The organism is Paraburkholderia fungorum, from assembly GCF_046027605.1.
GTDB lineage: Bacteria > Pseudomonadota > Gammaproteobacteria > Burkholderiales > Burkholderiaceae > Paraburkholderia > Paraburkholderia fungorum_F.
Window position 1 is genome coordinate 57407 of sequence record NZ_JAQQEF010000023.1, and the last position, 56851, is coordinate 114257.

Here is a 56851-nt window from a genome sequence, read left to right on the forward strand (position 1 = left end):
CGTTGCGCAGACAGTGGATGCATTGAAAGTATGGGCAGCCATGCGCGACGCGGCGAATCACAGCCGCGCGCGCGGCTGAGCCCAAAAAAGAAAGAGGACTATAAAACATGGCACGTCGCTATTTTGGAACGGACGGGATTCGGGGCAAGGTTGGCGAAGGGCCGATCACGCCGGAGTTTGTATTACGGCTCGGCTACGCTGCCGGCAAGGTGCTGGCGGGCGCCGACCGCTGGGCGAGAACGGGCACGCGGCCCACGGTGCTGATTGGTAAAGACACGCGGGTGTCGGGCTATATGCTCGAGGCCGCGCTCGAAGCGGGCTTTTCCGCGGCCGGCGTCGACGTCATGCTGGCCGGGCCGATGCCGACCCCGGGCATCGCTTATCTGACGCGCGCGCTGCGACTCGCCGCGGGCGTCGTGATCAGTGCGTCGCACAATCCGTACTACGACAACGGCATCAAATTCTTCTCCGCCGACGGCAACAAGCTGCCCGACGAAGTGGAATCGCAGATCGAGGAACAACTCGATCTGCCGCTGGCGTGCGCGGCATCCGAACAGATCGGCAAGGCGCGGCGCCTCGATGACGCGGCCGGCCGTTACATCGAGTTCTGCAAGAGCACCTTCCCGGCCGCGTTCGACTTGCGCGGTCTCAAGCTGGTGGTCGACTGCGCGCACGGCGCTGCGTACGACGTCGCGCCGCACGTGTTCCACGAACTCGGCGCCGACGTGATCCCGATTGGCGTCGCACCGAACGGCTTCAACATCAACGACGGCGTCGGTGCAACCGCTCCGGACGCGCTGGTGCGCGCAGTGCGCGCGAACCACGCGGACCTCGGCATTGCGCTTGATGGGGATGCCGACCGGCTGCAGGTCGTGGATGCAGCGGGTCGCCTGTATAACGGTGACGAGCTGCTGTACGTACTGGTCAAGGACCGGATGGCGACCGAGGGCAAAGTGGAAGGCGCGGTCGGCACCTTGATGACCAATATGGCGGTCGAAGTCGCGCTGCAGGAAGCCGGCGTGAGATTCGTCCGGGCGGCGGTGGGCGACCGCTACGTGCTCGAGCAGTTGCGCGAGCACGGCTGGCAGCTGGGCGCGGAAGGCTCCGGCCATATTCTCTCCCTCGACCGCCATTCGACCGGCGACGGCATCGTTTCGGCCCTGCTGGTGCTGGCCGCCATGAAGCGCAGCGACAAAACGCTCGCCGAGTTGCTTCACGGCGTGACGCTGTTTCCGCAGAAACTGATCAACGTGCGGATGCAACCCGGCGCGGACTGGAAGGGCAGCGACGCGATCCGTCGCGCGATCAGCAAAGTTGAGCAGGCGCTGAACGGCCGCGGCCGCGTGTTGATCCGCGCGTCCGGTACGGAGCCGGTACTGCGTGTGATGGTCGAGGCGGAAAAAGTCAACGATGCGGTTCGGTATGCCGAATCGATCGCCGACGCGGTCAAGCAAGCTACGGCTTAAATAACCACGCGGTTAGCCGAGGCGGCGGGACACGGCCGGAGGCCGCCCGTCGCCGTCGCCGCAACGGCGACGCACGGGCAAGCAGATCGTCCCACCGTGGGCGGGCGGCGGCAGACCGCAGTTGGGAGCATCCCATCGCCGTCGAATCTTCGCCCACCTACTCATTCCCGAGCCTTCACCCCAGCTAGCGCTCCTCAGCGCCCCGCCGAAAATCCCTCGCCGCACGCTTCCTCCTACGCCAACGTTCGCGCCCCATCTTTTTCGTCTAATCTGTAGAGCGCTGCTTGCAACTTCGCTAAACCAGCGCTTTATCCGTACAAACGCCTTTCGAGTCTGTAATCCTACTGTCACATCCGTTTCACGGTTAGTCACGTTACTGTCACAAAGAGACCCTAAGCTTCGCGGTGTTCATGTTATTCGCTCACACCGCTCACACCCTTGGAGGTCTCATGAAATTGATGCAAACCGTGTTCGCTGGCGTCGCTGGCGCGCTTTTCGCAATGGCAGCGCAAGCCGCAGACATCACCGGCGCGGGCAGCACCTTCGCAGCTCCGATCTACACGAAGTGGGCTGACGCCTACCAGAAGACGGGTGGCGGCAAGGTCAACTATCAAGGTATCGGCTCGTCGGGCGGTATCAAGCAGATCGAAGCGAAGACGGTCGATTTCGCAGGCTCGGACGCTCCGCTGAAGGACGACGAACTCGCGAAGGCAGGTCTGTTCCAGTTTCCGACGGTGGTCGGCGGCGTGGTTCCGGCTATCAACGTGCCGGGCGTGAAGGCGGGTGAATTGACACTGTCGGGCGAAGTGCTCGGCGACATCTACCTGGGCAAGATCAAGAAGTGGAACGATCCCGCGATCGCTGCACTGAACCCGAAGGTCAAGCTGCCGGATACCGACATCGCCGTGGTTCGCCGCGCCGACGGTTCGGGCACCACCTTCATCTGGACGAACTACCTGTCGAAGGTCAATGCTGACTGGAAGTCGAAGGTCGGTGAAGGCGCAACGGTCAACTGGCCGACGGGCACGGGCGGCAAGGGCAACGACGGCGTCGCAGCCTTCGTGCAACGTCTGCCGGGCGCAATCGGTTACGTGGAATGGGCGTACGCGAAGCAGAACCACATGACGTACGTCTCGATGAAGAATTCGACGGGCGCAGTGGTCGAACCGAAGACGGAAACCTTCAAGGCAGCGGCTGCTGGTGCTGACTGGTCGAAGTCGTTCTACCAGATTCTGACGGACGAGCCGGGCAAGAACGCATGGCCGATCGTCGGCGCAACCTTCGTGCTGCTGCACACCACGCAGGAGAAGGCTCCGCAAGGCACGGAAACGCTGAAGTTCTTCGACTGGGCGTTCAAGAACGGCACCCAGGCTGCAAACGATCTGGACTACATCTCGTTGCCGGATTCGGTGACGGCGGAAATCCGCTCGCAGTGGAAGTCGAAGGTGAAGGACGCTTCGGGCAAGGCTATCGCTGACTAAGCGATTCGCCAAAAAGTAAGCAACACGTTGGCCGTGCTCATTCGAGGACGGCCAACGGCTTTACCAAAGCATCACCAAAGCATCACCCAGGCATTACCAAAGCTTTACCAAGGCTCTACCCAGGCATTACCCAGGCATCACCCAAGCATTACCCAGGCATTACTCAGACACTATCCCGGCATTAGCCCAGCATTGTCCGCCGCATGACAAGTGTCATACGGCAACTGGAAACAGGTCCATCAGGCTCTCATGTCCGATATCCAATTAGCCTCTGGCGCGGCGAGATCGAAACCGCCCGGCAGCGCGTCGCAGCAAAAAGCACCCAGCCGCGCCGGCGACGTCATCTTCGGCGGCCTCGCACGTCTCGCCGCCATCATCACGCTGTTGCTGCTCGGCGGCATCATCGTTTCGCTGATTGTCGCTTCCTTGCCGTCGATCAAGCAGTTCGGCTTCGCGTTTCTATGGACCGCCGACTGGGATCCACCCAGCAAACAATTCGGCGCGCTGGTGCCCATTTACGGCACGATCGCGACCTCGCTCATTGCCCTCATCATCGCGGTGCCCGTCAGCTTCGGCATCGCGCTCTTCCTGACTGAACTCGCGCCCGCGTGGTTGCGCCGGCCGCTGGGCGTCGCCATTGAACTGCTCGCCGCGATTCCGTCGATTGTCTACGGCATGTGGGGTTTGCTGGTATTCGCACCGATCTTCGCGACATGGTTCGAAAAGCCGCTGGGCACGGTGCTCGGCGGCATTCCGTTTGTCGGCGCATTGTTCAAGGGCGCGCCGATCGGCATCGGCATTCTGTGCGCGGGTGTGATTCTCGCGATCATGATCATTCCGTATATCGCCGCGGTGATGCGCGACGTATTCGAAGTCACGCCGGTCCTGCTGAAGGAATCGGCGTACGGCATCGGCTGCACGACGTGGGAAGTGATGTGGAAGATCGTGCTGCCCTTTACGAAGAGCGGCGTCATCGGCGGCGTGATGCTCGGCCTTGGCCGGGCACTCGGTGAAACGATGGCGGTGACCTTCGTGATCGGCAACACCAATCTGCTCGACAACGTCTCGCTGTTTTCGCCGGGCAACAGCATTACCTCGGCGCTGGCCAACGAATTCGCGGAAGCGGACCCCGGGTTGCATACGTCGGCGCTCATGGAACTCGGTTTGATTCTGTTCGTGATTACCTTCATCGTTCTGGCAATTTCGAAATTCATGCTGCTTCGTCTCGAGAAAGGGGAGGGCGCGAAATGAGCCAGTCCACCTTGGGTATGCCGGGTTCGCGCAACGCCGCTGAGCTCGAAACGATGCGCGTGCGTCTGCAAGGCCGCCGCCGCATGAAGAACGCCGTCGCGCTGACGATGTCGCTCGTGGCCATGGCGTTTGGTTTGCTGTGGCTCGTGTGGATTCTCTATACGACGCTGCGTCTGGGCATCGGCGGCTTGTCGATCGAGTTGTTCACGCAATCCACGCCGCCGCCGAACACCGATGGCGGCGGTCTCGCCAACGCGATTGTCGGCAGTGCGATGCTGGTCGGGCTGGCCACTTTCATCGGCACGCCGATCGGCATTCTGGCCGGTGTGTATCTAGCCGAGTATGGTCAGAAGGGCTGGCTTGCGAGTCTCACGCGTTTCATCAACGACATCCTGTTGTCGGCGCCGTCGATCGTGGTCGGTCTGTTCGTCTACGCTCTCGTCGTCGCGAAGATGGGTCACTTCAGCGGCTGGGCCGGCATATTCGCGCTGGCGCTGCTGCAGATTCCGATCGTGATCCGCACCACTGAAAACATGCTGAAACTGGTGCCGAACGCGCTGCGTGAAGCGGCGTTCGCGCTCGGCACGCCGAAATGGAAAATGGTACTGTCGATCACGCTGAAGGCGTCGATCGCGGGCATTATCACCGGCGTGCTGCTCGGCGTCGCGCGGATTGCGGGTGAAACCGCGCCGCTCCTGTTCACGGCGCTGTCGAATCAGTTCTTCTCGATGGACATGAACCAGCCGGTTGCGAACCTGCCGGTGACGATCTACAAGTTCGCGATGAGCCCGTTTGCGCAGTGGCAATCGCTCGCGTGGGCCGGCGTCTTCCTGATCACGCTCGCGGTGTTGGGATTGAACATCCTCGCGCGCACGATCTTTTCGAATAAGTAAGGGCGGAGTGTAATCCGATGAATATGGCAGAAACTCAACTCAATCCGATCGCGCGCCCGACGGCGCCCGCCGGTTTCGATCCCGCCCAGAGCGGCCAGGCGTCGTCGCCGTCGCGCCCAAAGATCGAGATCAACGATCTGAACTTCTTCTACGGCAAGTATCACGCGCTGAAGAACATCAATCTGCAGATTCCCGAAGGCAAGGTGACCGCGTTCATCGGCCCGTCGGGTTGCGGCAAGTCCACGCTGCTGCGTACGCTCAACAAGATGTACGCGCTCTATCCGGAACAGCGCGCCGAAGGCGAGATCCTGATGGACGGCGAAAACCTGCTGACCTCCAAGCGCGATATATCGCTGCTGCGCGCGCGGATCGGCATGGTGTTCCAGAAGCCGACGCCGTTTCCGATGTCGATCTACGACAACATCGCGTTCGGCGTGAAGATGTTCGAAACGCTGCCGCGCTCGGAAATGGACGACCGCGTGGAATGGGCCTTGACGAAGGCCGCGTTGTGGAACGAAGTGAAAGACAAGCTGGGCCAGAGCGGCTACGGTTTGTCCGGCGGCCAGCAGCAGCGCCTGTGTATCGCGCGCGGTATCGCGATCCGTCCTGAAGTGCTGCTGCTCGATGAACCGTGTTCCGCGCTCGACCCGATTTCGACGGGCCGTATCGAGGAACTGATCGCCGAACTGAAGAGCGATTACACGGTGGTGATCGTGACCCACAACATGCAACAGGCGGCCCGCTGTTCGGACTACACTGCCTATATGTACCTTGGCGAGCTGATCGAGTTCGGCGACACCGAAAAGATCTTCATCAAGCCGGTCCGCAAGGAAACCGAGGACTACATCACAGGCCGCTTCGGCTAAGCCGTCGACGAGCAAAACAAGGGAGTACGACATGTCCGATAAACATCTGTCCAGCCAGTTCGACGCCGATCTGAATCTCGTTTCGTCGAAGGTCCTCGAAATGGGCGGCCTCGTCGAATCGCAGATCGTCCACGCGATGCAGGCGCTCAACGAATTCAACCTCGACATCTGCGAACAGGTGATCGCGGCGGAAGAGCGCCTGAACAAGATGGAAATCGAAATCGACGAAGAGTGCAGCAACATCATCGCGCGCCGTCAGCCGGCCGCGCGCGACCTGCGGCTTCTGATCGCCATTTCGAAAACGATTACGAATCTCGAGCGCGCCGGCGATGAAGCCGAAAAAATCGCCAAGCGCACCAAGCGCCTGATGGAAGACGGCGCCTCGCGCACCATCAATATCGCCGAGATCAAATTGTCGGGCGAGATGGCGGTGTCGATTCTGCGCCGCGCGCTGGACGCATTCGCGCGTCTCGATACAGTGGCCGCCGCGCAGATCGTGCGCGACGATAAAGCGATCGACGAAGAATTCCGCGCCTTCGTGCGCAAGCTGATTTCGTACATGACTGAAGATCCGCGTTCGATCTCGGTGGGCCTCGATTTCCTGTTCATCGCCAAGGCGATCGAGCGGATCGGCGACCACGCGAAGAACATCGCCGAATTCATCATTTACATCGTGAAGGGCACCGACGTACGCCACAAGTCGCGCGACGCGCTCGAACGCGAAGCACTCAGTTAATCTGTTATAAGGATCAGAGGTGCCGATGCCCAGCAGCATTCTCGTCATTGAAGATGAGCCCGCCATTTCCGAACTGATTTCGGTCAATCTTCAACACGCCGGTCACTGCCCGATTCGCGCGTACAACGCGGAACAGGCGCAGAACCTGATCAGCGATGTATTGCCCGACCTCGTTCTGCTCGACTGGATGTTGCCGGGCAAGTCTGGCATCGCGTTCGCCCGTGATTTGCGCAACAACGAACGCACCAAGCATATTCCGATCATCATGCTGACCGCGCGTGGCGATGAACAGGACAAGGTGCTCGGCCTCGAAATCGGTGCGGACGACTACGTCACCAAGCCGTTCTCGCCGAAAGAACTGATGGCGCGTATCAAGGCGGTGTTGCGCCGCCGCGCGCCGCAGTTGACCGAAGACCTGGTCGCGATCAACGGTCTGAAGCTCGATCCGGCAACGCACCGCGTCGCCGCGCATGCCGAAGGCAGCGAAATCAAGCTCGATCTCGGCCCGACCGAATTCCGTCTGCTGCACTTCTTCATGACGCACCCGGAGCGCGTGCATAGCCGCACGCAACTGCTCGATCAGGTGTGGGGCGATCACGTGTTCGTCGAAGAGCGCACGGTGGACGTGCATATCAAGCGTCTGCGCGCAGCGCTCAAGCCGGCCGGGTGCGATGCTATGATCGAGACGGTACGCGGCAGCGGCTACCGGCTCGCCAAGAGCGCCTGACTTTGCGGTAGCACTTTTCTCGTCGATTGCTAGAACATGAACATCATCTGGGCGCGCTCCATTGTGTCGGTCGTGCTGCTGGCTGTTCTGTGCGTGGTGGTCGGCGCACTCGTGAACGTCAAGGCAGCGCTCGTCCTCGCGATCGTTTTGCTGCTCGCGCAGAGCATCTTCAGCACCTTCCACAAGCAGCGCTTGTGGCGCTTGCTCGACGCGCCGGTCTACGGTGAAGTGCCGAGCGCCCCCGGCATCTGGGGCGAAATCTACTACCGTCTGCACAAGCTTGCGAAGCGCTGGCATGCGCAGGTGCGTCAGGTCGAGCAGCAGCATTCGCGTTTCATCCAGGCGATCCAGGCATCGCCGAACGGCGTGGCGATGCTCGACGATCACGATCAGATCGAGTGGTGCAACGCGATCTCCGAACTTCATTTCGGGCTGGATGCGAAACGTGATCTGCGTCAGCACATCACGCATCTGGTGCGCCAGCCGGATTTCGTGCGCTATCTGAATTCGCATCGCTACGAAGAGATGCTGATCATGCGCGGTATGGGCGAGAAGCGCCAGAACGTGCTGTCGGTGCAGGTGTTTCCGTACGGCGAGAACCGCAAGCTGGTGCTGTCGCAAGACATCACCGAGCTGGAGCGTACCGACGCGATGCGGCGCGACTTTGTCGCCAACGTGTCGCATGAACTGAAAACACCGCTCACCGTGCTCTCGGGTTTTCTCGAAACCATGCGAGAACTGCCGCTGAGCGAAGCCGAGCGCGGGCGCTACCTCGAACTGATGGAGCAGCAGGCCTCGCGGATGCGTCATATCGTCGACGACCTGCTGGTGCTCGCGAAGCTCGAAGGCGACAACAGGCCGCCGAGCGATCAGATGATCGACATGCGCGCGGTGTTGCGCCATTTGAAGGACGACGCGGCGAGCCTCTCGAGCGACCATCACAAGATCGTGTTCGACGCCGACGAAGGGCTCACCGTCACCGGCGTGGAAACGGAGATACTCAGTGCGCTCGGCAACCTCGTGACCAATGCGATCCGCTATACGCCGGACGGCGGCGCGATTCGCGTGAGCTGGCACGCGAACGGCGGCAGTGCGATGTTCTCAGTCACGGATAGCGGCCTGGGGATTCCGGCGGCGGATATTCCGCGATTGACCGAGCGCTTCTATCGCGTCGACCGCAGCCGCTCTCGCGATACGGGCGGCACGGGCCTCGGCCTTGCCATCGTCAAGCACGTGCTGCAACGGCACGATGCGCAGCTCGATGTGAAGAGCGAAGAGGGGCGCGGCAGCACGTTCAGCGTGCGCTTTCCGGTGTATCGCACGGCGCGTCGTCAGCCGGCTCCGGTTTGAAAGCGTTGGGCGGAAAAAACCCGCCGTGGTGCAAACCATGGCGGGTTTTTTTATAAGCGCCGCGTGTTCAGCGGCGCGCAAACGCAAGCAGGCGCTCACAAACTCACGAACAGAATTTCCCCAGCAAGCTCATCTGCGCATTGCGCGACGATTTGCCTGGCCGCCGGCGCCGGTAGTGGCCGTCGCTTTGCATCAGCCACGCGGACTGGTTGTCGCCGAGAAACGCCGACAGGCCTTCAGCGATCACACGCCGCTTCAGGCGCCGGTTGTTGATGGGAAACGCCACTTCCACGCGGCGGAAGAAGTTGCGGTCCATCCAGTCAGCGCTCGACAGATACACCCGTTCCTTGCCGCCGTCGTAGAAATAGAAGATGCGATGGTGTTCGAGAAAGCGCCCGACAATCGAACGCACGGTGATGTTCTCCGACAAGCCCGGCACGCCCGGTTGCAACGAACACACGCCACGCACGATCAGATCGATCTTCACGCCGGCCTGTGATGCTTCGTACAACTCGGCGATCACGGTCGGTTCGAGGAGCGCGTTCATCTTTGCGACGATGCGCGCTTTCTTGCCGGCGCGTGCGTGCTCCGCTTCAGCGCGAATCGCTTCGACCAGCTTCGGATGCAGCGTGAACGGCGATTGCCACAACTCATGCAGCCTCAGTTCACCGCCAATGCCGGTCAGTTGCTGGAACACGTGGTGCACGTCTTCGCAGATTTTCTCTTCGGCGGTCATGAGGCCGAAATCGGTGTAAAGCCGTGCGGTGCGCGGATGATAGTTGCCGGTGCCGAGGTGCACGTAACGCTTCATGCGGGTCTTGCCGCCGGACGAGACGCGCCGCACGATCAGCATCATCTTTGCGTGGCATTTGTGGCCCACCACGCCGTACACGACGTGCGCGCCCACCGCCTCCAGCTGCGAGGCCCAGCTAATGTTGGTTTCTTCGTCGAAGCGCGCGAGCAGCTCCACCACCACCGTCACTTCCTTGCCGTTGCGCGCGGCTTGCATGAGCGCATCCATCAGCGGCGAATCGGTGCCGGTGCGATAGATGGTCTGCTTGATCGCCACCACGTTCGGATCTTTCGCCGCCTGCAACAACAGTTCGAGCACCGGCTGAAAGCTCTCATAGGGGTGATGCAGCAGTACGTCGCCCTGGTCGATCACGTCGAACATGTTCGCGCTGTTGGCGATCTGCTGCGGGATCGCCGGAATATGCGGCACGAACTTCAGGTCGGGCCGGTCCACCATCTCCGGCAACTGCATCAGGCGCACGAGATTGACTGGGCCGTCGGCGAAGTAGCAGTCTTTGGTGGAAAGGCTGCTTTCGTCGAGGAGGCGCCGCACGACATGCGCAGGCGTTTCCGCCGACACTTCGAGCCGCACCGCATTACCCAGATGCCGCGCCGGCAGTTCGCCCTGCAACGCGACCCGCAGGTTGGTGATTTCGTCTTCGTCGACGAACAGTTCGCTATTGCGCGTGATGCGAAACTGGTTGCAGGTGCGCACCACCAGATTCGGAAACAGCTCGCCGACAAAACGCTGCAGCAACGAGCTCAGCAGCACGAAGCCATGCGGATAGCCCGACAGCTCCTGCGGCATGCGCACGAGCCGCGGCAATGCACGCGGCGCCTGCACGATGCCCATCATCGCCTGGCGGCCGAACGCATCCTTGCCTTCGAGTTCGACGACGAAGTTCAGGCTCTTGTTGAGCACGCGCGGAAACGGGTGAGCCGGATCGAGGCCGATCGGCGTGAGCACCGGCAGCAGTTCGTCGAAGAAGTAGTTGCGCGCCCATTCGGTCTGCGCTTCGTTCCACGCTTCCGTGCCGTGAAAATAGATGCCTTCCGCTTCGAGCGCGGTGAGTACCGTGTCGTGCAGCATGGTGTACTGACGATGCACGAGCCGCTGCGCACGCTCGACCACGAGGTCGTACACGTGCTGCAACGACATGCCGTCCGGCGACAGCGCACCGGGGTTGTCGCGCATCTGTTCCTGCAATCCGGCCATGCGGACTTCGAAGAATTCGTCGAGGTTGCTGCTGGTGATGCAGATGAAGCGCAGGCGTTCGAGCAAAGGGACGGCCGGGTCGGCGGCTTGTGCCAACACGCGCTCGTTGAAACCCAGGATGCCCAGCTCGCGATTCAATAAGGGGTAGCGGATGGACATCGGCAGCGAGAATGGAATGTCAGGAGGGGAGACGGAAAGACGCTCGGAAATTCTCACAGTATGATGACGTTGTTATGACATTCTCGAAGTCCTAAATTCTACGCCGTATTCGTTGCGTGTCGTCATTATGACGCAGTGCATATGGGACCATAGGGCACCCCCTTTACTGCGAGGCGACATCGTGAGGTCCGGTACGCTTAGAATGGCGTCTTTGAACAGCGCGGCCGGCCACAAGGCGCCCAAGGCATCCGGCGGACACCCGGCGCCTTCCGCGTCGAACGCCGCCGCGCTCGCACGCATGGAGTCCGCTTACTCGATGGTTACTACCCCGCAACTCCTTGCTGCCGTCGATCTCGGCTCGAACAGCTTCCGACTGATCGTAGGCCGGGTCGAGGAAACCGACGCGGGCAGCCAGATCTATCAGGTCGACGCGTTGCGTGAGCCGGTGCGGCTTGCCGCTGGTCTGTCGCGCGACAAGATGCTCGACCGCGCCTCGCAGGTGCGCGGCTGGGATGCGCTCAAGCGCTTCGGCGAGCGGTTGCGCGACTTTCACCCCGATCACGTGCGGGCGGTTGCCACGAATACACTGCGCATCGCCAAGAACGCCAACGAGTTTCTCGGCGAGGCGCAAGCCGCATTGGGCTTCCCGATCGAAGTGATCGCCGGGCGTGAAGAAGCGCGCCTGATTTACGCAGGCGCTGCACACTCCGTGCCCGCTAGCGCGGGCAAACGCCTCGTCGTGGATATCGGCGGCGGCTCGACGGAATTCATCATCGGTTCGCACTACACGCCGATCAAGATGGAGAGCCTGTATATCGGCTGCGTGAGCCATAGCCGCGCCTTCTTTCCGGCGGGTAATGTCGACGAATACACGATGCGGCAGGCCGAGCTCGCCGCAGGCCGCGAAATTCAGATTATTTCCGCCGAGTACAAGAAAACCGGTTGGGAGCAGGCGATCGGCTCGTCCGGCACCGCACGCGCGCTCGCCGAACTGGTCGAGGCAAACGGCTTCAACGATCCGGGTATCACGCACGGCATCTCGCGCGGTGGGCTGGAGCGCCTCAAGCGCGCGCTGATCAAGGCGGAGAACGTTAATCGCCTGAAGCTGGTCGCGTTGAAGGGCGATCGCATTCCCGTGCTGGCCGGCGGCCTGTCGATCATGATCGCGGTGTTCGACGAACTCGGTGTCGATTACGTCGACACGACCGACGGCGCGCTGCGCCTCGGCGTGCTGTACGACCTGCTGGGCCGGTCGCAGCACGAGGACATGCGCACCGTGACGGTGGAAGGCTTCATGCGGCGTTACGGCGTGGACCGTGCGCAGGCCGGGCGTATCGGCGAACTCGCGGTGCGCTTTTACGACCAGTTTGTCGAGCCGGACGAGGAGCGCCGCGTCGAGAATCGCATATTCCTCGCCTGGGCCGCGGCCTTGCATGAAATCGGGCTGTCGATCTCGCACAGCGCGTACCACAAGCATTCGGCCTATATCGCGAGCAATGCCGACATGCCGGGCTTTTCGCGTACCGACCAGGCGCGGCTCGCCGCGCTGGTGCTCGGCCATGCGGGGAAACTCGGCAAGCTGTCGCAAACGCGCGAGGTGGAGTGGCCGCTGCTGTTCTGTCTGCGGCTCGCGGCACTGCTGTGCCGCCGCCGTGCGGATGTCGGCTTGCCCGGCATCGCGGTTGCGCAGGTCAACGGCGGTTACGAAGTGCGTTTGCCGAACGAGTGGGTAGCTAACAATCCGCTGACCGATTACAGCCTGATCCAGGAGGCTGCGGAGTGGGAGAAGGTTGGGATTCCGTATCGCGTGGTGTACACCGACGATTGAGACTAATGCGTTGTGCCGTGCCTCGCAGGGTCACAACCGGAAGCCGCCGCGCGATCGGCGCGGCAAATGAAAAAAGCCCGGCGGAGATGATCCGCCGGGCTTTTTTTTACCGCGTCAGTCGTCGACTCGAGTCGACTGAATGGCGGGTATTGGTGAGCCGTTCAGCGCGGCGACGCGTCGCCGAGGAAGTGCCGCGCATAACGCGCATTGATATCCGACAGACGCAGCAGCGTCAGAAAGTCAGCCGTGTTGAAATCGGGGTCCCAGGCCGGCGCGCCGCAAATCTTCGCACCAAGACGCAGATAGCCTTTCACCAGCGGCGGCGGTGCGACATCGGCACCGTTCTGCAATTCTTCGACGGGCAGCGGCGTGTGCGGAAACGCGCGATATTCCGGTGCCGTCAACGCGTTGTCGCGCAGCGCGCAGTACAGATTGGCCGCGTAGTGGCCACCGTCGACCATCGCGACGCTCGCGCAGCCGAGCATCGTCTCGTAGCCGTTGTGCTTCATGTACGCGGCGAGCCCGGCCCACAGCGACATGATCACCGAGCCGCTGCGGTAGTCCGGGTGCACGCACGAACGGCCCACCTCGACCATCTTCGCGCGCAGGTGCGTGAGACGCGACACGTCGAATTCGCTTTCCGCATACAGACGTCCGATACGGGCCGCCTGATGCGGCGGCAGCGCGCGGTACGTGCCGACCACTTTCAGCGTGTCGAGATCCCGCACCAGCAGGTGATCGCAATATGAGTCGAACGAATCGACGTCGAGGCCGGCCGGACCCGTCAGACGCGCGCCCATTTCATCGGCGAATACACGGTAGCGCAGACGCTGGGCTTCGCGCAGTTCCTCGTCGGTGCGAGCCCACGTGACTTGCAGGCGATGCTGGGCGGTGACCGTCTCTTCGGCGCGCGGCAGGCGACGCGTTTCGAAGAGCGAAGCCAGAGGCAGGGTGGGCGTCGGCAGTTCTCGCATGTGGCGTCCTGGTCGAAAAAAGGGAGATTTCTTTTTTCGCCAATGTAGTAACGCCTGGTGACGCTCGCATGGCAAAGCCATGACGATTGGATGACTGCCCGTAAGCTGTGTGCTCGCGGCTTGTAATGTCGTGGGCCGCGCGCGCCGCGTGTTCGTCGTGTGTTCGCCGTGTGTTGTTTTCGCGCGACCGGCTCGGATCAGATCAGATCAGATCGGGACTCATCGCCGCGCGCAGCACGGCCTGGTCCTCACCGTCGCGTTCACGGCTTTCGATCCACCATAGGCCGGCTTTCTTCAGCGGCCAACTCGCATTGCTGTTGCCGAGCAGGCGTGCCGCAACGTGGCCGAGCGTCGGTTGATGGCCGACGATCACGACCGTCGGCGCGATGCCTTTAGGCCAGCCGGCGGCCTTCAGCACATCGTCCACGCTGGCGTTGGGCGCGAGTTCGCGCACCACGCGATACTGGTCGCTCAGGGTTTCGGCGGTCTGGATGGTGCGCACCGCGGGACTCGCGAGGACCACGGCATCATCGGGCAGGCGGGTGCGCAGCCACTTGGCGACGTTTTGCGCCTGTTTGCGGCCTCGCGTGGTGAGCGCGCGGGCGAGATCGCTGGCGGCGAAATCTTCGGCTTCGGCGTGACGCCAGAGGATCAGATCCATGGGTGTCTCCTTGACTCTGGTTGCGGCGTGGATAACTGCGCCGGGTTGCAATCACTGTCGCATGGGCGCTCGTGAGGACGCAAGGCCGGGCGGCGGGCATCAGTCGGCACGAACCCCATGAGCCCCATGAACGCATGAAGCACAAAAGCAAAAACCCGCGAAGCCGAAGGCGACGCGGGTTTCGTATTGCTTTTTCGTGGTCGGAGCGAAAGGATTCGAACCTTCGACCCTCTGATCCCAAATCAGATGCGCTACCAGGCTGCGCTACGCTCCGACGAATCCGAGATTCTACGTGGCATTGGGTGCCAGAGTCAATCACAAATTGCGTCGGATTGGAAAAAGGCTCGGAAGGGTCCTGGAGGCTCGGTCTCGCGGGTTATATGCGTCCCATCAGCAGCAACACGATCACGATGATCAGGACGACCCCAAGCACGCCGGTCGGCCGATAACCCCAGCCGCTGCTGTATGGCCAACTCGGCAGCGCGCCGATCAGCAGCAGGATGAGCAGGATAAGCAGTATGGTTCCGACGGTCATTTGAGTTCTCCCTGTCTGGCCCTCGGAGGTGCTCGGGCCGCGTAGTCTGTTGGTTCGGCGCCTGCGCGCCGGGACGAGGGACGCGTATCGCTACGCCTCCTTGCAGGATGCTCTACAGCAAGGCATGTGCCTGAGAGGATGTGACAGGTGATGCAGGGTGGAAGGAGTGAGCGTGCAGGTACTGAGGCTGGGGGAGCAGTGAGGCTGGGAGTGTTGAGGGTGGAAGTACCGCGGAGAGGAAGTGCGCAAAGGACGAAATGCGCGAGGAATGAAGCGCAGGCGAGGAGTCCGACAGCTGGGCGGGTGGCGCGCGGCAGGCGCGTGTACGACATGCGCGTACACAGCTGACGCGAAAGCGTTGCGCGTCAGCAGGCGCTCGCGCTTGCCTGTTATGCGCAAGCGCGCGCTCAGCAGCCGGTCGATCCCCTCAATGCCGGCGACGCATCCAGTGTGGCATATGCTGGTGTGTGAACCAGTGATGCAGCATGCCTTCGCCGTCGTGTTCGCGCCGATAAGTTCTCGATTCGAAAATCGACAGCGCGAGCAGCACGAGCAGACCTATTGCAAGTCCGATCAAACCTGCGATCGATTCAGCGTCCATGGCAGTCTCCTATGACACGTAGCTGTGTCTTTATAGTAGATCACGCATCACAAAATGGCAGCCGGGAGCGTGTGACGCACGAACTCGTCGAAGGCGAATTGCGGGTAGACTTTCGGCGCTTCTTCGCCGTTATTGTCATTCTGTCTCGAGAGTCTATGAACCGCGTTTTGTTGATTGCATTGATGCTGGCTGCCGGACTCGGCGGCTGTGCCAACGACCCTTCCGGGCATCATGGCGGCACGCCGCCTAAAGATCCCGCCGACTACCACGGCGTACCCACCGACGACCGGCCGCCCGCCATGGTGCCCGTCGCGCCTTGAGGGCAGCCAGGAGAGTGGGAAGGGAAATGAAAGCGAAGCGTCGGCGCATGCACGCCGGCACCCAAGCCGAGTCTAAGCGCCGGCGCCTGCCATGCCGCGCACTACCCCCGGCAAAAAGCGCGCGAGCGTAACGCCGCGGGCGGCCATGAAGATCAGCATCGCGGCCCACAAGCCGTGATTGCCATACAGCGTCAGCAAGGCCCACGAGGCCGCCACGAACACCGCAAACGACACCACCATCGACATCATCAGCTCACGCGTGCGAGTCGCGCCGATGAACACGCCGTCGAGCAGAAAGCCCCAAACGGAGATCACCGGCAAGAGCGCGGCCCAGGGCAGATAGGTCTCGGCGGTGGCGCGCACCGCGGCCTGATCGGTCAGACGTCCGATGATCCATGATCCCGCGCCCCAGTACACCAGCGAGAAACCCAGCGCGCCGAGCGCGGACCACAGCGCCGTCACCTTGATGGCCTGCGCGAACGCGTGCCGGTCGCGCGCGCCGATCGCCGCGCCGACCAGCGCTTCGGCAGCGTGTGCGAAGCCGTCGAGTCCGTAGGCCATGAAAGTCTGAAAATTGAGCAGCAAGGCGTTGGCGGCGAGCGTGGCGTCGCCTTGTCTCGCGCCAAGATGCGCGAACCAGCCGAACGACGACAGCAGACAGAGCGTGCGCACGAAGATATCGCGATTCAGCACCACCAGCCGCTTGAGCGCGGGAGCGTCGAAGAGGGCGGCGCGGTTCAGCGCGGGCAAGCCGCGTGGCCGGCCGTGCCACAACAGCGCGGCGCCGAGTACGAAGCCGAGCGCGTCGGCCGTCGCCGTGGCCGCGCCGATGCCCGCCACGCCCCAATCGAAAACGTACACATACGACAGCACCGCCACGATGTTCACGCTGTTGATGAACACTTGCGAAAGCAGGGCCAGCCGTACCTGCTGCGTGCCGAGCAGCCAGCCGAGCACCACGTAATTGCCGAGCGCGAGCGGCGCGGCCCAGATGCGCGCGTGGCAGTAGGCCTGCGCGTGGCGCTGCACCGCTTCGCTGCCGCCGATCGCGCGCAACGCGTAACCGATCAGCGGCCCTTGCAGCAGAAGCACCGCTGCGCCGATCGCCGCCGCGAGCAACAGCGCGCGCACGACGTTGTTGCGCAACCCGGCATGGTCGCCCGCGCCGTGCGCTTGCGCGACGAGGCCGGTGGTGCCCATGCGCAGGAAGCCGAAGCCCCAGAACACGAAGTTGAAAAACAGTCCGCCGAGCGCGACGCCGCCGAGATAGGACGCACCGTCCAGATGGCCGGCGACGGCGGTGTCGACCGCGCCGAGAATCGGCTGGGTGAGATTGGCGAGGACGATTGGAAACGCCAGCGTCAGCACCCGGCGGTGCCAGCGCACCGGGACGGCGGGCGCGGTCGCGGCCGCGCCGCTTCCCGAGGAGAGCTCCTTCGAGGCGTCCTCGAGGGGACCGTCCTTCGGCGTGTCGCCCAAGCGGATTTCCTTCGGGGCATCCTTCAACGGGACTTCCTCCGGGGCGCGCGCGCTGTCGTTCAATTGCGTTCCTGCACGCACACCCATGGCGAGACGACCACCGCCCACAGATCTGGATCGCGCGCGGCGAAATCGGCGGCGGTTTCGGCCTGCACCCGTTCGACGAGGCCGGCAGACAGCCATTGCGTGACCTGCGTGGTGTCGTCGCGGGCGATGGCTTCGGCGACGCTCACGAGATCGATGTCGCGCGCGACGCGCAGCAACATGCCGCGCGCGAAAAAGCGTTCGAGTTCGCTCCAGCCGATTTTGGCGGTTTCGGCGAGCAGCGTGGCGTACAGCGGGCTATGAGTGGCGTCGTTGGAAGTCATCGTAAGCGGGTTCTGACGGGGCCGTTACTATAAACCATCGGCGTGCAGCACCAGGGCGGAGCGCGTTCCGGTACGCTCAGGATCTTTCGAAATTCATTCTGAACCTTCATGTCACTGGATTCAACGGCGCCCGATTCGGGCGCGCAAGCTCACGGGGTAATCGGTGCCACACTCGCGCGTACCGACCTCGAGCGTCTGATTGCCGCAAACATCGCGAACGGTAACGAGCCGCTCCATTTCACCGACTGCGATTTCGAAGGCGCCGATCTGTCGCGCCTCGATTTGCGCGGCGCTGAGTTTCAGCGTTGCACGATCGTCGAGACCTCGTTTTTCGGTGCAATGCTGTCGCACACCCGCTGGGTCCGTTGCCGTGGCCGCGAGGCGGATTTCGCGTCGGCCGATCTGGTCGACGCGGCGTTCCAGTCGAGCGATCTGAACAATACCAGCTGGCGGCGCGCCAAGCTTGCGTCGGCGTCGTTTCACAGCTGCAAGCTGACCGGCGCGAACTTCGAGCATGTCGCTGCGTTGGGGCTGAGTTTCGTTGAGACCTTGCTGGTGGGCGCGCATTTGCGCGGCCTGTCGTTTCGCAAGGCCACGCTGCAGCAACTCGATTTCTCCGACGCCGATCTGGCCGGGGTCGATTTCCGCGAGGCGGTCTTCGACGGCGGCAGTCTGAAGGATGCGCATCTGAAGGGCGCGCGCTTCGAGGGAGCGGACTTGCGCGAAGCTGACCTGAGCGGCGTGCGGCTTGTCGATGCAGTGCTGTTCAAAGGCGCGACGATCTCGCACCAGCAGGCGGCGGTGCTCGTGACCGAACTCGGTCTGCGAGTCATGTGATCGAAGTCTTTAGCCGGCCGATTTTAGCCATTCGGCCAGCTTGAACGAATCGATATATGTGCTTATCATCTGATTGTTGAATTCGTTAATAACAGCCGATTTTAGACTTCGCGATTTGTCGGTTGATTTGAAGATTTTTAATATATCCGCCGTTTGCGAATTTTGTTCTGAGGCAATGCGATTGCTTATTGCCATCGTTCAAATTCACTAATACATCGGTATGGTGCGTTGGCGCACTAAAGGTTCGCAATGCATAAAGCGTCTGGATCATACTGGGCGCGGCTAGCGGAAATCGGCCAGGACGCTTTCGTCAGATTTTTTCTATCGCGTACAGGCAGATGCTTGATTCATAAGGTCTTGCGAGTGAAGTATGACGTTCTGTTTTGCCGATTTTATGGCGTTTCATGTGGAACTAAAAAAGTTATTTACTCGCTTATTTCCGACATTTTTCGTTCACGTAATGCGGACTCCGTACGCCGTGTCACATTGCACGCGAAATTAATAGATTGCACTTGTAAAAGGGGGTTGTTAGATTTCGTTCTGGCGCATGGTGAACCGGTCCTTTGCCGATATGCGCCGAACCCCCGTTAGCCCGGCCTCGTGCCGGGCTTTTTTTTGTTCTGGTCATTGCTGATTCATTTCACGGTCACCGCGGATTCACACGGGGCGCGGATTATGGAAGTTACATTTTCTTTTCCATCGGTCATGACCTGGTTGATCATTTTCCTCGGCATCTGGCCGATCGCGCTCCGAGTGCTGTTCGCCTTCTCCGCGCGCATCGATCCGCGCTCCGGACGCTGGCGGCGGCGCTAGCACGGCCGCGCTCGGTCCTGCTTTCTCGCGCCTGCTGTGCTGTCTTCACTGCTTGCAGCGAACCACCATCGACCGGTTCTTGACGTTCGCGCCGAAGATGCCGCCGACCGAGCCGCCCGAGGTGGCGCCGTTATCCACGTCCTTCGAAACGACGTCGTAGCCGTAGTTGCCGCAGACCTGGCCTGCCTGCTTGTAGCACTCAGCCCAACTGGAGCTCGCGTCACTGCCGCTGCAGTTGATCGCAAAGCCCGTATCGCCGCTCGGCAGGTAGGTCATGGTGGTGGTGCTGGAACAGCCGCTGAGGCCGCCGAGCGTCAGTAGGCCGAGGCCGATCGCCGTGGCCGTTGCCACGGACGCAAATGCGCTCTTCATTGCAGATTCCTTACAGAAAAACGGGGGAAGACGTGGCACTCAGCCACGTCATGCATAGGATTGAGCGTTTTATAGCACGCGCGGTTCCCTCGGCTGCGGTTGCAGGGTGCGTGCCTGACGCTGGATGGCTAGCGCGGCGGCAGTGCCCGCGAAGGGTCGATCGAGCGGCCCTGATAGCGCAGTTCGAAGTGCAGCATGACGCGATCGGTGTCGGTGTCGCCCATTTCGGCGATCTTCTCGCCGCGCGTGACCGATTGACCTTCCTTCACCAGCAACACGCGGTTATGCGCGTAGGCCGTCAGGTACTCGGCATTGTGCTTGATGATCAGCAGGTTGCCGTACCCGCGCAAGCCGTTGCCTGCGTAGACCACCGTGCCGGGCGCCGCAGCCATCACCGGCGTACCCGCCGCCGCCGAAATATCGATCCCCTTCGAATTGCCGCCGTCGAAGCGCCGGATCACCGTGCCGTCCGCCGGCCAGATCAGGGAGATCGTCGAGGCCGGCGCGGGCGCCGGCGCAGTGTCGTTCGGAGCCGGCCGCGGCGCAGCCGACGCGCTCGCGCTGCCCGCGCCGCTGCTGCGGATTGCGCCGCCCGAAGGGCCGCCTGAAGCGCCACCACCCGGCGGCGCGACGCGCAACACTTGCCCCACCTCGATGCTGTCCGGGTTGGTCAGATGGTTCCAGCGCACGATGCTTTGCACCGACTGCCGGTTGCTGCGCGCGATCTTCGATAGCGTATCGCCCCGTTCGACGCGGTAAAAGCCTGGCCCCACCGGAGCGGACCCGCAGGCGGCGAGCACCGCCAGCAACGACGCGCAGGCGAGCCGTTTCATCATTTTTCTTCTGGTAAGCATTGGACCTCGCAAAGCGCTGCCGCGCGCCGATCCCGATCACGTGGCAGGTAGATGCAAAGCGTCCGATTCTAACGGTTTTGCGCTGCAGCATCCGAAAAACGGGCGAGGAGAAGGGCGCGCGCAGCGGGAACGCGGCAATAAGCCACGAGGCAGCCACGATGAGCCGCGCAATCCATCACATTGCGATGCGCGGCAATCCCGCCATGATCTTGCTATGCGCGCAGCTTGCTGACACTAATGCGCAGGGCGGCCGTCTCGGTTTGCCCCGGTTCGAGCCAGCGCAATCCCATGCCGTTGTGGATCGCGTCCGGCAGACCCAGCCAGGGCTCGACGCAGTAGAAGTCCGAGCCGGCGGCTTCGGTCCATGTCGTGACCGAGTACCACGGCAACGAGTCCGGCCGCTGCAGGTCGATCGTGATGAGCCGGTTCAGACCGGGCGCGTTGAGAAGCACGGGTTGGTCCGGTGCACCGACGAGGCAATGGAAGCAGTCTTGAATCCGCGCCTCGTCGAGCGTGTAGCGCGCCGCGCCCGGCTCGGCCGCGCTGATCGAGCCGTCGGCCTGCTGATAGCGCCGTTCGCTGCGCGGCAGTTCCAGCGACGTTTCGGCGCGCTGCGTATGCGGCAGCGTGAAATAGAAGTGGTGACCCGCGTAGTACGGCAGCCGCGTGTCGCCGGTATTGGCAGTGCTCAGCGTGACTTCCAGCGTATGTGGATCGACGAGCTGGTAGGCCGCTTCGAAACGGAAGCCGAACGGATAGCCGCCGCGTGTCGCGGCGCTGTCGGTGAGGGTCATGCGCAGGCCGGCGCCGTGCACATCGGCGTGGGCCTCGAACGGCAGGTCGCGTGCAAAACCATGCATCGGCAATTCGCGCACGGTGCCTTGTGCATCACGCCAGTAGCCAATTTTGCCGTCGACACGGTGCCGGCCGAGAAACGGAAACAGCAGCGGGTTGCCGCCGCGAATCCTGGCGGGCTGACTCCAGTCGGCGTTCTCGGGCCAGTGAATCACCTCTTCGCCGTCGATGATCCACGACAGAAGGCGGCCACCGGCTTGCGGCGAGAAGCGGAGCACGGAGGCGTCCTGGGCAATCTCGAGAATGTCCTGTTGCGGGGAGAGGGGCATGGTCGATGGGCTTGGTTGATAAAGGTTGAATGCGGCAAGAGAACGATTTTGCGCTGCTTTGCGCTACGGGGAAACCCTTCTCGGGAAATTGCGGGTGTCCGGAAAGCACTAACCTTGTCGATAATCCACCCACTGCCCGGTGGTTTCGACTGTCGGGCGAGACCGGCTCAGGAGGGCGTTATGGATCTCGCAATGGCAATGGGTGTGGCACTGTTCGGCATGTTTGCAGTTAGCACCGTCTACTTCTTCTACAAGCTCGAGCGCTGATTCAACCGTCTGCCCAGGTAACTGCGACCACTGCGAGGCGCCTCAGTGCGCGTCTGGCAAAGGTAGCGCACTGCAGGCGAACCACAACTTCCTCATGATCGCAGGGCAGCCGTCGACGGAGCCCGATCTTTTTCCGCGGCGTAACAACGGTTTCCAGTTGTGACGCAGCGCATCAATATTTTCCCCAATGCGGTTCAAAGGCTTGGCGCTGACTTTGCAGCCAGGCATAATCGGTGCGCTTTTGACGCGCCGTGTTTTTCCTTTTGCGGCGCGCTGTTCCCCGACATTTTCCTTACAAGGACCGCCGCGTGAACCTGTCGTTTCTGATTTTCCTGAGCGTGCTGCAAGGCGTCACCGAGCTGTTCCCGGTCAGCAGCCTCGGCCATACGCTGCTCGTGCCCGCATTGTTCGGTATGCATATCGACAAGCACGCGCCGCAGTTGCTGCCGTTCCTCGTCGCGTTGCACCTCGGCACGGCGTTCGCGCTGCTGTGGTACTTCCGCAAGCGCTGGTGCGAACTGGTGCGCGGCTTCTTCGCGTCATTCGGTGGCCGTCGCAACGACGACGCGCACATGATGTGGGCGCTCATCATCGGTACGATTCCGGCGGGCCTCGTCGGGCTGATCCTCGAGAAACGCCTCGAGCGGCTGTTTCACGATTTGCGCATCGTCGCCATCGCGCTGATCGTCAACGGTGTGCTGCTGTGGTTCGGCGACCGTCTGCAACGTTCGCGCGCGCATCGGGCGCCGGAGAAGCTGACTTTCCGTCAGGCGTTTTTTGTCGGTCTTGCGCAAGTCGGCGCATTGATTCCGGGCTTCTCGCGTAGCGGTCTGACGATGATCGCCGGCAATGCGGCTGGCCTGACGACCGAGAAGGCCGCCGAGTTCTCGTTCCTGCTGGGCACGCCGATCATCCTCGCGGCCGGCGTGCTCGAATTGCCGAAATTGTTCCATGCACCGGGCCAACTCGCCGATGCACTGCTCGGCGGCGTGCTGACCGCCATCGCCGCGTATCTGAGTGTGCGTTTTCTGATGCGCTATTTCGAAGGCCGCGGACGTCTGGCTTCGTTCGGCGTGTACTGCGTGATCGCGGGGATCGTGTTCCTCGGCTGGTTCATGCTGCACCCGCAGCCGGTTTGATTGCGTTCGATCTGTCCGCTGCCGCGCGCCTGGTGCCGGCGTGCGGCTGGCGGGTGAGAGGCGATCGGTTATAATCCGGGCCCGGCTCAACCTGCCGGGCCCGTTTTGTTTTGTTTGTTTTGTGGTCAGGCCTGGGTGGCTACCGGTCAGCGTTGCCGTGCGGCGGATCGGATTTCCAAGCCACGGCTTGGTCAGTTAGAATTTCGGTATCCCACGAACCCTGTGGCAGTGATAGTGCACAGGTTCCAATGCCCTGTATGGGTTCTCATTGCGGGCGGTGCATGGTGTACACGGTAGTCGTGCTGCATCGCCTCACGTCAATACGGCAGTAGCTCAGCTGGATAGAGCATCGGCCTTCTAAGCCGAGGGTGGGGGGTTCGAGTCCCTCCTGCCGTACTTCAAATGTCTGGCACCGCGCATCGAAGCCTCACCGCTGCGATGCGCGCTTCGCCGTGCGTCTTGCTGCACGCCTTTGCCGCGCATTCCGCCGTTATCCTGCCGGCTGCACGTCGATGGAATCGACCCGGTCCGGATAAAACGCCAGATGCTGAGCGATCTCTTTCACAGCGGCGTAGGGCGACTCGTAGGTCCACACCGCATTCACAGTCCGCTCGCCGCCAAGCGGAATGCTGTAGTACGCGCAATCGCCCTTGTATGGGCAATAGGTCGTGTGATCGGTGCGTTCCAGCAGCGTCATCTCGACGTCGTTGCGCGGAATGTAATACACCGCCGGATACGACGCCTCGCGCAGCACCAGCGCTTTGCGGGTATCCGCAATCACGCGGCCGGCCACCATAACTACCACGTGGGATGTGTCCGACTCGACCGTGATCGGATGATCGGGACCGGGGACCTTGATGGTTTTTTCAGTCATGCTGTCGAACTCCTGGATGAGTGGGCGAGCCTGCAACACGCCGCGAAGGGATTGATCGCGCCCTGCGTCGAAGCATACGCCGGTCATGAGAACGCGTCGTGTCGCCGTAGGGGTCTCGCACGCATTTCACGCATTCGTGTCCGATCGCAAACCGGGTGACAAGCCGGCCCTCGACGAGGCTGAAATCAAGGACGTGGTCGCGTTTTTGAATACGCTCACGGATGGCTATAAAGCGGAAGATCAAGTGACAAATGACGCGGGAATCGGAGCGGCCGCGAATTGATGGCGCGCATGGACTGCGCAGCCGGTTTGATTGCCGAGCGATGGCCGCGCCCCCGCTGAGGCGGCCCGTGGCGCCGCGGGTTTGGTCAGTTGTGCACGCCGGCAAGGATGTAATAGCAGCCGGCTAGCAACAATGCGAACGACATCAGCAGGCTCGCAGCGCCGACGCGTGTCAGCAGATTCGGCCAGCGTGCGCGCGGGAGGTTGTCCATTTGCACGATGCGCCGCGCAAGCCCGGGATCGCGACCAATGGCGAACGGCACCAGCGCTACGCAAAAGAGCGCGAGCGCCACGGCGAAGCTTTCTAGAGCAAATGAGATGTCCATGGGCGACGTTGGAAGCCGGGTAAGCGCCGCAGCGCAACGGGACCTATCTTAGGAAGACGCTTCATAACAAGATATGAGACGCGTCCTAAAATTCTGGGCAGCTCCGTTCGCGTCAGATCGTTGCGGCGAGGCAGCTGTGGGCGGCTGCAGACTGCGGCGATGGCTGCGAGACGCCTGCGAGACGCACATCCATGCGGTCGCTCCGAGGGCGACATGCTATGCTTTTGGGGTCCAGATCACGAGTTGCCGCGAGCGCGCTCGAGACCGCCGAACTACTCTTCGAGGAGAACCCTTCATGTCGACGCGAACCCGTGCCCTGTTTCATCTAGCCGTTGGTGGCCTGCTGCTTGGCGGCGCGCTTGGCGCACAAGCGGCCAACCTCGGTTTTCTGAACGACACGCCGATCAGCTACATGAAGCAACGCGACATCGATTCGGTCAAGAACGCCGTCCTCGCCGCCTTGAACGACAAGCAGGACGGCGAAAGCGCCAGCTGGATCAATGAAGGCACCGGCAACAGCGTCAAGATCGACGCGACGATCACCATCACCAGCACCGCGAAGGACGGCGAGCGCACCTGCCGCGACCTCGGTGTTGTCCTGAATGCGAAAGGGCAGTCGATGAATCTGCGCCCGCAGTTCTGCAAACAGGGCAGCGGTAACTGGCAATTGCAGAAAAAGCACTGAGCGTGCCGGCCGGTATGACAACGCGCGCCGGTTTGCTGGCGGCGCAGCGTGATGCCTTGCGTCTTTGCGGCGCATTGCGGCGATGAACGCGCGGGTCGTTTCGTGCGGCATCGTACTGCTCGACCCGGACGGCCGGGTGCTGCTCGCGCATGCTACCGAGACGTCTCATTGGGACGTTCCGAAAGGGCACGGCGAAGAGGGTGAGGCGCCGCACGTCACGGCGCTGCGCGAGATGGTCGAGGAGACCGGCATCGCGATCGAGGCCGGGCGTCTGCAGGATCTCGGGCTGTTCGTCTACCGGCGCGACAAGGATCTGCATCTGTTCGCGGCGCGCGCCACGGCCGGCGAACTCGATTTGAGTTCATGCACGTGCACGTCGCTGTTTCCGCGCCGCTCTGACGGCACGCTGATTCCCGAGATGGACGCCTATCGCTGGACCGCGCCGGACGAAGTCGAACGGTACGCGAGCCGCAGTCTCACACGGCTTTTTCAGACCACGCTTTCGCTTGTGGAACTGCATCGAACGCTGTAGCGGCGGGGTTGTCGTTTGGGCTGTGGTGGCCGCAACCGCAACCGCGCGCACTGCCTCCCCCATCGGCGTGGGCGGCTTACACCCTCAGTCGAGCGCGCGGTCGTTCGGATGCGCGAACAGCGTACGGTTTTGCTCCGACAGCGGAAAATTCAGATTGATGCCGTGCGGCGGGATCGGCTGCGTGAACCACTGCTGATATAGACGCTCCGCGTCGCCGGAAGTCTGGCCGCGCGCGATCACGCCATTCACGAGCGCGCGGAACGGCTCGTCGCCTTTGCGGAACATGCAGGCGTAGACCTCATAGCCAAGTGGCGTACCGGTCACCACGAAGTCTTCGGGACGCGGGTCGGTCGACTTGAAACCGTACACGATCGGCTCGTCCATCACGAAGGCCACCGCGCGATCGTCCTTGAGCGCGCTGAATGCGTCAGCATGATCGCGCACGCTCGTAATGCGCATATTCAGGTGTTTCTCGGTGTTCAGGCGGCGCAGCAGGCGCTCGTCGGAGGTGCCCGCGGTGGTCACGACCGTCTTGCCGGCCAGGTCCGGAAAGTCCGTGATACCGCTGCTCTTGCGCGCGATCATGCGCACCGCGTACTGGAAGAAGCTGTTCGAGAAGGCGGCCACGTTTTCGCGTTCCACTGTATGCGTGGTCGAGCCGCATTCCAGATCGATCTGGTTGTTCAGCAACATCGGCGTACGGTTCGACGAGGTCACGGTGATTTCGTGCACCTTCAGTTGCTGGAGGCCGAGCGTTTTCTTGATTTCGTCGACGATCTGCAGCGCGATGGTCTGCGAGTAGCCCACCGTGCCCGTGCCGTCGAAGTACGAAAAGGGAATTGACGTTTCACGCACGCCGAGCACCACCACGCCGTCGTCGTGGATTTTCTTCAACGTGCCGGTGAGTTCGTCCGCATGAGCGGGGCAGGCAAACGACGCCGCACCGAACGCGACCAACATCGCGAGTGCGCAACGCATGCTTCGTGCGGAGCGCGTCGTGCGCCGGGCAGGCGCCGTACGCGCGTGACGCATACCGCGTGCCGTGCCCCATGCACTCGCCCCGCGGCGGGCTGCAACTTTCATCAGGCCTCCCGGACTGGCGCGTGCACGCATGCCGCGCTGTCACTGTCACTGTCGATGGAACATGATGCAACAAAACGGCGTGCATCCCGCTCACGAAATGCACGCCGTATTCAGCTTCAACTTCAGATGCGCTTCGCGCTGTAACCGCTTCAGCTTACGCCGGCTTACCCCAACTGTCGCGCAAGCTGACGATGCGATTGAATACGGGCTTACCCGGTTTCGAATCGACACGGTCGGCGACGAAATAGCCATGGCGCTCGAACTGATAGCGCTGTTCCGGCAGCGTGTTGCGCGCGCCCGGTTCCAGGTAGGCGTTGACCACGCGCTTCGAATCCGGATTCAGCGCTTCGAGGAAGTCGCGGCCACCGGCGTCCGGTTGCGGTTCCTTGAACAGACGGTCGTAGATGCGCACTTCGGCCGGGCACGCGGCTGCCGCGCTGACCCAGTGAATGTTGCCCTTGACCTTATAGGTGTTCGCGCCTTCGGTGCCCGATTTGCTGTCCGGGAAGTAGTTGCAATGGACTGCGACGATGTTGCCGTTCTCGTCCTTGTCCGCGCCGGTGCACTCGATCACGTAGCCGTAGCGCAGGCGCACCTTGTTGCCCGGGAACAGGCGGAAATAGCCCTTCGGCGGCGTTTCGTTGTAGTCGTCGCGTTCGATCCACAGCTCGCGCGAAATGGGAAACTCGCGCACACCCATTTCCGGATGATGCGGGTGGACCGGCGCATTGCACTGCTCGGTCAGGCCTTCGGGGAAGTTGTCGATGATCAGCTTGACGGGATCGAGCACGGCAGCAGTGCGCGGCGCCTTCTCGTCCAGATCGTCGCGCAGCGCGCCTTCGAACACGCTCATGTCGATCCACGAATCGACCTTGGTGACGCCAATGCGCTCGCAGAACAACTGGATCGCTGCCGGCGTGAAGCCGCGTCGGCGCACCCCGACGATAGTCGGCATACGCGGATCGTCCCAGCCCTCGACATGGCCTTCGTTCACCAGTTGCAGCAGTTTGCGCTTGCTGGTGATCGCATAGGTCAGGTTCAGACGCGAAAACTCGATTTGCTGCGGCAGCGGGCGCGTGAAAATGCCGGCTTCGGCCAGCTCGTTCAGAATCCAGTCGTACAGCGGACGGTGATCTTCGAACTCGAGCGTGCACAGCGAATGCGTGATGTTTTCCAACGCGTCCGAGATGCAGTGCGTGTAGTCGTACATGGGGTACACGCACCATGTGTCGCCGGTGCGGTAGTGATGCGCAAAGCGGATCCGGTAGATCACCGGATCGCGCATGTTGAAGTTCGGCGACGCCATGTCGATCTTCGCGCGCAGCACGTGCTCGCCTTCCTTGAACTCGCCGGCTTTCATGCGGCGGAACAGGTCGAGGTTTTCCTGCACCGAACGATCGCGGAAGCGCGACGGCGTGCCGACCTCAGAGGCCGAGCCGCGGTTCGCTCGCATTTCTTCGGCCGACTGGCTGTCCACATACGCCTTGCCGCGTTCGATCAGCAGTTCAGCGAACTCGTACAGCTTGTCGTAGTAGTCGCTCGCGAAGTAGAGCTGTTCCTTGCCGTCTTTTTCCCATTCGAAGCCGAGCCAGCGCACGGAGTCGATGATCGAGTCGACGTACTCGACACTTTCCTTTTCCGGATTCGTATCATCGAAGCGCAGATGGCATACGCCGCCGTAGCTGCGCGCCACGCCGAAGTTCAGGCAGATGCTCTTGGCGTGCCCGATGTGCAGGTAGCCGTTCGGCTCAGGCGGAAAGCGCGTTTCGACGCGCTCGCCCCACTTGCCGGTGCGGTTGTCGTCGTCAATGATGTTGCGGATGAAATTGGATGCCGCTGGCGCGTTGTTGCGTTCGGTATTCATGCGAGAAGGTGAAAGTCTGTCGGGGACGCGCAATGCGCCCACTTATCCGACAATTCTACCTGACACGTTCGCTCGCGGCAGGCGAGTGCGGCGCGCAGCCAACGTTTGAGCGGTTTTGCGCGCTTTATGGGGACGGGTGGACCGTTGCAAGCTGCAATCAAGGTGCTGTAACAGGAGGTAAAACGTTTTGTTGGCGGGTGCGCTCGCGACTTAGGATGCGAGCGGCGACGGCTCCGCCCGCTGTGCGGCGATGCGAGCGGCGCATGCTTTGCGCCGCGTACGGCCGGCGTGTTCGCTCATTGATTTTTTCCCGGCGCCGCTGTGCGCCCGCCGCGCAAGCCGGGCAGCCACGCTGCCTGCTCGCGCGCCCGGCTCAACCCGTTTCGGATTGCGCTGTCTGCACCTTGTCGCGCAACTCGCAGGCAAGCCGCCTGCGCAGGCCGCCTCACCCATTGGGCCATGTTGCACGGACGCTTTCCGTTCATGCAACATGGCGCCCTCAGTTCCCGGAGTTTCTCGGATGTCCGTCCCAATCCATGACGCGCCTCGCGCGCCTTACGCTTCCTTGTCTTTCGCCCGAATCGTGACGGTTGCGGCCGTGTTCGCCGCATTCGCCGGCAGTTTCGTCGTGCCGGTTCCCGCGCTGGCGAAAACGCCCCCGCCCAAGGCTGTGCTGGACGCATCGGCCGTGGCCGTGCCGGATCGCTACAGCGCCGACACCGCGCAGCAGATCTTTGCAGCGGGCGGCAACGCAGTGGACGCCGCGGTGGCGATCGCCTTCACTCTGGCCGTGACCTGCCCGGACGCGGGGAACCTCGGCGGCGGCGGGTTCATGACGGTGTTCATGGACGGCAAGCCGTACTTTCTCGATTACCGCGAGCGCGCGCCGCAACAGGCGACCCGCGACATGTACCTCGACGATAAAGGCAGCCTCATAGCGGGCATGAGCCTCGTCGGCCATCGCGCGGTGGGGGTGCCGGGCACTGTCGAGGGCATGTGGGAAGCGCAGCAGCGCTTTGGCAAGCTCAAGTGGAAGCAGGTGCTGGCGCCGGCGATCCATTTCGCCACCGACGGTTTCCAGGTCGAGCCCTGGTTGCAGCAGCGCCACGACGAGGCGGCGAAGAATTTCGCCGGCAAGACCAACTTCGACGCTTACTTCTCCAATCTGAAAGCGGGCGTGATGTACCGTCAGCCGGAACTCGCGCAAACTCTCTCGCGCATTGCCGGCGACGGCGGCCGCGAGTTCTACGAAGGCCAAACCGCCGACCTCATCGCCCAGCAAATGTACGGCCATGGGTTGGTCACGAAGCAGGACCTGATTCAATACAAAGCCGTCTGGCGCCAGCCGCTCACCGCCGACTGGAATGGCTACAAGATCGTGACCGCGCCGCCGCCGAGCTCGGGTGGCATCGGTCTGATCCAGATGCTGAAGATGAAAGCCGATCTGAAGCCGGCGTTCGACGGCCTCGAACTGAACTCCGCGCCCTATATCCATCTGATCGCGCAGATCGAAGACCGCGTGTTCGCCGATCGCCAGCAGTACATTGGCGATCCCGATTCCTACAAGGTGCCGGTCGACAAGCTGACCGACGACGCTTACCTCGCCCAGCGCGCCGACGAAGTGAAGCCCGACGAGGTGCCGGGCGCCACGCCTGTCAAAGGCGGTCTTGGCGACGTGCAGCCGGAAAAAGCGCAAACCACGCATTTTTCCGTGGTCGACAAGTGGGGGAATGCGGTGTCGAATACCTACACGCTGAACGGGTCGTTCGGTTCGGGCGTGGTGGTGGACGGCGCGGGCTTCGTGCTCAACGATGCGATGGACGACTTCGTGACCAAGCCCAGTGCCGCCAGCGCGCAGGGTGCCACGGCTGACGACCTGAACACGGTGGCGCCGGGGCGCCGGCCGCTTTCGTCGATGACGCCGACCATCCTGTTGAAAGACAACAAAGTGTCGCTCGTGATCGGCACGCCTGGCGGCTCGCGAATCCTGACGTCGATCTTCCAGGTGATGACCAACCTGTACGACTTCAATATGACGCCTGTCGACGCGCTGGCCGCGATGCGGTTCCATCATCAGTTGCTGCCGCCGAAGACCATTTATTTTGAGCCGTATCATCCGATTACGGGCGAGCTGGCCGACCAGTTGAAAGCCAGGGGCTACACGCTGGAAGGGCAGTCGTTCAACGGCGACGTGCAGATGATTCGCGTCGACGGCACGACGCCCCAACCGGCGGCCGATCCGCGCGGCGTGGGCGTGGGGCGCGTGATGCATTGAAGGGTGGCTTCGGCTGGGCGGAAGCAAGGCTTTGCAGAAGCGAACCGCGCAGACATACTGCAGGGCGCTTGAGAGGCGCGCTTGAGAGGCGCGCTTGAGAGGCGCGCTTGAGAGGCGCGCTTGAGAGGCGCGCTTGAGAGGCGCGCTTGAGAGGCGCGCTTGAGAGGCGCATTTGCAAAACGCACTTGCGAAGTGCACTTGAGAAACGAACTACAACGGGGCGCGCGATGAGCGGACAAAAACTAAACGTACTCGTGTTGCCGGGCTATCAGAACTCCGGCGCGGGTCATTGGCAGACACGCTGGGAAGCGCTCGATCCTTCCTTCGCGCGCGTGCGGATGTCGGACTGGGACCATCCCGCGCGCGACGCGTGGTGCTGCACGCTCGACGCCGCGGTGGCCGCCGCCGACTCGCCAGTCGTGTTCGCCGCACACAGCCTCGGCTGCTTGACGGCTGCGTTCTGGGCAACGCAGTACGCCAGCGCCGCCCAGCTTGCGAAGGTGGCGGGCGCCTTGTTGGTGGCCGTACCCGATCCATCAGGGCCGCAGTTTCCGCAAGACGCCAGCGGCTTCTCGCCTGTGCCGCTCGTGCGCTTGCCGTTCGCGAGCATCGTCGTGGCGAGCAGCGACGATCCTTATGGCGGTGTGCCGTTCTCGCAAATGTGCGCGAACGCGTGGGGCAGCCGCTGGATCGATATCGGGCCGCGCGGCCATATCAACGCCGACAGCGGTCTCGGCGATTGGGACGACGGGCAGCGCTGGCTGGCCTCGCTAGGCGAGCGGCGCTGAGCCCCAGCTGGCCTCAAATCACCGACTGGTCCCGCAACGCCGCAATCCGTGCCTCGTCATAGCCGAGCACGTCGCGCAAGATGCTCTCCGTGTGCTCGCCGAGCGTCGGCGGATGGGACAGCGCTTCGGGTGGCGTACCGGTCATATTGATCGGATTGCGCACCAGTTTGACCGTGCCGCCCGACGGATGCGGCAGATCAACCTGCATGCCGCGCGCCACCACCTGCTCGTTCTCAAATACTTCGCCGAGATCGTTGATCGGCCCGCACGGCACGCCGGCCGCTTCCAGCGCGGCGATCCATTGCTGCTTGCCCTGCAGGCGCACCATGTCGGCAAGGATCGGTACGAGAATGTCGCGATGGCGCACGCGAGCAGGGTTGGTTGCGAATCGCTCGTCGTTGGCCAGTTCGGGGCGGCTGCCTGCCTCGACGAATTTGCGGAACTGCCCGTCGTTGCCGACCGCGACGATGATCCAGCCGTCGCTCGTCTGGAAAGTCTGGTACGGCACGATATTCGGATGAGCATTGCCCCAACGCACCGGCGGCTGGCCGCTTGCCAGGTAGTTCGAATTCATATTGGCCAGCATGGCCACCTGTACGTCGAGCAGCGCCATGTCGATGTACTGGCCTTCGCCCGTGCGGTCGCGGTGCGTAAGCGCGGTGAGCACGGCGATGGTCGAATACATGCCGGTCATCAGATCGGCAATCGCCACGCCCGCTTTCTGCGGGCCGCCGCCCGGCTGGCCGTCGCGCTCGCCGGTGATGCTCATGAAGCCGCCGATGCCTTGCACGATGAAATCGTAGCCGGCCCGTTGCGCATACGGCCCGGTTTGCCCAAAACCGGTCACCGAGCAGTAGATCAGATCGGGCTTCACTTCCTTGAGCGACGCGTAGTCGAGCCCGTACTTCCGCAACTGCCCGACCTTGTAATTCTCCAGCACCACGTCGCTTTGGGCGGCCAGTTCGCGGATGATCCGCTGGCCTTCGGGCGAAGCGATATCGACGGTGACCGAGCGCTTGTTGCGGTTGGCCGCGAGGTAGTAGGCGGCTTCGCGCGTGTCGGCGCCTTCCGGTGTTTTCAGGTACGGCGGCCCCCAGTGACGGGTGTCGTCGCCGACTTCGGGGCGTTCGATCTTGATGACGTCGGCGCCGAAATCGGCGAGCGTCTGCGCGCACCACGGGCCGGCGAGCACGCGTGTGAGATCCAGCACGCGGATATGACTGAGAGCGCCCATATTCTTCAATGTCTCCAATGTCGACCCGAGTTAGCGCTTCAGCGCTTACTCGGGTCCCATGCACCGCGGTCGACCCGAGTTAGCGCTTTAGCGCTTACTCTCGTCCCATGCAAGATTTGTGTGAAGCGGCGCGCATGGCGCCGCGGATGGGGGCAATCTTAAGCGATTCCCGCGCGCCGGCGCAGTCGGTCAAACGCCATAGGACATATGATGTCCCGTCCCGCGACAGGCGCGACCCGGCCAAACCTGGCCGAATGGCCAACGGGACAGGGCCGCTGCCGCGCTCGGGCGCCGATCCCGTATAATCAGTCGTTTAAGAAACAAACAGTTGGCGCATCCCATGATGCCGCCGGTAACAGCCAGGACCGTCCCCCGCACGCTATGAAAGCCGCCGAAATCCGCGAGAAATTCCTCAAGTTCTTCGAATCGAAGGGCCATACGATCGTTCGCTCGTCGAGCCTTGTGCCCGGCAACGACCCGACACTGCTCTTCACCAATTCGGGAATGGTGCAGTTCAAAGATGTGTTCCTCGGCGCGGAATCGCGTCCGTATTCGCGCGCCACGACCGCGCAGCGCAGCGTGCGCGCCGGCGGCAAGCATAACGATCTGGAAAACGTCGGCTACACCGCGCGTCACCACACGTTCTTTGAAATGCTGGGCAACTTCTCGTTCGGCGACTACTTCAAGCGCGACGCGATCCACTACGCGTGGGAGTTGCTGACCGGCGTGTACCAGTTGCCGAAAGACAAGCTGTGGGTCACCGTCTATCACGAAGACGACGAAGCGCACGACATTTGGGCCAAGGAAGTCGGCGTGCCGGTCGAACGGATCATCCGCATCGGCGACAACAAGGGTGCGCGCTACGCGTCGGACAACTTCTGGCAGATGGCCGACGTCGGCCCGTGCGGCCCGTGCTCGGAAATCTTCTACGACCACGGCCCGGACGTGTGGGGCGGCCCCCCGGGGTCTCCTGAAGAAGACGGCGACCGCTACATCGAGATCTGGAATCTCGTGTTCATGCAGTTCAGCCGCGACGCCCAGGGCAACATGACGCCGCTGCCCAAGCAGTGCGTCGACACGGGCATGGGTCTGGAGCGTATCGCCGCGGTTCTGCAGCACGTGCACAGCAACTACGAGATCGATCTGTTCCAGGCGCTCATCAAGGCCGCGGGCCGTGAAACCGGCGTGACCGATCTGACGAACAACTCGCTGAAGGTGATCGCCGATCACATCCGCGCCTGCTCGTTCCTGATCGTCGACGGCGTGATTCCGGGCAACGAAGGCCGCGGCTACGTGCTGCGCCGTATCGTGCGCCGCGCGATCCGTCATGGCTACAAGCTGGGCAAGAAGGGTTCGTTCTTCCACCGCATGGTGCCGGACCTCGTCGCGCAAATGGGCGAGGCCTATCCGGAACTGAAGGACGCCGAACAACGCGTGACCGACGTGCTGCGTCAGGAAGAAGAGCGTTTCTTCGAGACCATCGAGCACGGCATGTCGATTCTGGAGAGCGCGCTGGCCGATCTGGAAGCGAAGGGCGGCAAGACGCTCGACGGCGAACTCGCATTCAAACTGCACGACACCTACGGTTTCCCGCTCGATCTGACGGCAGACGTGTGCCGCGAGCGCGAAGTAACGGTCGACGAGGCAGCCTTCGACGAAGCGATGGACCGCCAGCGCGAGCAGGCTCGCGCGGCAGGCAAGTTCAAGATGGCGCAGGGTCTCGAATACTCGGGCGCGAAGACCACGTTCCACGGCTACGAAGAAATCGTCTTCGACGACGCGAAGGTGATCGCGCTGTACGTGGACGGTGCGTCGGTCAAGGAAGTGAGCAACGGCCAGCAGGCGGTCGTCGTGCTCGACCATACGCCGTTCTACGCGGAGTCCGGCGGCCAGGTCGGCGACCAGGGCGTGCTGGCGAACGCGAGCGTACGCTTCGCGGTAGTGGACACGTTGAAGGTACAAGCCGACGTGGTTGGCCATCACGGCACGCTGGAGCAGGGTACGTTGAAGGTCGGCGACGTCGTGAAGGCGGAAATCGACGCGGTGCGTCGTGCCCGCACCGAGCGCAACCACTCGGTCACCCACCTGATGCACAAGGCGCTGCGAGAAGTGCTCGGTTCGCATGTGCAGCAGAAGGGCTCTCTGGTCGATGCGGACAAGACCCGTTTCGACTTCGCGCACAACGCGCCGATGACCGACGAGCAGATCCGTCAGGTCGAAGCGATCGTCAATGCGGAAGTGCTGGCGAACGCGCCGGGCATCGTACGCGTGATGCCGTTCGACGAAGCGGTGAAGGGCGGCGCAATGGCACTGTTCGGCGAAAAGTATGGCGACGAAGTGCGCGTGCTCGACCTCGGTTTCTCGCGTGAGTTGTGCGGCGGTACGCACGTGCATCGCACGGGTGACATTGGCCTCTTCAAGATCGTGATGGAAGGCGGCGTGGCTGCCGGTATCCGTCGCGTGGAAGCAATCACGGGCGACAACGCCGTGCGCTTCGTGCAGGATCTCGACGCGCGGATCAATGCCGCTGCGGCCGTGTTGAAGACGCAGCCGTCGGAACTGACGCAGCGGATCGTGCAGGTGCAGGAGCAGGTGAAGTCGCTCGAGAAGGAACTGAGCGCATTGAAATCGAAGATGGCGTCGAGCCAGGGCGATGAGCTTGCCGGTCAGGCAATCGAAGTGGCCGGCGTGCACGTGCTGGCTGCAACGCTCGAGGGCGCGGACGTGAAAACGCTGCGCGAAACGGTCGACAAGCTGAAGGACAAGCTGAAGAGCGCGGCGATCGTGCTGGCCTCGGTCGAAGGCGGCAAGGTGAGTCTGATTGCCGGTGTGACGGCAGATGCCAGCAAGAAGGTGAAGGCCGGTGAACTGGTCAACTTCGTTGCGCAGCAAGTCGGTGGCAAGGGCGGCGGCCGGCCGGACATGGCGCAAGCCGGCGGCACCGAGCCGGCGAATCTGCCGGCAGCGCTGGCCGGCGTGAAGGGTTGGGTCGAAGCCCAGCTTTGATTCGGGTTTGATCAGGCCAGGCGGGGCGCCAGCAATATGAGCGCGTCCCGCGCGGCTAATCTGTCAGGCAGCCGCTGTGGTTGCAACGGCAGGTGCGTCCAACGCAGCCACTTCTGACACCAGCGTCTGCCGCAGCGCATTCAGCGCGGAGGAAAAATGCCCCCGCCGCCAGACCAGAAGCGTTTCAATCTCTCCAATATCGTGAAGCTCGTGAACGGCGATATTGCTGGCGTCGCCCTGCAAATTCAGCACTGACCTGGGCGCCACCGCCACTCCGGCCCCGGCCGCTACGCACGCCACAATTGCATGGTAAGAGCCCAGCTCCAGCACGCGAGCCGGCCTCACGCCATGTTCCAGATACCACTTCTCGATGTACGCCCGGTAAACACACCCGCGCTCGAACGCGATCAGCGTCGATAGCGCGATATCCCGCACTTCCCGAATCGGCCGATGGCCACGCGGCGACAGCATCACCAGCTCTTCGCGGAAAACCGGCACCGTCTCGAACAGTTCGCCGAGCGCCGCAGGATCGGGCGGCGTGGCCACCAGGGCCGCATCTATTTCGAATTCGCGGACACGCTCGATCAGCTTGCCAGTCGTGCCGGTTTCCAGTTCCAGCGCGACATCCGGCCACTGCTGGTGATAGCGCGCGAGCAATCCGGGCAGACGCGTCGCCGCGACGCTTTCCATCGCGCCCAGACGCAAGCGCCCGCTCGGACGATCCTCGCGCACCGCATGGCGGGCTTCGTCGGCGAGCGCGAGCAGACGTTCGGCGTAGGGCAGTAACGTCTCGCCAGCCGGCGTCAAAACGAGACGCCGGCCGTCGCGGATGAACAGGTCGGTGCCCAGTTGTTCCTCGAGCTGCTTGATCCGCGTGGTGACGTTCGATTGCACGCGATTGAGCTTGGCAGCGGCCCGCGTCACGCCATTTTCGCGCACGACGGCCCGAAAAATGGTCAAGGCGGCCAGATCCATGATTCTCTCCTAGCGATGGGTGGCATTCTAATTATTCATTTTTCGTGATTGAAAGGTCAAGCTAATATTGGTTCAAGCGTCCGGTAACCGCCGGTCCGAATCCATGGATTGCCTGCTCATGAACGATCTCGCTTCCAGCGCATACGACGTTGCTGTCGAACGTCATGCCGCCCGCCGCGCGGCGCTTGCCTGCATGGTTACTCTCGCCGTGGTGCTCGGCGTCGGGCGCTTTGCGTTCACGCCGCTCCTGCCGCTGATGCTTCACGGCAGCCACTTCGGTCAGCCGCAAATCGATATCCAGCACGGCGGCTGGCTCGCGTCGTTCAACTACGCGGGGTATTTCGTCGGCGCGCTCGCGTGTGCGGCGCTGCGGGTCGAGCCGGCGCGCATGGTGCGGGCCGGGCTCGTCGCAACGGTCTTGCTGACGCTGGCGATGGGCGTAACCAGTCAATTCTGGGTGTGGGCCGTCGTGCGATTTGTCGCCGGCGCGGTCAGCGCCTGGACCTTCGTGTTCGCCTCGCAATGGGGCCTGCGGCGGCTCGCCGAACTTGGCGCGCACGGGTGGGCCGGGGTGATCTATACGGGCCCGGGCGTGGGCATCGTCGGAACAGGCCTGCTGGTCAGCGCTGCGGGTGGCTACGGCGCGACGGCCGGTTGGATCGGCTTCGGGTTGATCTCGGCGGTGCTTTCGATCGTGGTTTGGCCTGTGTTCAGGACCGTGACCCATGCCGCCTCGCGAGCTGCGGTGCCAACTGCGGGCGGGGCAAATGCCGCCGTTCATGCGAGTCGGCGCCCTGCGGCCGGCCAAAGCACCGCCGCAGACCACCCCTCGCACCGCGCCGATTCCTTCTGGCTGATCCTGCTCTACGGCGTGCCCGGCTTCGGCTACATCATCACCGCGACTTTCCTGCCGGTGATTGCGCGCCACGCGCTGCCGGGCTCGTTCTGGCCCGATCTGTTCTGGCCGATGTTTGGCGCGGCTCTGGTCGTCGGCGCGTTGCTCGCGGCACGCCTGCCGATGCATTGGGACAACCGCTCGCTGCTCGCCGGTTGTTACGTGCTGCAAGCAGCAGGGATTGCGCTCGGCATCGTCTGGCCGACGGCGGGCGGCTTTTCGCTCGGCAGTATCCTGATCGGTCTGCCATTCACCGCCATCACGCTGTTCGCGATGCGCGAAGCCCGGCGCCTGCGTGGCGACGCCGCGGCCGGCCTGATGGGTTATGCAACCGCGGTGTATGGCATCGGGCAGATCGTCGGCCCGCTGGTGGCGGCGCCGATCGCCGAACGCACCGGCTCCTTTTCGCCGGCGTTGTCGCTGGCGGCCGGGGCGTTGCTTCTGGGCGCGCTCGGCCTGATCATCGTGGCGCGCATGCCGCGCCGCTGAGGCCGCATGCCGGTCTGCGGCTGCGGCTGCAACTCACGGCTTTCCATCTCCCGGCGCACGGATGCTCGCGCGGAACTGACAGCCCCTCATTGCCGCAAACCGAAAAACAAATAACCCGCCGGCGCACTAAAATGACCGCTTTCCGTCATCTCAGCGCGCCCGTCGCCGGCCGCGCCCCCCTCCATGCAACATTTCGCGTCCGACAACTACGCCGGCATTTGTCCCGAAGCGCTCGAAGCGTTGATCGCCGCCAACAACAGCGGCCACGAACCGGCCTACGGCGACGATTCCTGGACCAACCAGGTCTGTGACCGTCTGCGGGACCTGTTCCAGACCGACTGCGAAGTGTTTTTTGTGTTCAACGGCACGGCCGCCAATTCGCTGGCGCTGGCGTCGCTGTGCCAGTCGTATCACTCAGTGATCTGCCATGAACTCGCGCACATCGAAACCGATGAATGCGGCGGCCCTGAATTCTTCTCCGGTGGCTCGAAGCTGCTGACGGCGCCAGGCATCGGCGGCAAGCTCACGCCCGATGCCATCGAAGCGGTCGTCACGCGCCGCGCCGATATTCACTACCCGAAGCCGAAAGTGGTCACGCTGACCCAATCGACGGAAGTGGGCACCGTCTACACCGTTGAAGAAGTACGCGCGATCGCGGCGATCGCCAAACGGCGTCATCTGAAGGTGCACATGGACGGCGCGCGGTTTGCGAACGCGGTCGCGGCGCTCGACGTGCATCCGTCCGAGATCACGTGGCGCGCGGGCGTCGACGTGTTGTGCTTCGGCGGCACCAAGAACGGTTTGCCGGTCGGCGAAGCGGTGGTGTTCTTCGACCGCTCGCTCGCCGACGATTTCGCCTACCGCCTGAAGCAGGCCGGCCAACTCGCCTCGAAAATGCGCTTCATCTCCGCGCCGTGGCTCGGTCTGCTGGACAACGACGTCTGGCTGCGCAACGCGCGTCATGCCAATGCAATGGCCGACTTGCTGCAAACGCGGTTGCGGGAAATTCCCGGCGTGAGCATCATGTTTCCGAGAGAATCGAACGCGGTCTTTGCGCAATTGCCTCCGCAGGCTGCCAAGGCGATGCGCGCGCGCGGCTGGAAGTTCTACGAGTTCATCGGCGCGGGCGGTTGCCGTCTGATGTGCGCCTGGGACACGCAGCCGGAAACCGTCGAGCGTTTCGCCGCGCAAGTGCGCGAGCTGTGCACGGCGTGAAACCGCATCAACTGCACGACTAAAACATAAGAGACGCTCCCCTCGCCATGACCGAATACCAATTTTGTCCGCGCTGCGCCACGCCTTTGATCGAGCGCGCCGATGCCGAACACGAAGGCGGCCGCATCCGCCAGATCTGCCCCGACCAGGAATGCGGCTACGTCCACTGGAACAATCCGTTGCCGGTGGTGGCCGCGATCGTCGAGTACGAGGGCAAGATCCTGCTCGCGCGCAACGCCGCATGGCCGGAAGGCATGTTCGCGCTGATCACCGGCTTCCTTGAGAACGGCGAGACGCCGGAAGAGGGCATTGCCCGCGAGGTGCTCGAAGAAACCTCGCTGCACGCGGAGACCATCGAGTTGATCGGCGTGTACGAATTCATCCGCAAGAACGAGCTGATCATCGCGTATCACGTGAAGGCTTATGGCACGGTGGCGCTGTCGCCGGAATTGCTCGAATACCGGCTGGTCGAGCCGGCCAAACTGCGGCCATGGCGCGCGGGCACCGGGCAGGCGCTCGGCGAATGGATGCGGCGGCGCGGATTGCCGTTCGAATTCGTCGAAAAGCCGGGGCAGTAAGTTACGCCACTGAGTTACGCCAATGCGTCACCGCAATGCGTTACGCCAATGAGTTTGGCCATCCACTACACCCCATCACGATGAACAAACCCACAGCCGCCCCGCGCAGCGCCTACCCGCATTTCCTGCCTATCTCCACGCGCTGGATGGACAACGACGTCTACGGTCACGTCAACAACGTCGTCTATTACAGTTACTTCGACACGGTGGTGAACGAGTATCTGATCCGCGCCGGTGTCCTCGATTTCGAGCACGGCGCGACGATCGGCCTCGTGGTCGAGACGCAATGCAATTACTTCGCGCCGCTGGTGTTTCCCGAGCGGGTCGAAGCGGGCTTGCGGGTGGTGCGGCTCGGCACCTCGAGCGTGCGTTACCAGGTGGGCCTCTTCAAGGAAGGCGAAGATCAACCCGCGGCGCAAGGCCATTTCGTGCACGTGTATGTGGATCGTCTCACGCGTCGTCCGGTGACCTTGCCCGCTGAATTGCGCGCGGCGCTGGAGCCGCTAACCGTCGCGGTGCAGGCGGACTAGGCGCGTGCAGTCGTTCGTCATCAATCTGCTCAACGGCGTTAGTTACGGCCTGCTGTTGTTCATGCTGTCGGCAGGTTTGACGCTGATTTTCAGCATGCTCGGCGTGCTGAATTTCGCGCACGCGAGCTTCTATATGCTCGGCGCGTACGTCGGTTTTTCGGTGGCGGCGCATGCGGGTTTCTGGAGTGCGCTGGTGATCGCACCGCTCGTTGTCGGTTTGCTCGGCGCGGCGCTGGAGCGCTGGCTGCTGCGCCGCGTGCGGGTGCACGGTCACCTGCCCGAATTGTTGCTGACGTTCGGCGCCGCGTATCTGCTCGGCGAGCTGGTCAAGCTCGGCTGGGGCTTGAGTCCGCTTGGCGCGACAGTGCCGGCCGTGCTCGACGGGCCGTTGTTCACCGTCTACGGCGCGGCCTTCGCACGCTATCGGGCCTTCATGATGGCCGTGTCGCTGGCGATGCTGGCGGTACTCTACGCGGTGCTGCGTGTGTCGAAGGCGGGGCTGATCGTGCGCGCCGCGCTCACGCACGCGAGCGCTGTCGAGGCGCTCGGCCACAACGTGCCGCGCGTGTTCACCGGCGTGTTCGCGGCAGGCACGGCGCTCGCCGCGCTGGCCGGCGTGATCGGCGCGCCGCTCTTCGTGATCGAGCCGGCGATGGCGGATTCGCTGGGATCGATCGTGTTCGTGGTGGTCGTGATCGGCGGGCTGGGCTCGTTGAGCGGGGCGCTGGCGGCGTCATTGATCGTCGGCTGCGTGCAGACCTTTGCGGTGGCGAGTGACGTCTCGCTGGGCGATCTCACATGGGCATTCGGCGGCGCGCTGCCGGCCGAATGGGACGCGTTGACGCTCGCGCAACTCGCGCCGCTGATTCCCTATCTGCTGCTGGTCGCGATGCTGGCGCTGCGTCCGCGTGGACTGTTCGGCCGGCGAGACGATCATGCGTGAGCCGCCCGGCACGTTCGTGATGCCGGCTGCCACGTCCCGCTCGATGCCGCGCAGGGCCGCACCGTGGCTTGCGCTGGTCCTGTTCCTCGCCGTGCCGCCCTTTGTCTGGCCGCAAAGCTGGCTGCTCGCCTATCTCGCGCAGAGCGCGACGATGATCGTCTTCGCGCTCTCGTACAACCTGCTGCTCGGTGCAACGGGGCTGCTGTCTTTCGGTCATGCCGCTTATTCCGGCCTCGGCGCGCTGATCGCGGCGCAAGTGTTCAACCGCGTCGGCGTGCCGCTCGTGCTGCTGCCGTTGATCGGCGGCCTGGGCGGCGCACTGTGCGGTGTGCTGTTCGGTTTCGTGTCGACGCGGCGTGCCGGAACGGCGTTCGCGATGATCACGCTCGGTATCGGTGAACTCGTCGCGGCGGCCGCGTGGACACTGCCGGACTGGTTCGGCGGCGAGGCCGGCGTGCCGATCGATCGCGCGAGCGGGCCGATGCTCGCAAGCTGGAGTTTCGGCCCGGCACGCGAAGCGTATGCGCTGATCGCGCTGTGGTGCGTGCTGGCGAGCGTGGCGATGTTCGCGTTGTCGCGCACACCGTTCATGCGGCTCGCCAACGCCGTGCGCGACAATCCGGCGCGCGCGGCGGCGATCGGTTGCTATCCGCGGCGCGTGCGCTATGGCGTGGTGGTGATGTCGGCGTTTTTTGCGGGCATTGCAGGCACCCTGGGGTTGATCAATGTCGAACTGGTATCGACGGAAAGCGTCGGCATGATGCGCTCGGGCGCCGTGCTGATCGCGACGGTGATCGGCGGTACGGCGGCGTTTTTCGGGCCGGTCGCCGGCGCGATCGTTCTGACGTTTTTCAGCGTCGCGGTGGCGAGTGTGACGCGAGCTTGGCTGTTCTATCTGGGGCTGTTCTTCATCGTGATCGTGGTGGCCTCGCCGGATGGACTGGCGGGCTTCGCGCAACGGCATTTGGCACGCCTTTCTGATTACGGCTGGCGCGTGTGCAGCAAGGCTTATCTATGGGGCGTGGCCTCAGCGGTGCTGTGGACGCTGGCCGTCGTGCTCGCGGTGCAGTGGGACTATGCCGTGCAATTCGGCGCTGACGATGGCGTGGCTTTCAACGTGATCGGCGTGCCGCTGGCGACGGCCTCGTCGCCTCTTTGGCTCGGCGGCGCGGTGTTCATGCTGGCCGTGACGGGGGCACTCGCGGCGCGCTACGCGCTTCGCGCGCAAGCACGTCTTGCCGTTCGCGCCAGTGCTGCGCCGCTCACCGGAGACGCACGATGATCCCGGCCCTCGCGCTCTACGGCATCGAAAAACGCTTTGGCGCCACGCAGATTCTGCGCGGCGTCGATCTGGCGATCGAGCCCGGTGAGCGCCATGCGTTGATCGGACCGAACGGCGCCGGCAAATCCACGCTCTTCAATCTGATCGCCGGTGGCGCGCGTCCGAGCGCCGGGCGCATCGATCTGTTCGGTGCGGAGATCACGCGTCTCGCGCCGGCCGCGATCACTCGCCGTGGCCTCGCGCGCAGTTTCCAGACCACCAGTGTGTTCGCTCGCCTGAGCGTGTTCGACAACCTGCGCTGTGCCGCCATGCTGGCCGAGCGCGATCGCACGCGCTGGTGGCAGCGTTTCAGCGGTTCACGCACGGTCGATGCACGCGCCGATCAGGTACTCGATGCAGTGGGACTGAGTGCGCGCCGGCATAGTCCGGCCGGCGCACTGAGCTATGCCGAGCAGCGCGCGCTCGATCTCGGCCTCGCGCTCGCGGGTGGCGCGCATACCTTGCTGCTCGATGAACCTACCGCCGGCATGAACCGCGCCGAAGCCGCGCGCGCCATCGAGCTGATTCGCTCGACCACCGCGGGCCGCACGCTGCTGATGGTCGAGCACGACATGGATGCCGTGTTTGCGATCGCCGATCGCATTTCGGTGCTGGTGCAAGGCCGCATCATCGCGACCGGTACGCCGGCGGCGATTCGCGCGGACGCGGCGGTGCGCGCCGCTTACCTCGGCGACGAGTTCCGCCCATGACCGCGTTGCTCGACATTCGACAATTGAACGCGTGGTACGGCGCAAGCCAGACCTTGCATAGCGTGTCGTTACAGATCGGTGCAGGAGAAGTCGTCGCACTGGCTGGGCGCAACGGCTCCGGACGCTCGACGCTGGCGCGCGCGATCATGGGCCTCGTGCGCAGCGAGGGCGAGTTGCGTTTTGCCGGCCATGCGCTCAGCGGGCTGCGCACCTTCGAGATCGCCCGTCTGGGACTCGGTTACGTGCCGGAACATCGCGACGTCTTTCCGACGCTGAGCGTCCACGAGAATCTGCAACTCGGTGTGGCGCCGCAGTCTCGCGGCCGCACTCCGCGCTTTGCCTTCGACGACGCCTACGAACTGTTTCCTGTCCTGCGCGAAAGAAGGCGCACACGCGCTGGCGCGCTATCCGGCGGCGAGCAGCAGATGCTGACGCTTGCCCGGGCATTGCTCGGCGATCCCGACCTGCTGGTCATCGACGAACCCGGCGAGGGCCTCGCCGGCCAGGTGATCGGGCAGGTCGCGCAATGTCTGCGGATGCTGCGTGACCGGGGCGTGGCGATGCTGCTGATCGAACAGCGGCTCGTGATTGCGCAAGATATTGCTAGTCGGGTGGCGGTGATGGGGCATGGAGAAATTGTCTTCGACGACACGCTTGCATCGTTTCTGAAACGGCCGGACGTCATGCAGGAATGGCTCGGCGTGGGTTAGCCGAAGTGCGGCCTAGCTGGGCGTAGCGGCTGCTTCTTTGATGTCGTCCTGGGTTTTTTGCTCCAGCGTTTTTGAAGGGTGTCTCGCGGCGGTTGTATTGCAGTGCCGCATTCGAATTTGCGACTACTTTGCTGTCCTGATGCGCCCCGTCACGCGGGGTGAAGTGCGAGCGCACCTCGTTGCGCGTCCATATCGCTTGCGGGATGCCGTTTGAATCCTGTTTGTACGTAGACCACACAGGCCCGACGCATAGGGCTTTCCAATGACTCGCCGTAGCGATTCAAACGCTTGATCGTTTGGTGAGCGTCCTCCAGAAATCTTGTCGGCAGCGCGCTGACAAATAAAGACAATCGAGTCAAAGGCGCGCCACGGCGGCAAGGTGTTTAAAGCCGACGTATGTGCGACGGACCATGCCGTGCCGGACGCGCGAAAGACGCGCCTCGGCTTCAGGAGGAGACAGCATGAAACAGACGGACGCATCGAGCGAGAAATCGGCTGACGACGCGCGCACTGAGCGCTTGCTTTTGCGGCGACCGCTTCTTCAAAGGATGTTGGCATTACGAATGGCGCGCGCGCCGCTTGGGCAGACGTGGCGCGCGCGTAGCGGCGCAGGTGCCGCGCTGCTGACGGCGGCGCTATTGATGTCCGCATGCGCTGACGCGAGTTCCACGACGAGCGATGCGGCTTCAGTACCATCGACACAGACCAGTGCGGCTGCGAATGCCACGAGCAGCGACGATGGTCCGCTGACGGCGAAATCGCAACCGGATGGGGGACTCACCGCCGACCAACCAGCCTCTCAACCACGTCCCTCGCTGGAAGTTGCTAAAGCCAAACAACTCGCTGCCGAACAGAGCGTCGCTCTACGTGTCCCATCCGCGAGCGGCATGACCGAGACGCGCAGCCGTCCGCTGACGCTGCGCGACTCCGGCATCGACGGTTCGTTGATGTTCGCGCGCGATGTCGACTTTCGGGTGACAGGCGACATCGGCTTCATGATTCACGACATGGCGGCGACGCTGACTCCGGCGCGCGCCGGCCAGCCGATCGTGTTCGACGATCCAACCAGCGTGACGATCAACGTTCACCGCGGCGAGGTCACGCTCGACAGCGCCAAACTCACGGCGATTTTCAACCTCTATCTGTTCCAGTACCAGGGCTCGCCGCTGCGCAACATGCGTGTCGTGCCGCAAGACGGCGGCACGCTGCGCATCACGGGCGAGATGCATCGCGACACGTGGGTGCCGATCGTGCTGGTTGGATCACTGTCGATGCGCAACGCCGACGACCTCGTATTCCACGCCGAGCACGTCGAGGTGGCCGGCGTCGGCGCCGACAAGCTGATGCAGGCCGCGCACGTGAAGATGGCCGACCTGTTGAAAGTGGACACGCCGATTGCGCGTCTGGACGGCGACGACGTCGTGATGCAGGTGGCCAAACTCACACCGCCGCCCGCGTTACGCATGACGATCACGCGGATCGGCACCAGTGCGGCAGGAGTGCGCTTCACGCTTGACGACCGCACGATCCAGAAGATCGACTGGCCCGCGACGATGCCGCCGCGCGGCATGCTGGTGCAGGGCGGCGACGTAAAGTTCATGCGTTCGATGCCGATGAACATCGACATGGCGCTGACACCGCTCGATACGAACGCGCCGTTCGTGCTCGACCTGTACCACTACCGCGACCAGATGGCGGCCGGCTACTTTACCTTCGACGCGGCCGGTGCACTGGACGTCCATCTACCGTCATATACGACGCTGGCCAGCGCTGCGAAGGATGCACCGACGCAGACGGGCAGTGCGAGCGCGCGCTTTAACGACAGCTTGATCCGCGCGCAGCAGGCGTCGCTCGCGCAGGCGCGTCTCGTGTGGCAACACGTGCCGCAGACGTTGCGGACTGCATCGGTTGCGCGCGCGATTCCGGTCGGCACGCGCGCGGCGTTTTCCGGTCAGAGCATGGCGGCCCCGGGCTCCGCGCTTAGCGACGAGCGGCATTCGCTGGGCGCTGCGCCGTTGATTCACGTTGAGAATGTCGACTTCTACGTAGCGGGCCGGATCGGCTTTCATGTGCGTTCGCTCGATGCGCAGATGGTGGCGAAGAAGCCGGGTCAACCGGTCGATCTCGACGATCCCGATCAGTACGACATTCGCATCATTGGCGGCGAGGTGATCGAGCCGTGGCCGGCGATGGCGGCGTTGTTCAATGATTATCTGCTCGATTACGAGCCGCGTTCGCTGAACGATTTGCAGTTGAAGCCGGTGGACGGCAAGTTGGAAGTGACGGGCGGCATCAAGTTGTGGAATCACTTTCCAGGCGTGTGGTTGCCGACGACGATGGGCGGCACGATCGTGGCGAAGGATGAGCGGCATCTTGTTTATGAGCCGACCTTGGTGAGGGTGCTGGGTGTGCCGCAGGCGGGGTTATTGCGGGCGCTGGATATTCCGTTGGCGTCGTTGACGCCTTTTACGCGCAAGGGTGTTGCGTTGAAGGGTAACGAACTGGTGTTCGATCAGTACACTGTGTTTCCGCCGCCGGTTTTGCAGGGGCGGCTGGCGAGTGCCACTGTGACTGACGAAGGATTGGTGTTGAAGTTCAAGCGGGATAGTGATGTTGCAGTTGCTAGGGCGCCTGTCGGCGCTGGGAAGAGTTTTGTTTGGATCGAATCTGGTGATGTGAAGATGTTTAATTCGTTGGTCACGAATGCCAGGACTTTTATTAAGGATAGTTCTAATCCTGGGGTGATGAGGTTTGATCTTTATGGGTATCGGAGGGATGTTGCCAAAGGGACTGTCAGGATGGGGGAGGATGGAGGGTTGGAGGTGGATGTTGGGGCTAGGAAATAGTCGGGTTTTTTGCCTGTGCGGCGCTTGTTGCTGGTTGCCTACGGCGGTGGGCTTTTCTTGAGCTTGTTGCCCGCGTGGCGCTTGTTTGTGTTTTTATGGCGTTGGCCTTTCCTTGATTTGTTATTGGATTATTAGCGTTGCCCCTGTGCGGGGCGGCACCTACTTTTCTTTGCCGGCCGCAAAGAAAAGATAGGCAAAAGAAAGCGGCTCACACCGCCAGCTCATAAGCGGGTCCCCCGCACAGTCGCGGTAGTGGTGCATCTGGAATCCGTGCCCTCGCACATTCGGCCTGAGTGACAAAGCCGTCATACCTCCCGCCTCGCACTGGTGCTCGCCGGAACGGGAAATCAGGAAGAGCGGCGGCTTCGCTCGGGACTCGTGTCAGTCATCTGCATCTCTTCACAAAGCCATCATTCTTCCGGCCCCCCCCGGGCGCGCCGAAGCGCATTGCTTGAAACCGCCCGATGCGTTCTCGAACTCACACTTCATTTGGCGCCGTGGCTAAGCGTGTATCGCGTATATGCATCTCTACCTCTACCTCTACCTCTACCTCTACCTCGACCGCCGCCTCTGTCTCTGCCTCTATCTGGGTCTCTGTCTGTGGCTTTCTCTCGGTATTGTCAGGGCATTTTGCCGAGGCGAAGCCGATGGTTCCCAACGCGCCCAAGCGACGCTCAATGTTTCTGATGAACCTTTCCGGCGAGCACGTAGTGCGAGGCGGGAGGTATGACGGCTTTGTCACTCGCGCCGAATGTGCGAGGGCGCGGATTCCAGATGCACCACTACCGTGACTGTGCGGGGGACCCGCTTATGAGCTAGCGGTGTGAGCCGCTTTCTTTTGCCTACTTTTCTTTGCGGCAGGCAAAGAAAAGTAGGTGCCGCCCCGCACAGGGGCAACGCTAATAATCCAATAACAAATCAAGGAAAGGCCAACGCCATAAAAACACAGACCAACAAACGCCGAGCAGGCAAACAAGCTCAACAAAAGCCCACCGCCGTAGGCAACCAGCCAACAAGCGCCGCGCAGGCAACGATCTCAAGAAAAGGCCGACGGCATAAAAGCACAGACAAACAAACCGCTCCGCAGGAAAAAACCTTCAACTATCCTTATTAATAATCCACTCATGCGCAGGATCATTGCGAAAATGCCACACGCGCTGTCCTCCTGCCATCACATTCAAATAATAAGACTCATACCCGTAGGGAACAACAACCGGATGATACCCACGCGGCACCATCACGACATCGTGATTCTCAACCGCCATCGACTGATCGATATCACGCATGTCCGTATACACCCGCTGAAAAGCAAACCCTTGCGGCGGATCGAGCCGATGATAGTAAGTCTCTTCGAGTGAACTCTCACGAGGCACATTATCCGTATCGTGCTTATGCGGCGGATAACTGGACGCATGCCCACCAGGCGTCCGAACCTCAACAACCAGCAAAGACTCCGCAAGCTCAGTCTGCGGAAGAATGTCGCATACGTATCGTGTATTCAGTCCCTTGCCGCGCGTGGAGCGCTTCATCGTGGAAGGTTCGATCAACCTCGCCGGATACGCTCCCTTGCCAGGCGCACTCGCCACGCCAACCTCCGCATCGCGACAGGCGCGAACCGTCGCCCGCACGCCAGGCGGCAAATACACCGCATACGGCGCGGAATCCTCGAACACGCTATCGCGTGAACCCAGCGAACTCCATTTGGCATCCGCCGTTTCAATATCCACCGCGCCCATCAGCACCACGATACACACCTCACGGGACGGCTCGAAAACATGCACGACTTCATCCGCGCCCAGCCGGTATGCAGCAAACCCCACATACCGCCAGCACGCCGACTCCGGCGTCACCCGCACGATTGTCTGGCCCTCGCGCTGCGCCTTCACCAATAAACTCATGCCGCCTCCTGCTCAGTCTTGTCACCCGCGTCGAGCGGCGCATCGGCCAGCGCTCGCAAGGTCCGAAAGCCCTTCTCCGCATACGCGTACGACGGCGCCACCACCGGGTCCTGTTCCGCTTCCACCACCAGCCAGCCGCGATAACCATGCCGCTTCAATCGATCGATGAGCGCGGCAAAGTTCACCGCGCCATCGCCCGGTACCGTGAATGCGCCGTTGATCACGGCGTCGAGAAAACTCCAGTTGCGATTGCGTGCCAGCTTCATCACCGCGGGTCGAACGTCCTTGCAGTGCACATGGCATACGCGGCCGATGTGCCTGTCGAGTACCGCGAGCGGATCGCCGCCGGCAAACGTGATGTGCCCCGCATCGAATAGCAGGCCGACGGCGTCGCTCGTGCGCGACATCAACTGGTCGACGTCAGCCGGCGTTTCGACATACGCGCCCATGTGATGGTGGTACGCGAGCCGTACGCCGCGGCTCAGTGTATAGCGCGCGAATTCGTCGACGCGTGCCGCGTATGCAGTCCAATGCGCGTCGCTGAAAAAACGCGGCCGTTGATACAGCGGCTGCGGTGCGCCCTGGATCGAATCGGCGACTTCCCCATAGACCATCACCGTCGCGCCGTTCTGCGCAAGCAGCTCGAGGTGCGGGCCGACCGAGGCGATTTCCTCCGCCACGCTGCGTCGCGCGAGCCGGCCGGAGTACCAGCCGGACACCAAGGCCAGATCGTATTCGGCAAGCAACGTTTTCAATGCCTGCGGTTCGCGCGGAAACTTGTTGCCGAGCTCGAACCCCTGGTAGCCGATCTGGCGTCCTTCGCTCAACGCGACGTCGAGCGGCGTTTCGCCGCCGAGCGAAGGCAGGTCGTCGTTCATCCACGATAAGGGATTGATGCCGATACGTACGTCGAAAGCAGTCATGCGGGCGTCCTCATTCGGTGTCGATGTGGCCGGGCCGTTCGCCAGGATCGGCGGGCGTGGCGCGTGCGGCAAGTTGAGCGTCGTATTGCGAACGTGCGGCACGCACAGTGTCGCGCGCCGATACCTCGGGCACGGCGACTTCCCACCACCAGCCGCCGTCATCAGTAGTGCGGGCGGGGTCGGTGTCGATACTGATCACATAGGTGCGATCGGCGGCACGCGCGCGTTGCAGCGCGTTTTCAAGTTCAGCGATGTTCGCGACGTGTTCGGCCTGCGCGCCGAGCGCGCGCGCATGCGCGGCGAAGTCGATTCCAGGTGCGCCGAGCGGGCCCTGCATGCAGTCGTCGAGCAGGTTGTTGAACGGCGCGCCACCGCAGGCCTGCTGCAAGCGGTTGATACAGCCGTAGCCGCGATTGTCGAGCACGACCACAATCAGCTTCGCGCCGAGCATCACCGAGGTCGCGATCTCGCTGTTCATCATCAGATAGCTGCCGTCGCCGAGCATCACGATCACTTCACGTGCGGGCCGCGCGAGCTTCACGCCGAGGCCGCCGGCGATTTCGTAGCCCATGCACGAGTAGCCGTATTCGACGTGGTACGCCCCCGGTTTGCCGGCGCGCCATAGCTTGTGCAATTCGGCCGGCAAGGTTCCCGCGGCGCACACGACAATGTCGTCCATCGTGGAGCGCGCGCTCGAACGCTGCACCGCGCCGATTACGTCGCCTTCATACGGCAGCACGGTGTCGCGTTGCGGCGCATGCGTGAGCGTGCCCACGGTATCGCGCCAGCTCGTGGCCAGTTTGTGCGCGCGCGCGGTCCATGTGCGGTCCGCGTGCCAGCCTTGCAGAGGTTCGGCGAGCGCATCCAGCGCAAGACGTGCGTCGGCTTCGAGCACCAGCGCGCGATGCTTGAGGCCGTCGAAGGGATTCGCATTGATGCCGATCACGTCGGCCTGCGTGAACAAGGTGTTCGAACCGGTGGTGAAGTCCTGCAAGCGCGTGCCGATTGCGAGCACGCAGTCCGCGTCGTGTGCGAGCGCATTGGCGGCAGGCGAGCCGGTCACGCCCAACGCACCGGTGTTCAACGGATCGTTCCACGCGAGCGAACCCTTGCCCGCCTGCGTTTCCGCCACCGGAACGCCGTGCGCGGCGGCGAAGCGATGCAGCGCCTCGGTCGCGCGGCCATAGAGCACGCCGCCGCCCGCGACGATCAGCGGCCGCCTGGCGCGGCGCAGGCGGGCGACCGCCGCGTCGATCTCTTCCGCACGGGGTGCAGGGGAGTGAAACGTGACGACGCGCGGCGCAAAAAAATCAGCCGGGAAATCCCATGCCTGCGCCTGCACGTCCTGGGGCAACGCGAGCGTGACGGGACCGCACAAGGCGGCGTCGGTGAGCACACGCAAGGCGCGCGGCAACGCATTGAGCAACTGCGCCGGATGCACGATGCGGTCGAAGTAGCGCGACACGGGCTTGAACGCATCGTTGGCGGAGACGCCGCCGTCATGAAAATCTTCCAGCTGCTGCAACACCGGATCGGGTGCGCGCGAGATGAACACGTCGCCGGGTAACAGCAGCACGGGCAGACGATTCACATGCGCGAGCGCGGCTGCCGTGATCAGATTGGTCGCCCCGGGTCCGATCGACGTCGTGACGGCCATCATACGACGGCGAAAATGCGCTTTGGCGTAGGCGATCGCGCTGTGCGCCATCGCCTGTTCGTTATGGGCGCGCAGGGTGGGCAATGCTTCGCGATGCTGATACAACGCTTCGCCCATGCCTGCCACATTGCCGTGGCCGAAGATCGCAAACACGCCACCGAAGAGCGGCTCGGTGCCGGTGCCGTCTTCGCTCGTGACACGTTGCGCGGCGAGATAGCGTACCAGCGCCTGGGCTGTTGTCAGACGGAGGGTGCCGCCCGAGAGCGTGGGTGTCTGGATGGCGTCGTTGGCGGATGCCGCATCGTGATGCAATATGCGCTCGTTCATGCCGCCTGCTCCTGATGTGCATGGCGCGCCGTGCCAAGCGGCGCGTGGGTCGCTCCGCGCGCCGCACGCCATGATGCGATCAGCGTTTCGAAGGTGCGGCGCACGCGCGCGATCAGTTCGTCGTCGCCGATTTCTCCCGCGAGCCATGCATGGCTCGGTTCGTGAAAAATCGTGCGGCCCACGGTGAAGCCGCGGCACGTTGCCGATTGTGCCGCCGCGCGAAAGCCCTCGTCCAATTGCTCGACAGCCGCCGACAAACCGAGCAGCACCACGCCCCGGCAATACGGATCGCGCTCGGCGATCAGCGCGTCGATGGCTTGCCATTGCGCGGCGTCCATGGGTTCGAGCTTCCACCATTCCGGATAGATGCCGATGTTGTACAGCCGCTTCAACGCACGATAGACGATGTCCGGTGCTTGCGGCAGATGTGCGTGCTTCGGCGGAATCACTTCGAGTAGCAATTCGTGGCCGCTCGCTTGCGTCGCGTCGTAAAGCGCGCGCAGTTGTGCTTCCTGTTCGAGGCGTTGTTCGACCGGTTCGTCGGGATGGAATTGCACCAGGCACTTGGCAATGTGTTCCTGCGGCCACGCGATCAGCGCGGTGCCGATCGAGCGGCCGTGGTCGAACACGAGCGGCACGGACCCGGGCAGTTCAACCGGCCTGCCGATCCACCAGCCGCGGCCGGTGGCGGCGTTCAATGCGTCCTGACCGTAGCGGTCGTCGCTCAATATGCCGATGCGGCCTTGCAATTCCAACGCGGACTCCGTCCGCGCGACGGCTTGCACGAACAGGCCCTTCAGCTGCACGATGCGCGCTTCGTCGGCACCGGTCTGCTGGGCGAGTTCGAAGAACTGGTTGCGGTGGTCGAACGCGAAGCCGAGTACTTCGTCCCATGGTTTGCGGGCAGGCGAGACTCGATGCAGGCGTGCCAGCGTCGCATCCCGGTCGGGGCGGCGCATGCGTTGCGGATCGGCTTTGGCCTCGCGCAGGAAGTAGTCGAGTTCGGCGGGCGTCGGCATGGCGGGCGCGCAACCGTGGCGCGATACCACCAGCGCGCCGCTGGCATTCGCCGCGCGCGCGCAGGCTTCGAGTGGTTGGTCGCGCAACCATCCGGAGAGAAAGCCGGACGCGAATGCGTCGCCCGCGCCGAGCACGTTGAGCACTTCAACTTCCACGCCGCCATGAATCGGCAAATCGTCAAGCGTTGCAGGAACCTTGCCGTCGATGATCTGGCAGCCCATCGGCCCGCGCTTCAGAACCAGCGTGGCCGGTGTCACGGCGCGCACCGTCGCGAGTGCGTCGACGAGTTCGCTCTTGCCGCCGGCGATGCGGAATTCTTCCTCGGTGCCGATCACCAGGTCGAACAAAGGCAGAATGCGCTGCAAGTGCGCGCTCACGCCTTCGCTCGCAACGAAGCGGGTTTCGCCGTCCGCTTTGCCCGTGAGACCCCACAACACAGGGCGATAATCGATATCGAGCACGGTGCGCACGTTGTTGCGCCGGGCGTAATCCAGCGCGCGGCGGCTGGTGCGGTTCACCTGCTCAGTCGAAAAATGCGTGCCGGTAATCAGCAGCGCTTTAGACGAAGTGATGTACGCCTCGTCGAAATCCGCCTCATCCACCGCCATATCCGCGCAGTTCTCACGATAGAAGATCAGTGGAAACGTATCGCGATCTTTCAGACCGAGTAGAACGAGCGCGGTGAGGCGCTCCTGATCGATACATACATGACTGACGTCGCAGCCTTCCTTCGTCAAGGTCTCGGTGAGAAAGCGGCCCATGTGATCGTTGCCGACGCGCGCCAGCATCGCCGATTGCAGCCCGAGCCGCGCGCAACCGAACGCGATATTCGCCGACGACCCGCCGAGATATTTCGCGAAGCTCGACACGTCTTCGAGCCGCGCGCCGACCTGCTGCGCGTACAGATCGACGGCGAGCCGGCCAAGACAGATGATGTCGCGGTTGCGGTCCGGCGCAAAACGGCTGGCCGTGGCCGCTGACGCGGACGCGGGGTCAAGGCCGTTTGCGTCTTGGTTCCTGTCCGCGTTCACGATCCCGGTCCCGCTCGATGTGCTGGAATGATCCATGAATATTCCTGAATAGCTGAGCGCGGTCGTGAGGCGCAGCAAGCACCGGCAACCCGCGCGAATGAATCAGATCGTCGTGCCTTCGAGTTCGCCGATCATCTTCTGCATTTCGGCGCCGCCGGCCATCATGTCGAGCACTTCATCCTTGCTGATGGTGTCCTTGGTGAACGTGCCGAGCGATTTGCCGCGATTGAGCAGCGTGAACGAATCGCCGATCGGATATGCGTGATGCACGTTGTGCGTGATGAAGATCACCGAGATGCCTTTCGCGCGCGCCGTGTGAATCAGCTTCAGCACGTTGAAGCTCTGCTTGACGCCGAGCGCGGCGGTCGGTTCATCGAGAATCAGCACGCGCGCGCCGAAGTGAATTGCCCGCGCAATCGCCAGACATTGCTTCTCGCCACCGGACATGGTACCGATCGGTTGATGCGGGTCGCGTACATTGATGCCCATCTCCGCAAGCTTGTCGCGCGCGGTGGTCGCGCTGGTTTCGAGGTCCATCACGTTCAGAAAGCCGAACAGTTTCTTTTGCGGCTCACGGCCCATGAAGAAATTGCGCGCGACCGAAAGCAACGGCACCAGCGCCAGATCCTGATAGACCGTGGCGATGCCCAGATCGAGCGCGTCTTTCGGCGACTCGAACAGCACGGGTTTGCCGTCGACCAGATACTGGCCGGAAGAGGGTTGATGCACACCGGCCAGCGTTTTGATCAGCGTCGATTTGCCCGCGCCGTTGTCGCCGAGCAGGCAATGCACTTCACCGCGTTTCAGGCGCAAGGTCACGCCGCTCAGCGCGATGACCTGGCCGAAGTATTTGCTGACGTCTTCGAGCGCGAGGATCACGTTGTCCTGCGGCGCGCTCGCGCTCGCAGTACTCGCAGTGTTCACGGTATTCGTCTCGGACATGGTCGTCTCCTCGTTACGACTGCGCGACGCGGCGGCGCACGTAGTGATTGAACAGCACGGCGATCAGCAGCATCACGCCGAGGAATACGCGGAACCAGTCGGAGTCGACATTTGTATAGGTGATGCCGATCTGCACTACGCCGAAGATCAGCGCGCCGAAGCAGGCGCCGATCACCGAGCCGTAGCCGCCGGTCAGCAGCGTGCCGCCAATCACCGCCGCGATGATGGCTTCGAATTCCGCCTGCAGTCCACGGTCGGCCGCTGCCGAACCGATGTCGCACACTTGCAGCACGGCGAACAGACACGCGCAAAACGCGGTCAGCACGAACAGCGAGATCTTCACGCGCCGCACCGGCACGCCGACGTTTTTGGCCGCGTTGGCGTCGCCGCCGACCGCGAAAATCCAGTTGCCGAAGCGGGTCTTGGCCAGCGTGAACGCGCAGACTGCGGCAAGCGCGAACCACCAGAGCAGGACTTTCGGAATGCCCGGCACGAGCGGATTGCCGTTGTCGAGCAGTTTCACGACACCGATCTGGCCGAGCCAGATGAACAGGCCCTTGAACGCGACACCCTGGAACAGGGTGTGGGCGAGCCAGTCGTGAGCGGCGACGTCGCCCACGCCGGAGATGATGGTGCGGTCGGCGAACATGACCGACAGGGCCAGGGTGAGCCCACGCAGGATGAACAGGAACGCGAGCGTCACGATAAACGACGGCAGCCGCGTGCGCATCACCAGATAACCGTTGAGTGCGCCGAGCAGCATCGAACCGGCGAAAGCAAACAGGATCGACAACGCAATCGGCCAATGGAAGTACATGGTGGGCAGCGCGACCATCATGCCCGAGAAGCCGATCATCGAGCCGATCGACAGATCGAATTCGCCGGCAATCATCAGGAGACACGCACCGACAGCGATCAGGCCGAGATACGCGGCCACTTGCGACCAGTTCATCACGCCGTCGAGGTTGAACATGCCGGAGTTGCCGGCCGCAATCCCGAACACGAGGAACACCATGACGGTGCCGGCGAGCGCGGCGAATTCCGGACGGTTCAGCAGATGCCGGAACCACGATTCCTGGCGCACACGCTCATCGGACCCCGCGGACCCCGCGGCGCCGGTGGCCGATGCGGGCGCACCGTTGGGCGTCGACGCCGTTCCGGTGGCGGAAGGGGGCTGCTTGCGGGGATGGAAATGGAAGGGGTTGGCTACGCCCATTGAAGCTCTCCTTGATGCGCCCGGGGTGGCAGTCGAGAGTGGATTGCAATCTGACCGCATGGCGCGTGATGCACGTAAAACGTGGTGAACCCAGGCGTGGGGCGGCGAGGCCAGCTGGGGCCGGCCGCGTCCACTTTCTTCATACCTGCCGGAACGATTGTCCCGGGTCCGCACTTCCAGCGAAATGCGTTAGCGATACTGCCCGGCGTACTTGACCACCTTGTCGATATTGGCCTTGGTGATGAAGCCTGGGCCGGAACCGATATTGCGCGGCCCATAGGCGGGCGCCAGGCCGTAAGTGGCGAGGCGTTGCTTGAACTTCGGGTTCGCTTCGAGGATCTGGCGGATCTTGGCCGGATCGGTGGTGTGTTCCTTTTTCACGATGGCCAGTACGGCGACCGGGATATAGCCTTGCAGGTAGGGTTGCTGGTCGATCGCGAACTGGATCGTGCCGTCCTGGATGCCCTTCGCGATGTCATTGTCGAAATCGAAGGTCGCGAACCAGACCTTGCCGGCCAGGCCCATCTGCTGCAGCGCCTTGATCGTCGGCGCGGCCGACAGCGGACC

General features: G+C 62.9%; 52 protein-coding genes and 2 tRNA genes (2 of these 54 cut by a window edge). 30 read left to right on the top strand and 24 right to left on the bottom strand.

What is annotated here, in order from left to right; all coding sequences use genetic code 11:
- From folP to phoR, 9 genes are all read left to right on the top strand, one after another.
- Positions 1-79 carry the 3' end of a dihydropteroate synthase gene (gene folP, locus PQR53_RS29465; RefSeq protein ID WP_459251636.1) on the top strand. 821 nt of this gene lie to the left of the window's left edge, so only the last 79 of its 900 coding nucleotides appear in the window; its start codon lies off the left edge, out of view; its stop codon occupies positions 77-79.
- Positions 80-107: 28 nt separating this feature from the next.
- Entirely contained in the window at positions 108-1466 is a 1359-nt protein-coding gene (gene glmM, locus PQR53_RS29470; RefSeq protein ID WP_408461989.1) for a phosphoglucosamine mutase, read from the top strand.
- Between the two features lie 449 nt (positions 1467-1915).
- Positions 1916-2947 (top strand): phosphate ABC transporter substrate-binding protein PstS, encoded by a 1032-nt coding sequence (gene pstS / locus PQR53_RS29475; RefSeq protein WP_408461992.1) that lies wholly within the window; start codon positions 1916-1918, stop codon positions 2945-2947.
- Positions 2948-3196: 249 nt separating this feature from the next.
- Positions 3197-4198 carry a phosphate ABC transporter permease PstC gene (gene pstC, locus PQR53_RS29480; protein WP_408461995.1) on the top strand — a complete coding sequence of 334 codons (1002 nt, stop codon included), beginning with the start codon at positions 3197-3199 and terminating at the stop codon, positions 4196-4198.
- Positions 4195-5091: a phosphate ABC transporter permease PstA gene (pstA, locus tag PQR53_RS29485; protein ID WP_408461998.1), complete on the top strand. Its 897-nt coding sequence runs from the start codon at positions 4195-4197 to the stop codon at positions 5089-5091. The genes pstC and pstA overlap by 4 nt, the downstream gene beginning before the upstream one ends.
- Positions 5092-5108: 17 nt before the next feature.
- Complete coding sequence (gene pstB / locus PQR53_RS29490) at positions 5109-5957, top strand: phosphate ABC transporter ATP-binding protein PstB (protein WP_408462001.1); 849 nt, start codon at positions 5109-5111, stop codon at positions 5955-5957.
- Positions 5958-5988: 31 nt separating this feature from the next.
- Positions 5989-6693, top strand: a complete 705-nt coding sequence (gene phoU / locus PQR53_RS29495) for a phosphate signaling complex protein PhoU (RefSeq protein WP_408462004.1) — start codon at positions 5989-5991, stop codon at positions 6691-6693.
- Between the two features lie 25 nt (positions 6694-6718).
- Positions 6719-7420 carry a phosphate regulon transcriptional regulator PhoB gene (gene phoB / locus PQR53_RS29500; RefSeq protein ID WP_028199153.1) on the top strand — a complete coding sequence of 234 codons (702 nt, stop codon included), beginning with the start codon at positions 6719-6721 and terminating at the stop codon, positions 7418-7420.
- Positions 7421-7456: 36 nt separating this feature from the next.
- Positions 7457-8770, top strand: a complete 1314-nt coding sequence (phoR, locus tag PQR53_RS29505) for a phosphate regulon sensor histidine kinase PhoR (protein ID WP_408462007.1) — start codon at positions 7457-7459, stop codon at positions 8768-8770.
- Positions 8771-8873: 103 nt separating this feature from the next.
- Here the strand turns inward: phoR and ppk1 are convergent, their stop codons facing one another.
- Positions 8874-10937 carry a polyphosphate kinase 1 gene (gene ppk1, locus PQR53_RS29510; RefSeq protein ID WP_408462132.1) on the bottom strand — a complete coding sequence of 688 codons (2064 nt, stop codon included), beginning with the start codon at positions 10935-10937 and terminating at the stop codon, positions 8874-8876.
- Between the two features lie 202 nt (positions 10938-11139).
- Here ppk1 and ppx point away from each other — a divergent pair, with 202 nt between their 5' ends.
- Positions 11140-12765, top strand: coding sequence for an exopolyphosphatase (gene ppx / locus PQR53_RS29515; RefSeq protein ID WP_408462010.1), 1626 nt, complete (start codon positions 11140-11142; stop codon positions 12763-12765).
- 161 nt (positions 12766-12926) lie between these two features.
- Here the strand turns inward: ppx and PQR53_RS29520 are convergent, their stop codons facing one another.
- The 5 genes from PQR53_RS29520 to PQR53_RS29540 form a co-directional block, all read right to left on the bottom strand.
- The gene (locus PQR53_RS29520) at positions 12927-13739 is read right to left on the bottom strand and encodes a GNAT family N-acetyltransferase (protein ID WP_408462013.1); all 813 of its coding nucleotides are present in this window, start codon (positions 13737-13739) and stop codon (positions 12927-12929) included.
- Positions 13740-13941: 202 nt separating this feature from the next.
- Positions 13942-14400 carry a SixA phosphatase family protein gene (locus PQR53_RS29525; protein ID WP_408462016.1) on the bottom strand — a complete coding sequence of 153 codons (459 nt, stop codon included), beginning with the start codon at positions 14398-14400 and terminating at the stop codon, positions 13942-13944.
- A gap of 197 nt (positions 14401-14597) precedes the next feature.
- A tRNA-Pro gene (locus tag PQR53_RS29530) sits at positions 14598-14674 on the bottom strand.
- Positions 14675-14776: 102 nt separating this feature from the next.
- A complete protein-coding gene (locus PQR53_RS29535; protein ID WP_408462019.1) occupies positions 14777-14935 on the bottom strand; it encodes a DUF3309 family protein in 159 nt (52 codons plus the stop codon).
- Between the two features lie 427 nt (positions 14936-15362).
- The gene (locus tag PQR53_RS29540) at positions 15363-15536 is read right to left on the bottom strand and encodes a hypothetical protein (protein ID WP_179733290.1); all 174 of its coding nucleotides are present in this window, start codon (positions 15534-15536) and stop codon (positions 15363-15365) included.
- Between the two features lie 155 nt (positions 15537-15691).
- Between PQR53_RS29540 and PQR53_RS29545 the strand changes: the two genes are divergently transcribed.
- Positions 15692-15856, top strand: a complete 165-nt coding sequence (locus tag PQR53_RS29545) for a hypothetical protein (RefSeq protein ID WP_408462022.1) — start codon at positions 15692-15694, stop codon at positions 15854-15856.
- Between the two features lie 72 nt (positions 15857-15928).
- Here PQR53_RS29545 and PQR53_RS29550 read toward each other — a convergent pair whose 3' ends face one another.
- On the bottom strand, positions 15929-17242 hold the full coding sequence (locus PQR53_RS29550; RefSeq protein WP_408462135.1) for an MATE family efflux transporter: 1314 nt from the start codon (positions 17240-17242) through the stop codon (positions 15929-15931).
- Between the two features lie 152 nt (positions 17243-17394).
- Positions 17395-17703, bottom strand: coding sequence for a DUF2288 domain-containing protein (locus PQR53_RS29555; protein ID WP_408462025.1), 309 nt, complete (start codon positions 17701-17703; stop codon positions 17395-17397).
- Positions 17704-17811: 108 nt separating this feature from the next.
- Between PQR53_RS29555 and PQR53_RS29560 the strand changes: the two genes are divergently transcribed.
- Complete coding sequence (locus tag PQR53_RS29560; protein ID WP_408462028.1) at positions 17812-18540, top strand: pentapeptide repeat-containing protein; 729 nt, start codon at positions 17812-17814, stop codon at positions 18538-18540.
- A gap of 858 nt (positions 18541-19398) precedes the next feature.
- Here PQR53_RS29560 and PQR53_RS29565 read toward each other — a convergent pair.
- The 3 genes from PQR53_RS29565 to PQR53_RS29575 all read right to left on the bottom strand — a co-directional run bounded on the left by PQR53_RS29565 (position 19399) and on the right by PQR53_RS29575 (position 21703).
- Positions 19399-19725, bottom strand: a complete 327-nt coding sequence (locus PQR53_RS29565; protein WP_408462031.1) for a hypothetical protein — start codon at positions 19723-19725, stop codon at positions 19399-19401.
- Between the two features lie 128 nt (positions 19726-19853).
- On the bottom strand, positions 19854-20579 hold the full coding sequence (locus tag PQR53_RS29570) for a peptidoglycan DD-metalloendopeptidase family protein (protein WP_408462033.1): 726 nt from the start codon (positions 20577-20579) through the stop codon (positions 19854-19856).
- Positions 20580-20791: 212 nt separating this feature from the next.
- On the bottom strand, positions 20792-21703 hold the full coding sequence (locus PQR53_RS29575; RefSeq protein WP_408462036.1) for an aldose epimerase family protein: 912 nt from the start codon (positions 21701-21703) through the stop codon (positions 20792-20794).
- A 575-nt stretch (positions 21704-22278) separates the two neighbouring features.
- On the opposite strand from PQR53_RS29575, the gene PQR53_RS29580 reads away from it, so the two are divergent.
- Positions 22279-23109 carry an undecaprenyl-diphosphate phosphatase gene (locus PQR53_RS29580; RefSeq protein WP_408462038.1) on the top strand — a complete coding sequence of 277 codons (831 nt, stop codon included), beginning with the start codon at positions 22279-22281 and terminating at the stop codon, positions 23107-23109.
- 322 nt (positions 23110-23431) lie between these two features.
- A tRNA-Arg gene (locus PQR53_RS29585) sits at positions 23432-23505 on the top strand.
- A 94-nt stretch (positions 23506-23599) separates the two neighbouring features.
- Here the strand turns inward: PQR53_RS29585 and PQR53_RS29590 are convergent.
- Entirely contained in the window at positions 23600-23983 is a 384-nt protein-coding gene (locus PQR53_RS29590) for a DUF427 domain-containing protein (protein WP_408462041.1), read from the bottom strand.
- Positions 23984-24068: 85 nt separating this feature from the next.
- Here PQR53_RS29590 and PQR53_RS29595 point away from each other — a divergent pair, with 85 nt between their 5' ends.
- Positions 24069-24266: a hypothetical protein gene (locus tag PQR53_RS29595; protein ID WP_408462143.1), complete on the top strand. Its 198-nt coding sequence runs from the start codon at positions 24069-24071 to the stop codon at positions 24264-24266.
- An 85-nt stretch (positions 24267-24351) separates the two neighbouring features.
- Here PQR53_RS29595 and PQR53_RS29600 read toward each other — a convergent pair whose 3' ends face one another.
- Complete coding sequence (locus tag PQR53_RS29600) at positions 24352-24591, bottom strand: hypothetical protein (RefSeq protein ID WP_408462044.1); 240 nt, start codon at positions 24589-24591, stop codon at positions 24352-24354.
- Positions 24592-24886: 295 nt separating this feature from the next.
- Between PQR53_RS29600 and PQR53_RS29605 the strand changes: the two genes are divergently transcribed.
- Positions 24887-25276: an RT0821/Lpp0805 family surface protein gene (locus PQR53_RS29605; protein ID WP_408462047.1), complete on the top strand. Its 390-nt coding sequence runs from the start codon at positions 24887-24889 to the stop codon at positions 25274-25276.
- Positions 25277-25358: 82 nt separating this feature from the next.
- On the top strand, positions 25359-25808 hold the full coding sequence (locus PQR53_RS29610) for an NUDIX hydrolase (RefSeq protein WP_408462050.1): 450 nt from the start codon (positions 25359-25361) through the stop codon (positions 25806-25808).
- Between the two features lie 84 nt (positions 25809-25892).
- Here the strand turns inward: PQR53_RS29610 and PQR53_RS29615 are convergent, their stop codons facing one another.
- Together PQR53_RS29615 and PQR53_RS29620 are read right to left on the bottom strand one after the other, a co-directional pair.
- Positions 25893-26891 (bottom strand): transporter substrate-binding domain-containing protein, encoded by a 999-nt coding sequence (locus tag PQR53_RS29615; RefSeq protein ID WP_408462053.1) that lies wholly within the window; start codon positions 26889-26891, stop codon positions 25893-25895.
- A 154-nt stretch (positions 26892-27045) separates the two neighbouring features.
- Entirely contained in the window at positions 27046-28755 is a 1710-nt protein-coding gene (locus PQR53_RS29620) for a glutamine--tRNA ligase/YqeY domain fusion protein (protein ID WP_408462056.1), read from the bottom strand.
- Positions 28756-29275: 520 nt separating this feature from the next.
- Between PQR53_RS29620 and ggt the strand changes: the two genes are divergently transcribed.
- A complete protein-coding gene (gene ggt / locus PQR53_RS29625; protein ID WP_408462059.1) occupies positions 29276-31030 on the top strand; it encodes a gamma-glutamyltransferase in 1755 nt (584 codons plus the stop codon).
- Between the two features lie 227 nt (positions 31031-31257).
- Complete coding sequence (locus PQR53_RS29630) at positions 31258-31818, top strand: RBBP9/YdeN family alpha/beta hydrolase (RefSeq protein ID WP_408462062.1); 561 nt, start codon at positions 31258-31260, stop codon at positions 31816-31818.
- A 13-nt stretch (positions 31819-31831) separates the two neighbouring features.
- Here the strand turns inward: PQR53_RS29630 and PQR53_RS29635 are convergent, their stop codons facing one another.
- Positions 31832-33052, bottom strand: coding sequence for a CaiB/BaiF CoA transferase family protein (locus PQR53_RS29635; RefSeq protein ID WP_408462065.1), 1221 nt, complete (start codon positions 33050-33052; stop codon positions 31832-31834).
- A gap of 381 nt (positions 33053-33433) precedes the next feature.
- Between PQR53_RS29635 and alaS the strand changes: the two genes are divergently transcribed.
- Complete coding sequence (alaS, locus tag PQR53_RS29640; RefSeq protein WP_408462068.1) at positions 33434-36058, top strand: alanine--tRNA ligase; 2625 nt, start codon at positions 33434-33436, stop codon at positions 36056-36058.
- A 63-nt stretch (positions 36059-36121) separates the two neighbouring features.
- Here the strand turns inward: alaS and PQR53_RS29645 are convergent, their stop codons facing one another.
- A complete protein-coding gene (locus tag PQR53_RS29645) occupies positions 36122-37033 on the bottom strand; it encodes a LysR family transcriptional regulator (protein ID WP_408462071.1) in 912 nt (303 codons plus the stop codon).
- Positions 37034-37151: 118 nt separating this feature from the next.
- On the opposite strand from PQR53_RS29645, the gene PQR53_RS29650 reads away from it, so the two are divergent.
- From PQR53_RS29650 to PQR53_RS29695, 10 genes are all read left to right on the top strand, one after another.
- The gene (locus PQR53_RS29650) at positions 37152-38417 is read left to right on the top strand and encodes a YbfB/YjiJ family MFS transporter (RefSeq protein WP_408462074.1); all 1266 of its coding nucleotides are present in this window, start codon (positions 37152-37154) and stop codon (positions 38415-38417) included.
- Positions 38418-38600: 183 nt separating this feature from the next.
- Positions 38601-39632 carry a threonine aldolase family protein gene (locus PQR53_RS29655; RefSeq protein ID WP_408462077.1) on the top strand — a complete coding sequence of 344 codons (1032 nt, stop codon included), beginning with the start codon at positions 38601-38603 and terminating at the stop codon, positions 39630-39632.
- A gap of 47 nt (positions 39633-39679) precedes the next feature.
- Entirely contained in the window at positions 39680-40210 is a 531-nt protein-coding gene (locus PQR53_RS29660) for an NUDIX domain-containing protein (RefSeq protein WP_408462080.1), read from the top strand.
- An 80-nt stretch (positions 40211-40290) separates the two neighbouring features.
- Positions 40291-40740 (top strand): acyl-CoA thioesterase, encoded by a 450-nt coding sequence (locus PQR53_RS29665; protein WP_408462083.1) that lies wholly within the window; start codon positions 40291-40293, stop codon positions 40738-40740.
- 4 nt (positions 40741-40744) lie between these two features.
- On the top strand, positions 40745-41683 hold the full coding sequence (locus PQR53_RS29670; protein ID WP_408462086.1) for a branched-chain amino acid ABC transporter permease: 939 nt from the start codon (positions 40745-40747) through the stop codon (positions 41681-41683).
- Complete coding sequence (locus PQR53_RS29675) at positions 41676-42965, top strand: branched-chain amino acid ABC transporter permease (protein ID WP_408462089.1); 1290 nt, start codon at positions 41676-41678, stop codon at positions 42963-42965. The genes PQR53_RS29670 and PQR53_RS29675 overlap by 8 nt, the downstream gene beginning before the upstream one ends.
- Complete coding sequence (locus PQR53_RS29680) at positions 42962-43714, top strand: ABC transporter ATP-binding protein (RefSeq protein ID WP_408462092.1); 753 nt, start codon at positions 42962-42964, stop codon at positions 43712-43714. The genes PQR53_RS29675 and PQR53_RS29680 overlap by 4 nt, the downstream gene beginning before the upstream one ends.
- Positions 43711-44424: an ABC transporter ATP-binding protein gene (locus PQR53_RS29685; protein WP_408462095.1), complete on the top strand. Its 714-nt coding sequence runs from the start codon at positions 43711-43713 to the stop codon at positions 44422-44424. Before PQR53_RS29680 ends, PQR53_RS29685 begins: the two co-directional genes overlap by 4 nt.
- 563 nt (positions 44425-44987) lie before the next feature.
- Positions 44988-47270, top strand: coding sequence for a hypothetical protein (locus PQR53_RS29690; RefSeq protein ID WP_408462138.1), 2283 nt, complete (start codon positions 44988-44990; stop codon positions 47268-47270).
- Between the two features lie 823 nt (positions 47271-48093).
- Positions 48094-48384: a hypothetical protein gene (locus tag PQR53_RS29695; protein ID WP_408462098.1), complete on the top strand. Its 291-nt coding sequence runs from the start codon at positions 48094-48096 to the stop codon at positions 48382-48384.
- Here the strand turns inward: PQR53_RS29695 and iolB are convergent.
- The 7 genes from iolB to PQR53_RS29730 all read right to left on the bottom strand — a co-directional run.
- Complete coding sequence (gene iolB / locus PQR53_RS29700) at positions 48368-49168, bottom strand: 5-deoxy-glucuronate isomerase (RefSeq protein WP_408462101.1); 801 nt, start codon at positions 49166-49168, stop codon at positions 48368-48370. The two genes, PQR53_RS29695 and iolB, sit on opposite strands and share 17 nt — an antisense overlap.
- Positions 49165-50091 (bottom strand): myo-inosose-2 dehydratase, encoded by a 927-nt coding sequence (gene iolE / locus PQR53_RS29705; RefSeq protein WP_408462104.1) that lies wholly within the window; start codon positions 50089-50091, stop codon positions 49165-49167. Before iolE ends, iolB begins: the two co-directional genes overlap by 4 nt.
- A gap of 10 nt (positions 50092-50101) precedes the next feature.
- Entirely contained in the window at positions 50102-52075 is a 1974-nt protein-coding gene (gene iolD, locus PQR53_RS29710; RefSeq protein WP_408462107.1) for a 3D-(3,5/4)-trihydroxycyclohexane-1,2-dione acylhydrolase (decyclizing), read from the bottom strand.
- Positions 52072-54162, bottom strand: coding sequence for a bifunctional 5-dehydro-2-deoxygluconokinase/5-dehydro-2-deoxyphosphogluconate aldolase (locus tag PQR53_RS29715; RefSeq protein ID WP_408462110.1), 2091 nt, complete (start codon positions 54160-54162; stop codon positions 52072-52074). Before PQR53_RS29715 ends, iolD begins: the two co-directional genes overlap by 4 nt.
- Before the next feature lie 66 nt (positions 54163-54228).
- Positions 54229-55068 carry an ATP-binding cassette domain-containing protein gene (locus PQR53_RS29720; protein ID WP_408462113.1) on the bottom strand — a complete coding sequence of 280 codons (840 nt, stop codon included), beginning with the start codon at positions 55066-55068 and terminating at the stop codon, positions 54229-54231.
- A gap of 13 nt (positions 55069-55081) precedes the next feature.
- Entirely contained in the window at positions 55082-56284 is a 1203-nt protein-coding gene (locus PQR53_RS29725; protein ID WP_408462116.1) for an ABC transporter permease, read from the bottom strand.
- Between the two features lie 189 nt (positions 56285-56473).
- Positions 56474-56851 carry the end of a sugar ABC transporter substrate-binding protein gene (locus tag PQR53_RS29730; RefSeq protein WP_323046696.1) on the bottom strand. It continues 669 nt past the right edge of the window, so 378 of the gene's 1047 nt are visible here — the last part of the coding sequence; the start codon falls outside the window, past its right edge; the stop codon is at positions 56474-56476.

Excerpts from the sequence above, each read along its gene's own strand:
- glmM (WP_408461989.1), top strand. The coding sequence starts at position 108 with ATGGCACGTCGCTATTTTGGAACGGACGGGATTCGGGGCAAGGTTGGC.
- pstS (WP_408461992.1), top strand. The coding sequence starts at position 1,916 with ATGAAATTGATGCAAACCGTGTTCGCTGGCGTCGCTGGCGCGCTTTTC.
- pstC (WP_408461995.1), top strand. The coding sequence starts at position 3,197 with ATGTCCGATATCCAATTAGCCTCTGGCGCGGCGAGATCGAAACCGCCC.
- pstA (WP_408461998.1), top strand. The coding sequence starts at position 4,195 with ATGAGCCAGTCCACCTTGGGTATGCCGGGTTCGCGCAACGCCGCTGAG.
- pstB (WP_408462001.1), top strand. The coding sequence starts at position 5,109 with ATGAATATGGCAGAAACTCAACTCAATCCGATCGCGCGCCCGACGGCG.
- phoU (WP_408462004.1), top strand. The coding sequence starts at position 5,989 with ATGTCCGATAAACATCTGTCCAGCCAGTTCGACGCCGATCTGAATCTC.
- phoB (WP_028199153.1), top strand. The coding sequence starts at position 6,719 with ATGCCCAGCAGCATTCTCGTCATTGAAGATGAGCCCGCCATTTCCGAA.
- phoR (WP_408462007.1), top strand. The coding sequence starts at position 7,457 with ATGAACATCATCTGGGCGCGCTCCATTGTGTCGGTCGTGCTGCTGGCT.
- ppk1 (WP_408462132.1), bottom strand. The coding sequence starts at position 10,937 with ATGTCCATCCGCTACCCCTTATTGAATCGCGAGCTGGGCATCCTGGGT.
- ppx (WP_408462010.1), top strand. The coding sequence starts at position 11,140 with ATGGCGTCTTTGAACAGCGCGGCCGGCCACAAGGCGCCCAAGGCATCC.
- PQR53_RS29520 (WP_408462013.1), bottom strand. The coding sequence starts at position 13,739 with ATGCGAGAACTGCCGACGCCCACCCTGCCTCTGGCTTCGCTCTTCGAA.
- PQR53_RS29525 (WP_408462016.1), bottom strand. The coding sequence starts at position 14,400 with ATGGATCTGATCCTCTGGCGTCACGCCGAAGCCGAAGATTTCGCCGCC.
- PQR53_RS29535 (WP_408462019.1), bottom strand. The coding sequence starts at position 14,935 with ATGACCGTCGGAACCATACTGCTTATCCTGCTCATCCTGCTGCTGATC.
- PQR53_RS29540 (WP_179733290.1), bottom strand. The coding sequence starts at position 15,536 with ATGGACGCTGAATCGATCGCAGGTTTGATCGGACTTGCAATAGGTCTG.
- PQR53_RS29545 (WP_408462022.1), top strand. The coding sequence starts at position 15,692 with ATGAACCGCGTTTTGTTGATTGCATTGATGCTGGCTGCCGGACTCGGC.
- PQR53_RS29555 (WP_408462025.1), bottom strand. The coding sequence starts at position 17,703 with ATGACTTCCAACGACGCCACTCATAGCCCGCTGTACGCCACGCTGCTC.
- PQR53_RS29560 (WP_408462028.1), top strand. The coding sequence starts at position 17,812 with ATGTCACTGGATTCAACGGCGCCCGATTCGGGCGCGCAAGCTCACGGG.
- PQR53_RS29565 (WP_408462031.1), bottom strand. The coding sequence starts at position 19,725 with ATGAAGAGCGCATTTGCGTCCGTGGCAACGGCCACGGCGATCGGCCTC.
- PQR53_RS29570 (WP_408462033.1), bottom strand. The coding sequence starts at position 20,579 with ATGCTTACCAGAAGAAAAATGATGAAACGGCTCGCCTGCGCGTCGTTG.
- PQR53_RS29575 (WP_408462036.1), bottom strand. The coding sequence starts at position 21,703 with ATGCCCCTCTCCCCGCAACAGGACATTCTCGAGATTGCCCAGGACGCC.
- PQR53_RS29590 (WP_408462041.1), bottom strand. The coding sequence starts at position 23,983 with ATGACTGAAAAAACCATCAAGGTCCCCGGTCCCGATCATCCGATCACG.
- PQR53_RS29595 (WP_408462143.1), top strand. The coding sequence starts at position 24,069 with ATGAGAACGCGTCGTGTCGCCGTAGGGGTCTCGCACGCATTTCACGCA.
- PQR53_RS29600 (WP_408462044.1), bottom strand. The coding sequence starts at position 24,591 with ATGGACATCTCATTTGCTCTAGAAAGCTTCGCCGTGGCGCTCGCGCTC.
- PQR53_RS29605 (WP_408462047.1), top strand. The coding sequence starts at position 24,887 with ATGTCGACGCGAACCCGTGCCCTGTTTCATCTAGCCGTTGGTGGCCTG.
- PQR53_RS29610 (WP_408462050.1), top strand. The coding sequence starts at position 25,359 with ATGAACGCGCGGGTCGTTTCGTGCGGCATCGTACTGCTCGACCCGGAC.
- PQR53_RS29615 (WP_408462053.1), bottom strand. The coding sequence starts at position 26,891 with ATGAAAGTTGCAGCCCGCCGCGGGGCGAGTGCATGGGGCACGGCACGC.
- PQR53_RS29620 (WP_408462056.1), bottom strand. The coding sequence starts at position 28,755 with ATGAATACCGAACGCAACAACGCGCCAGCGGCATCCAATTTCATCCGC.
- ggt (WP_408462059.1), top strand. The coding sequence starts at position 29,276 with ATGTCCGTCCCAATCCATGACGCGCCTCGCGCGCCTTACGCTTCCTTG.
- PQR53_RS29630 (WP_408462062.1), top strand. The coding sequence starts at position 31,258 with ATGAGCGGACAAAAACTAAACGTACTCGTGTTGCCGGGCTATCAGAAC.
- PQR53_RS29635 (WP_408462065.1), bottom strand. The coding sequence starts at position 33,052 with ATGGGCGCTCTCAGTCATATCCGCGTGCTGGATCTCACACGCGTGCTC.
- alaS (WP_408462068.1), top strand. The coding sequence starts at position 33,434 with ATGAAAGCCGCCGAAATCCGCGAGAAATTCCTCAAGTTCTTCGAATCG.
- PQR53_RS29645 (WP_408462071.1), bottom strand. The coding sequence starts at position 37,033 with ATGGATCTGGCCGCCTTGACCATTTTTCGGGCCGTCGTGCGCGAAAAT.
- PQR53_RS29650 (WP_408462074.1), top strand. The coding sequence starts at position 37,152 with ATGAACGATCTCGCTTCCAGCGCATACGACGTTGCTGTCGAACGTCAT.
- PQR53_RS29655 (WP_408462077.1), top strand. The coding sequence starts at position 38,601 with ATGCAACATTTCGCGTCCGACAACTACGCCGGCATTTGTCCCGAAGCG.
- PQR53_RS29660 (WP_408462080.1), top strand. The coding sequence starts at position 39,680 with ATGACCGAATACCAATTTTGTCCGCGCTGCGCCACGCCTTTGATCGAG.
- PQR53_RS29665 (WP_408462083.1), top strand. The coding sequence starts at position 40,291 with ATGAACAAACCCACAGCCGCCCCGCGCAGCGCCTACCCGCATTTCCTG.
- PQR53_RS29675 (WP_408462089.1), top strand. The coding sequence starts at position 41,676 with ATGCGTGAGCCGCCCGGCACGTTCGTGATGCCGGCTGCCACGTCCCGC.
- PQR53_RS29680 (WP_408462092.1), top strand. The coding sequence starts at position 42,962 with ATGATCCCGGCCCTCGCGCTCTACGGCATCGAAAAACGCTTTGGCGCC.
- PQR53_RS29685 (WP_408462095.1), top strand. The coding sequence starts at position 43,711 with ATGACCGCGTTGCTCGACATTCGACAATTGAACGCGTGGTACGGCGCA.
- PQR53_RS29690 (WP_408462138.1), top strand. The coding sequence starts at position 44,988 with ATGGCGCGCGCGCCGCTTGGGCAGACGTGGCGCGCGCGTAGCGGCGCA.
- iolB (WP_408462101.1), bottom strand. The coding sequence starts at position 49,168 with ATGAGTTTATTGGTGAAGGCGCAGCGCGAGGGCCAGACAATCGTGCGG.
- iolE (WP_408462104.1), bottom strand. The coding sequence starts at position 50,091 with ATGACTGCTTTCGACGTACGTATCGGCATCAATCCCTTATCGTGGATG.
- iolD (WP_408462107.1), bottom strand. The coding sequence starts at position 52,075 with ATGAACGAGCGCATATTGCATCACGATGCGGCATCCGCCAACGACGCC.
- PQR53_RS29715 (WP_408462110.1), bottom strand. The coding sequence starts at position 54,162 with ATGGATCATTCCAGCACATCGAGCGGGACCGGGATCGTGAACGCGGAC.
- PQR53_RS29720 (WP_408462113.1), bottom strand. The coding sequence starts at position 55,068 with ATGTCCGAGACGAATACCGTGAACACTGCGAGTACTGCGAGCGCGAGC.
- PQR53_RS29725 (WP_408462116.1), bottom strand. The coding sequence starts at position 56,284 with ATGGGCGTAGCCAACCCCTTCCATTTCCATCCCCGCAAGCAGCCCCCT.